Annotated in this window: 63 protein-coding genes (2 of these 63 cut by a window edge); 19 read left to right on the forward strand and 44 right to left on the reverse strand. The window is 40.2% G+C overall.

Annotation, left to right across the window (positions count from 1 at the left end):
- Positions 1-97, forward strand: the end of a protein-coding gene (gene rnk / locus ACLPIE_RS00560; protein WP_004908251.1) for a nucleoside diphosphate kinase regulator. It extends 314 nt beyond the left edge of the window; only the last 97 of its 411 coding nucleotides appear in the window; its start codon lies off the left edge, out of view; the stop codon is at positions 95-97.
- 130 nt (positions 98-227) lie between these two features.
- Here rnk and ACLPIE_RS00565 read toward each other — a convergent pair whose 3' ends face one another.
- Positions 228-692 carry a helix-turn-helix domain-containing protein gene (locus ACLPIE_RS00565; RefSeq protein ID WP_430258691.1) on the reverse strand — a complete coding sequence of 155 codons (465 nt, stop codon included), beginning with the start codon at positions 690-692 and terminating at the stop codon, positions 228-230.
- Between the two features lie 219 nt (positions 693-911).
- Complete coding sequence (pmbA, locus tag ACLPIE_RS00570; RefSeq protein WP_430258693.1) at positions 912-2252, reverse strand: metalloprotease PmbA; 1341 nt, start codon at positions 2250-2252, stop codon at positions 912-914.
- Positions 2253-2414: 162 nt separating this feature from the next.
- Between pmbA and yjgA the strand changes: the two genes are divergently transcribed.
- From yjgA to ACLPIE_RS00585, 3 genes are all read left to right on the forward strand, one after another.
- Complete coding sequence (gene yjgA / locus ACLPIE_RS00575; protein ID WP_430258694.1) at positions 2415-2960, forward strand: ribosome biogenesis factor YjgA; 546 nt, start codon at positions 2415-2417, stop codon at positions 2958-2960.
- Positions 2961-3130: 170 nt separating this feature from the next.
- Positions 3131-3364: a hypothetical protein gene (locus tag ACLPIE_RS00580; RefSeq protein WP_430258696.1), complete on the forward strand. Its 234-nt coding sequence runs from the start codon at positions 3131-3133 to the stop codon at positions 3362-3364.
- Positions 3361-3681, forward strand: coding sequence for a low molecular weight protein tyrosine phosphatase family protein (locus ACLPIE_RS00585; RefSeq protein ID WP_430258698.1), 321 nt, complete (start codon positions 3361-3363; stop codon positions 3679-3681). The genes ACLPIE_RS00580 and ACLPIE_RS00585 overlap by 4 nt, the downstream gene beginning before the upstream one ends.
- 195 nt (positions 3682-3876) lie before the next feature.
- Here the strand turns inward: ACLPIE_RS00585 and ACLPIE_RS00590 are convergent, their stop codons facing one another.
- From ACLPIE_RS00590 to ACLPIE_RS00640, 11 genes are all read right to left on the reverse strand, one after another.
- Complete coding sequence (locus ACLPIE_RS00590) at positions 3877-4464, reverse strand: RBBP9/YdeN family alpha/beta hydrolase (protein WP_430258700.1); 588 nt, start codon at positions 4462-4464, stop codon at positions 3877-3879.
- 56 nt (positions 4465-4520) lie between these two features.
- Positions 4521-4811 carry a barstar family protein gene (locus ACLPIE_RS00595; RefSeq protein ID WP_430258701.1) on the reverse strand — a complete coding sequence of 97 codons (291 nt, stop codon included), beginning with the start codon at positions 4809-4811 and terminating at the stop codon, positions 4521-4523.
- Between the two features lie 14 nt (positions 4812-4825).
- Positions 4826-5302, reverse strand: coding sequence for a ribonuclease domain-containing protein (locus tag ACLPIE_RS00600; protein ID WP_430258703.1), 477 nt, complete (start codon positions 5300-5302; stop codon positions 4826-4828).
- Between the two features lie 94 nt (positions 5303-5396).
- Positions 5397-6842: a metalloprotease TldD gene (gene tldD / locus ACLPIE_RS00605; RefSeq protein WP_430258705.1), complete on the reverse strand. Its 1446-nt coding sequence runs from the start codon at positions 6840-6842 to the stop codon at positions 5397-5399.
- 5 nt (positions 6843-6847) lie between these two features.
- Entirely contained in the window at positions 6848-7699 is an 852-nt protein-coding gene (nit1, locus tag ACLPIE_RS00610; RefSeq protein WP_430258707.1) for a deaminated glutathione amidase, read from the reverse strand.
- A complete protein-coding gene (gene yhdP, locus ACLPIE_RS00615; protein WP_430258709.1) occupies positions 7699-11484 on the reverse strand; it encodes an AsmA2 domain-containing protein YhdP in 3786 nt (1261 codons plus the stop codon). Before yhdP ends, nit1 begins: the two co-directional genes overlap by 1 nt.
- A gap of 23 nt (positions 11485-11507) precedes the next feature.
- Positions 11508-12977 (reverse strand): ribonuclease G, encoded by a 1470-nt coding sequence (gene rng / locus ACLPIE_RS00620; RefSeq protein ID WP_430258711.1) that lies wholly within the window; start codon positions 12975-12977, stop codon positions 11508-11510.
- Positions 12974-13561 carry a Maf family protein gene (locus tag ACLPIE_RS00625; RefSeq protein ID WP_430258713.1) on the reverse strand — a complete coding sequence of 196 codons (588 nt, stop codon included), beginning with the start codon at positions 13559-13561 and terminating at the stop codon, positions 12974-12976. Before ACLPIE_RS00625 ends, rng begins: the two co-directional genes overlap by 4 nt.
- Before the next feature lie 41 nt (positions 13562-13602).
- Positions 13603-14091 (reverse strand): rod shape-determining protein MreD, encoded by a 489-nt coding sequence (gene mreD, locus ACLPIE_RS00630; RefSeq protein WP_430258715.1) that lies wholly within the window; start codon positions 14089-14091, stop codon positions 13603-13605.
- Positions 14092-14134: 43 nt separating this feature from the next.
- Entirely contained in the window at positions 14135-15103 is a 969-nt protein-coding gene (gene mreC / locus ACLPIE_RS00635) for a rod shape-determining protein MreC (protein WP_430258717.1), read from the reverse strand.
- An 82-nt stretch (positions 15104-15185) separates the two neighbouring features.
- Entirely contained in the window at positions 15186-16229 is a 1044-nt protein-coding gene (locus ACLPIE_RS00640; RefSeq protein ID WP_430258719.1) for a rod shape-determining protein, read from the reverse strand.
- 602 nt (positions 16230-16831) lie between these two features.
- Between ACLPIE_RS00640 and acuI the strand changes: the two genes are divergently transcribed.
- The 4 genes from acuI to accC all read left to right on the forward strand — a co-directional run bounded on the left by acuI (position 16832) and on the right by accC (position 20356).
- Positions 16832-17815, forward strand: coding sequence for an acrylyl-CoA reductase (NADPH) (acuI, locus tag ACLPIE_RS00645; protein ID WP_430258721.1), 984 nt, complete (start codon positions 16832-16834; stop codon positions 17813-17815).
- Positions 17816-18046: 231 nt separating this feature from the next.
- A complete protein-coding gene (gene aroQ, locus ACLPIE_RS00650) occupies positions 18047-18505 on the forward strand; it encodes a type II 3-dehydroquinate dehydratase (protein WP_430258723.1) in 459 nt (152 codons plus the stop codon).
- Positions 18506-18529: 24 nt separating this feature from the next.
- The gene (gene accB / locus ACLPIE_RS00655) at positions 18530-18997 is read left to right on the forward strand and encodes an acetyl-CoA carboxylase biotin carboxyl carrier protein (RefSeq protein WP_430258725.1); all 468 of its coding nucleotides are present in this window, start codon (positions 18530-18532) and stop codon (positions 18995-18997) included.
- 12 nt (positions 18998-19009) lie between these two features.
- Positions 19010-20356 (forward strand): acetyl-CoA carboxylase biotin carboxylase subunit, encoded by a 1347-nt coding sequence (accC, locus tag ACLPIE_RS00660; RefSeq protein ID WP_430258727.1) that lies wholly within the window; start codon positions 19010-19012, stop codon positions 20354-20356.
- Between the two features lie 74 nt (positions 20357-20430).
- Here the strand turns inward: accC and ACLPIE_RS00665 are convergent, their stop codons facing one another.
- Genes ACLPIE_RS00665 through ACLPIE_RS00680 form a run of 4 tightly spaced genes read right to left on the reverse strand, consistent with a single transcriptional unit; the run spans position 20431 to position 25684 of the window.
- The gene (locus tag ACLPIE_RS00665) at positions 20431-21681 is read right to left on the reverse strand and encodes an anaerobic sulfatase maturase (protein WP_430258729.1); all 1251 of its coding nucleotides are present in this window, start codon (positions 21679-21681) and stop codon (positions 20431-20433) included.
- Positions 21682-21706: 25 nt separating this feature from the next.
- Entirely contained in the window at positions 21707-22423 is a 717-nt protein-coding gene (locus ACLPIE_RS00670) for a GntR family transcriptional regulator (RefSeq protein ID WP_430258731.1), read from the reverse strand.
- Between the two features lie 52 nt (positions 22424-22475).
- Positions 22476-24245: a sulfatase gene (locus ACLPIE_RS00675; protein ID WP_430258733.1), complete on the reverse strand. Its 1770-nt coding sequence runs from the start codon at positions 24243-24245 to the stop codon at positions 22476-22478.
- 14 nt (positions 24246-24259) lie between these two features.
- Complete coding sequence (locus ACLPIE_RS00680) at positions 24260-25684, reverse strand: PTS transporter subunit EIIC (RefSeq protein WP_430258734.1); 1425 nt, start codon at positions 25682-25684, stop codon at positions 24260-24262.
- A gap of 165 nt (positions 25685-25849) precedes the next feature.
- On the opposite strand from ACLPIE_RS00680, the gene ACLPIE_RS00685 reads away from it, so the two are divergent.
- From ACLPIE_RS00685 to ACLPIE_RS00720, 8 genes are all read left to right on the forward strand, one after another.
- A complete protein-coding gene (locus ACLPIE_RS00685) occupies positions 25850-26206 on the forward strand; it encodes a YidH family protein (RefSeq protein WP_430258736.1) in 357 nt (118 codons plus the stop codon).
- A 7-nt stretch (positions 26207-26213) separates the two neighbouring features.
- Positions 26214-26513: a DUF202 domain-containing protein gene (locus ACLPIE_RS00690; RefSeq protein WP_430258738.1), complete on the forward strand. Its 300-nt coding sequence runs from the start codon at positions 26214-26216 to the stop codon at positions 26511-26513.
- 140 nt (positions 26514-26653) lie between these two features.
- Positions 26654-26896 carry a DUF997 family protein gene (locus ACLPIE_RS00695; RefSeq protein ID WP_430258739.1) on the forward strand — a complete coding sequence of 81 codons (243 nt, stop codon included), beginning with the start codon at positions 26654-26656 and terminating at the stop codon, positions 26894-26896.
- The gene (gene panF, locus ACLPIE_RS00700) at positions 26886-28340 is read left to right on the forward strand and encodes a sodium/pantothenate symporter (protein WP_430258943.1); all 1455 of its coding nucleotides are present in this window, start codon (positions 26886-26888) and stop codon (positions 28338-28340) included. Before ACLPIE_RS00695 ends, panF begins: the two co-directional genes overlap by 11 nt.
- Positions 28341-28362: 22 nt before the next feature.
- Complete coding sequence (gene prmA, locus ACLPIE_RS00705; RefSeq protein WP_430258741.1) at positions 28363-29247, forward strand: 50S ribosomal protein L11 methyltransferase; 885 nt, start codon at positions 28363-28365, stop codon at positions 29245-29247.
- Positions 29248-29563: 316 nt separating this feature from the next.
- Positions 29564-30547 (forward strand): tRNA dihydrouridine synthase DusB, encoded by a 984-nt coding sequence (dusB, locus tag ACLPIE_RS00710; protein WP_430258743.1) that lies wholly within the window; start codon positions 29564-29566, stop codon positions 30545-30547.
- Between the two features lie 7 nt (positions 30548-30554).
- Positions 30555-30851 carry a DNA-binding transcriptional regulator Fis gene (fis, locus tag ACLPIE_RS00715; protein ID WP_004258438.1) on the forward strand — a complete coding sequence of 99 codons (297 nt, stop codon included), beginning with the start codon at positions 30555-30557 and terminating at the stop codon, positions 30849-30851.
- 329 nt (positions 30852-31180) lie between these two features.
- The gene (locus ACLPIE_RS00720; RefSeq protein ID WP_430258745.1) at positions 31181-31555 is read left to right on the forward strand and encodes a hypothetical protein; all 375 of its coding nucleotides are present in this window, start codon (positions 31181-31183) and stop codon (positions 31553-31555) included.
- On the opposite strand, the gene ACLPIE_RS00725 is transcribed toward ACLPIE_RS00720, so the two are convergent.
- From ACLPIE_RS00725 to ACLPIE_RS00795, 15 genes are all read right to left on the reverse strand, one after another.
- The gene (locus tag ACLPIE_RS00725) at positions 31542-31823 is read right to left on the reverse strand and encodes a hypothetical protein (RefSeq protein WP_430258747.1); all 282 of its coding nucleotides are present in this window, start codon (positions 31821-31823) and stop codon (positions 31542-31544) included. The two genes, ACLPIE_RS00720 and ACLPIE_RS00725, sit on opposite strands and share 14 nt — an antisense overlap.
- A 38-nt stretch (positions 31824-31861) precedes the next feature.
- Positions 31862-33523 (reverse strand): terminase large subunit, encoded by a 1662-nt coding sequence (locus ACLPIE_RS00730; protein WP_337271756.1) that lies wholly within the window; start codon positions 33521-33523, stop codon positions 31862-31864.
- Entirely contained in the window at positions 33520-33873 is a 354-nt protein-coding gene (locus tag ACLPIE_RS00735; RefSeq protein WP_140171490.1) for a phage terminase small subunit P27 family, read from the reverse strand. The genes ACLPIE_RS00730 and ACLPIE_RS00735 overlap by 4 nt, the downstream gene beginning before the upstream one ends.
- Before the next feature lie 128 nt (positions 33874-34001).
- Positions 34002-34154 carry a hypothetical protein gene (locus ACLPIE_RS00740; RefSeq protein WP_369113832.1) on the reverse strand — a complete coding sequence of 51 codons (153 nt, stop codon included), beginning with the start codon at positions 34152-34154 and terminating at the stop codon, positions 34002-34004.
- Entirely contained in the window at positions 34147-34593 is a 447-nt protein-coding gene (locus ACLPIE_RS00745) for an HNH endonuclease (protein ID WP_430258750.1), read from the reverse strand. The genes ACLPIE_RS00740 and ACLPIE_RS00745 overlap by 8 nt, the downstream gene beginning before the upstream one ends.
- On the reverse strand, positions 34594-34890 hold the full coding sequence (locus ACLPIE_RS00750; protein WP_208292461.1) for a head-tail connector protein: 297 nt from the start codon (positions 34888-34890) through the stop codon (positions 34594-34596).
- Positions 34883-35221, reverse strand: a complete 339-nt coding sequence (locus tag ACLPIE_RS00755; RefSeq protein WP_430258752.1) for a phage head closure protein — start codon at positions 35219-35221, stop codon at positions 34883-34885. The genes ACLPIE_RS00750 and ACLPIE_RS00755 overlap by 8 nt, the downstream gene beginning before the upstream one ends.
- Positions 35218-36438, reverse strand: coding sequence for a phage portal protein (locus ACLPIE_RS00760; protein WP_166686629.1), 1221 nt, complete (start codon positions 36436-36438; stop codon positions 35218-35220). Before ACLPIE_RS00760 ends, ACLPIE_RS00755 begins: the two co-directional genes overlap by 4 nt.
- Positions 36438-36992: an HK97 family phage prohead protease gene (locus ACLPIE_RS00765; protein ID WP_140171485.1), complete on the reverse strand. Its 555-nt coding sequence runs from the start codon at positions 36990-36992 to the stop codon at positions 36438-36440. Before ACLPIE_RS00765 ends, ACLPIE_RS00760 begins: the two co-directional genes overlap by 1 nt.
- A gap of 39 nt (positions 36993-37031) precedes the next feature.
- Positions 37032-38186, reverse strand: a complete 1155-nt coding sequence (locus tag ACLPIE_RS00770; protein ID WP_166686628.1) for a phage major capsid protein — start codon at positions 38184-38186, stop codon at positions 37032-37034.
- Between the two features lie 231 nt (positions 38187-38417).
- A complete protein-coding gene (locus ACLPIE_RS00775; RefSeq protein ID WP_140171483.1) occupies positions 38418-38672 on the reverse strand; it encodes a hypothetical protein in 255 nt (84 codons plus the stop codon).
- 294 nt (positions 38673-38966) lie between these two features.
- Entirely contained in the window at positions 38967-40640 is a 1674-nt protein-coding gene (locus tag ACLPIE_RS00780) for a primase-helicase family protein (RefSeq protein WP_430258755.1), read from the reverse strand.
- Positions 40637-40996 carry a hypothetical protein gene (locus ACLPIE_RS00785; protein ID WP_430258757.1) on the reverse strand — a complete coding sequence of 120 codons (360 nt, stop codon included), beginning with the start codon at positions 40994-40996 and terminating at the stop codon, positions 40637-40639. Before ACLPIE_RS00785 ends, ACLPIE_RS00780 begins: the two co-directional genes overlap by 4 nt.
- The gene (locus ACLPIE_RS00790; protein WP_369096130.1) at positions 40986-41291 is read right to left on the reverse strand and encodes a hypothetical protein; all 306 of its coding nucleotides are present in this window, start codon (positions 41289-41291) and stop codon (positions 40986-40988) included. Before ACLPIE_RS00790 ends, ACLPIE_RS00785 begins: the two co-directional genes overlap by 11 nt.
- Position 41292: 1 nt before the next feature.
- Positions 41293-41460: a host cell division inhibitor Icd-like protein gene (locus ACLPIE_RS00795; protein WP_180359489.1), complete on the reverse strand. Its 168-nt coding sequence runs from the start codon at positions 41458-41460 to the stop codon at positions 41293-41295.
- 193 nt (positions 41461-41653) lie between these two features.
- Here ACLPIE_RS00795 and ACLPIE_RS00800 point away from each other — a divergent pair, with 193 nt between their 5' ends.
- Positions 41654-41833 (forward strand): YlcI/YnfO family protein, encoded by a 180-nt coding sequence (locus ACLPIE_RS00800; RefSeq protein ID WP_430258759.1) that lies wholly within the window; start codon positions 41654-41656, stop codon positions 41831-41833.
- Between the two features lie 139 nt (positions 41834-41972).
- On the opposite strand, the gene ACLPIE_RS00805 is transcribed toward ACLPIE_RS00800, so the two are convergent.
- The 6 genes from ACLPIE_RS00805 to ACLPIE_RS00830 form a co-directional block, all read right to left on the reverse strand.
- Positions 41973-42569 carry a BRO-N domain-containing protein gene (locus tag ACLPIE_RS00805; RefSeq protein ID WP_430258761.1) on the reverse strand — a complete coding sequence of 199 codons (597 nt, stop codon included), beginning with the start codon at positions 42567-42569 and terminating at the stop codon, positions 41973-41975.
- A 5-nt stretch (positions 42570-42574) separates the two neighbouring features.
- On the reverse strand, positions 42575-42874 hold the full coding sequence (locus ACLPIE_RS00810; RefSeq protein ID WP_140171477.1) for a helix-turn-helix transcriptional regulator: 300 nt from the start codon (positions 42872-42874) through the stop codon (positions 42575-42577).
- A 129-nt stretch (positions 42875-43003) separates the two neighbouring features.
- Complete coding sequence (locus ACLPIE_RS00815) at positions 43004-43831, reverse strand: DUF6387 family protein (RefSeq protein ID WP_430258764.1); 828 nt, start codon at positions 43829-43831, stop codon at positions 43004-43006.
- Positions 43815-44681, reverse strand: coding sequence for a DUF6387 family protein (locus ACLPIE_RS00820; RefSeq protein WP_430258766.1), 867 nt, complete (start codon positions 44679-44681; stop codon positions 43815-43817). Before ACLPIE_RS00820 ends, ACLPIE_RS00815 begins: the two co-directional genes overlap by 17 nt.
- A gap of 2 nt (positions 44682-44683) precedes the next feature.
- Positions 44684-45898: a tyrosine-type recombinase/integrase gene (locus ACLPIE_RS00825; protein WP_430258767.1), complete on the reverse strand. Its 1215-nt coding sequence runs from the start codon at positions 45896-45898 to the stop codon at positions 44684-44686.
- 243 nt (positions 45899-46141) lie between these two features.
- Complete coding sequence (locus tag ACLPIE_RS00830) at positions 46142-47692, reverse strand: methyl-accepting chemotaxis protein (protein ID WP_430258769.1); 1551 nt, start codon at positions 47690-47692, stop codon at positions 46142-46144.
- A gap of 473 nt (positions 47693-48165) precedes the next feature.
- Here ACLPIE_RS00830 and ACLPIE_RS00835 point away from each other — a divergent pair, with 473 nt between their 5' ends.
- Together ACLPIE_RS00835 and ACLPIE_RS00840 are read left to right on the forward strand one after the other, a co-directional pair.
- Positions 48166-50301, forward strand: a complete 2136-nt coding sequence (locus tag ACLPIE_RS00835) for a TonB-dependent receptor (protein ID WP_430258771.1) — start codon at positions 48166-48168, stop codon at positions 50299-50301.
- 20 nt (positions 50302-50321) lie between these two features.
- Positions 50322-51269 (forward strand): energy transducer TonB, encoded by a 948-nt coding sequence (locus ACLPIE_RS00840; protein ID WP_430258773.1) that lies wholly within the window; start codon positions 50322-50324, stop codon positions 51267-51269.
- 98 nt (positions 51270-51367) lie between these two features.
- Here the strand turns inward: ACLPIE_RS00840 and ACLPIE_RS00845 are convergent, their stop codons facing one another.
- From ACLPIE_RS00845 to ACLPIE_RS00870, 6 genes are all read right to left on the reverse strand, one after another.
- Complete coding sequence (locus ACLPIE_RS00845) at positions 51368-52615, reverse strand: aromatic amino acid transporter (RefSeq protein WP_430258775.1); 1248 nt, start codon at positions 52613-52615, stop codon at positions 51368-51370.
- 63 nt (positions 52616-52678) lie between these two features.
- Positions 52679-54082, reverse strand: coding sequence for a tryptophanase (locus ACLPIE_RS00850; protein ID WP_430258777.1), 1404 nt, complete (start codon positions 54080-54082; stop codon positions 52679-52681).
- Positions 54083-54619: 537 nt separating this feature from the next.
- Complete coding sequence (locus ACLPIE_RS00855) at positions 54620-55276, reverse strand: DUF799 domain-containing protein (RefSeq protein ID WP_430258779.1); 657 nt, start codon at positions 55274-55276, stop codon at positions 54620-54622.
- Positions 55273-55629 (reverse strand): DUF4810 domain-containing protein, encoded by a 357-nt coding sequence (locus ACLPIE_RS00860; RefSeq protein ID WP_430258781.1) that lies wholly within the window; start codon positions 55627-55629, stop codon positions 55273-55275. Before ACLPIE_RS00860 ends, ACLPIE_RS00855 begins: the two co-directional genes overlap by 4 nt.
- A gap of 6 nt (positions 55630-55635) precedes the next feature.
- Positions 55636-56310 (reverse strand): CsgG/HfaB family protein, encoded by a 675-nt coding sequence (locus ACLPIE_RS00865; protein WP_430258782.1) that lies wholly within the window; start codon positions 56308-56310, stop codon positions 55636-55638.
- A gap of 354 nt (positions 56311-56664) precedes the next feature.
- Positions 56665-57671, reverse strand: partial view of a hypothetical protein gene (locus ACLPIE_RS00870; protein WP_430258784.1) — the 3' portion only. 124 nt of this gene lie beyond the right edge of the window; only the last 1007 of its 1131 coding nucleotides appear in the window; its start codon lies off the right edge, out of view; its stop codon occupies positions 56665-56667.

Consider the following 57671-nt stretch of genomic DNA (forward strand, 5'->3'; position numbering starts at 1 on the left):
TGAAATCAGTTGGGAATTGCCAAATGGCGTCCAAACTCGCGTTCGCGTTCTTGAAATAGTTTATCAACCAGAAGCGGCCGGTGAGTTTCATCGTTAATTCTGATGGTAGCTGAATTAAGAATGGCTTAACGAAAAAAGTTTTATTAAAAAACTCTGATAAGCCTTCTAGCGTATTCAGGCACTCAATTGAGTGCCTTTTTTATTTCAATAGATTGTAATGATATAAACTAAGGCTTTTTCATCATATTTATCAATCTATTATGTTCCCATTGGTGAAAAAGCTTATCCAATAAAAACAGTTTGATTACTTTTATCATTAACAGTCCGCCCCAAATAGCACTCACCCAAATAGGCCAATGACGTTCCGGCGTATAAATATAATTAACGGTATACAATATTAAACAGACAATAATTGCTATTATTATATTTTTCAGCAGCTTTGCTTCATCCCTTACCCGTTTTTTAGCCTCTTCTATGCGATTATCTAGCTCAATACTTTCAGGTAAAGGAGCAGGTGTCAGCTCAGACACGCTCACATTAAATACCGATGCTAATGCACTAAGCGTCTCTAAACTGGGTACCTCATTATTCTCAATGCGTTGGATAGTTCTTGTACTGAGCGATGACAACTGAGCAAGCTGCTCCTGAGACCAAGCTCTTTCTAGCCTCAATTGCTTAACCTTGTTTTCCATAATAACCTACCTTAAAAATTAAATAGTCTTAGGGTATGGCTATACTGTCAGCCCAATACAAAAATGACCACGACAGCACGATGACAGAGTGACGACACCAGAGTGACAGCGATAAAACCTATTTTATAGAGTAAAAAACGCCCAATAAACTGGGGGTGGTTCACATATGTATTAGGCGCCTTATTTCACACAATCAATAAGTAGGAATAACAAAAAGGGCTATTCTCCCGCAATACTCATTTCAGGGATTAACACTGAGCCACACTGAATATTGCTACGAGTTTCAATATCATCGGCAATAGTGACCATGTTCGCCCACATCTCTTTTAAGTTCCCCGCAATGGTAATTTCGCTTACAGGGTATTGGATTTCACCATTTTCTACCCAAAAACCTGAAGCACCGCGCGAGTAATCACCAGTGATACCACTTACTCCTTGCCCCATTAATTCGGTAACGATTAAACCTGTTCCCATTTGCTTGAGCAATGCATCAAAAGAAAGGCCTCTCCCTGCAATACGCCAGTTATGAATCCCCCCTGCGTGCCCAGTACTTTGTAAGCCCAATTTTCTTGCAGAATAGCTGGTCATTAGCCACGTTTGTAAAACGCCATTTTCTACGATATTGCGCTCACAAGTGCGTACACCTTCACTATCAAAAGGTGATGATGCCAACCCGCCCATTAAATGAGGTTGCTCATTGATAGTTAACCAGCTAGGTAGAATCTGCTTACCTAAACTCTCTAATAAGAAAGAAGATTTACGGTAAATACTGCTACCACTGATTGCCCCTACTAAGTGACCAAACAGGCCTGTTGCCACTTCCGCAGCAAAAATGACAGGGGCTTTCATGGTGGGTAATTTTCTTGGCGATAAACGCGCTAAAGTACGACGAGCGCATTCTTCTCCAACCCACTCAGGGGATTGCAGCGCTCCTATACTGCGACCAATGGTATAGGCATAATTACGCTCCATTTCGCCATTTTGTTCGGCAATCACGCAACTTGACATAGAATAACGGCTTGAACAGTAGCTTTGTAACATGCCATGAGAGTTACCAAATACGCGAATCCCATAGTGGCCGTTAAAACTTCCACCTTCTGTATTTACAATGCGTGAGTCTGCATTTAACGCTGACATTTCTGCAATCGAAGCGAGTTTTATTGCTTGCTCCGGTGATAATTCAGTGGCTTGAAATAAATTTAATTCAGGTGCATCAAAGGCTAATAATGATTTTTCAGCGGGACCCGCGCATGGGTCTTCTGAGGTATAATTTGCGATATCAATTGCCGCCTGCACAGTGCGTTCGATGGCTTCAGGGCTCAGATCCGTTGAAGAAGCGCTACCTTTACGTTGCTGATGGTAAACAGTGATCCCTAGCGCGCCATCGCTGTTAAACTCTACATTCTCCACTTCACCTTGACGTGTGCTAACGCTGATCCCTGTACTTTTATTAACAGCCACTTCTGCGGCATCACAACGTGTTTTTGCAAATTCTAATGCCTGTGCGACAGCTTCTTCGAGTTTTTTACGTTGTTGGGTGACTTGTTCAGTTACACTCATGCATTTAGTCCAATAATGAGGGGGAAAAGCGATTTTATACCCTAACACGCAAATGCTAGGTAGTCATAAAGGGGTTTTCCCAGTTACAATAGATAATAGACTGAATGTTAACACTCACAACGCACTTTTACACCACTGCGTTCGGTAAAAAGGAAAATCGATATGGCCAAACAGCCTGATGACTGGCTGGATGATGTCCCAGCGCCACAAGACGAAGAAGACGAGGAAATTATTTGGGTCAGTAAGAGCGAAATTAAACGCGATGCCGAGATCCTCAAAAAACTGGGTGCCGAGCTAGTTGATTTAAGTAAAAGCGAATTAGAACGCATCCCATTAGATACTCAATTACTTGAAGCTATACAGCTTGCCCAAAAAATCAAGCGTGAAGGCCGTCGTCGCCAATTACAGCTGATCGGTAAGCTGTTACGCTCACGTGAGGTTGAGCCAATTACAGAGGCGCTGGACAAGCTGAAAAACCGCCATAACCAACAAGTGGTCATTTTGCATAAGCTGGAAGATTTACGGACTCGCTTATTAGATGGTGGGGATGAGGTAATTGAAGATGTCGTTGCCCTATTTCCAAGCACAGACAGGCAGCAACTGCGTGCCCTAGTGCGTAATGCAAAAAAAGAGCGTGAAGGCAATAAACCGCCAAAAGCCTATCGCCAAATCTTTCAATACTTGAAAGACTTATCTGAAATGGCTTAATCGTCCCTCCCCTCAGCTACGGCTAGGGGATGTTTTTTAAACTGAGCATTAGTCCTAAAAACCTGACCTTTGATTGAAAGCGTGGCTGAAGCGACGTATCATGTCACCGTTAGTCCTATCCTAACCCGTATTATCGCGGCTGCTGAACCCCGATAAATAATGAGGAAGATATGGATAATACCCGAGATAGAGCGTGGCGTAGAGCCAAAGCTCGCACCTATAAATCACGTGATCACCTGAACTCACGCCTAGTTGACTGCTATACCCCAGAAAAAAACTGGAAACATATGTATGGTCGAAGTGAAAAAATGATCCGTGCAGCCCAGCTAGGTATGGCTTATCCGCAAGTTAGTCGTAGTCAACTTGTGCGAAACAGCCTCGAAGAGATACAAAACAGTCAGTGAATATTTTATTCATTTGCAGTAAAAACCAATGGCGTAGTCCAACCGCTGAACAGATTTGGCGCAACCATGACAGTTGGGTCACCCGTTCAGCGGGAACAAGCCGCAGTGCAAAGCGCCCGGTGAATGCCGATTTGATCCGCTGGGCGGATGTGATTTTTGTGATGGAGCAAAAACATAAAAACCGCTTAAAAGCCGATTTTTCACGCTTACTTGAATACAAACCGCTCCATGTTCTCGATATTCCTGATGATTACCCGTATATGGACCCTGAATTGATTAAAATTTTGCAAGATACGGTGCCAAGCTATCTTTATTAGCCATGTGTATTACACGGCAATAACCTATATTGTGCGACCCTCCATATACTAAAAAATTAAATAACCAATTAAATCAATAGAATATTATCCAGAATAAAAAACAGATAACGATTTGATTTATTAAAAGGCTTACCATTTGATAATGATTAATAAGATAAGCGAGGCAGGCACCGATTCGTTTGCCCTGCTTTTCTGTCAGCTAAACTGGTGTTTGATCACACCCAATAACGTTGGAAAGGTTGTATAACCCTCTCTATCAAGGAAATGCCCTGCGTTTTCCTCAACAATAACCTGCGTTTTTAGTGCTTTTGCCAACGCTTTTGATGATTGCGGTGACACTATTTCATCGTTAGTAGATATAACTGAAATGCGTTTATCTGCAATATCAATCAATGAAGCATAATTGAGTGGATTGACTGTATGGCTACGTAGCTCGGGAAGCGTCTGTTGCTCATCATCAAAACCTGACACCAAAATATACCCCGCCACAGATTGCTTTTGGCTTGCGATAAATTGTAATGCTGTTACACAGCCTAAGCTATGACCAATAAAAACGGTATTTTCATCAATATCAAAAGGTAGATTTTGCAGTTTCTGTTGCCATTTTTCAGGCTCAGGTGATAGCGAGTCAGGCATAGTGGGAACATAAACAAATGCCCCTAAAGCCTCCAACTCTGATTTCAACCACGGAAACCAGTTTTTTTCGGGGGACGCTGTATAGCCATGAACAATCACAAATTTTTTATTTTTTAGTGGCAATAGTGCACTGTGGGTGTCGGTCATTCTAAAAGTCCTATTTACTCAATATTATGATTTAAACTGTAACATGAGAAATAGGCCTATCCGTTAGAATTTCGAGTTATATCTAAAGCAAAAATGAATTCCTCTTCCCACATATCTTGAGCATCATTCATCACATCAATAATGTCAGCAAATTTGATACGTTGTTCGGATGACATATGCGAAAAAGTGATCGTCACGGGTAACTCAATACCCGCAGAAACCATGTCCCATAACGCATCAAGGTTATGGCCAAACCAATCAGGTAGCGAAAACTGTTGAGCAAATTGACAATAAAAATCCTCAAATGTCATTATTTTTCTAAAATCAAAGCTCACATGTTTACTCATCGCTCCCCCTTGGCTTATTTCAGTTGTTTAAAGCTTTTATAATGATCTTGGGTGATAAAAATCATGCCATCAGATGAATATAGCAAGCGATCTGCCCCGCGGTGACCACAACGGTAATTAATATCGGCTTCAAACCATTGGCGTCCCTCGGCAATAGGTAAACGTTTCTCTCGGTTGGAAAAACGATCGCCACCAATTGCTCTTGCCGGTAAAACATCACACAGGTTACCTTTTTTAGCGTCCCACCCAGCCTCTCTTGCTTGCTTTTTCGTGATGTAGAAAGCTGGAAGTTTTTGATATTTTTCCATAAAGCTGACGACATTATCTTGCGCGGTCAGCTTATCTATCGTTTGCGGCGTCTCTTTCGGCGTGACGACTTCACGAGTCGGTGGATTTGGCTGTTCAGGTGCACTCGGCTCCCCACCATTAAAATAGAGGCTGATCACAATCAAAATAGCCATCAATGCCACGGGTAAAATGCGTCTATTCATAACGCCTCAGTTATTTTTACTATACTGATAAACAATCGCCCCAGTTACATAAGTCACTGGGGCGAACTACAATCTATTTTTAATTATGCCAATACTAGGCCGTACCACCAACCGTCATTTTATCGAGTTTCAGTGTTGGCTGCCCCACTCCAACAGGGACGCTTTGTCCTTCTTTTCCACAAACACCTACACCTTTATCAAGAGCTAAGTCATTACCTACCATCGAAATTTGTTGCATCGCCTCAACGCCGGAGCCAATCAATGTCGCTCCTTTCACAGGTGAGGTGATTTTGCCGTTTTCAATTAGATAGGCTTCAGAGGTAGAAAACACAAATTTGCCAGAAGTGATATCCACCTGACCACCACCAAAGTTCGGTGCATATATCCCCTTATCCACACTGGCGATGATGTCTTCTGGCGTCGATGTACCAGCCAACATATAAGTGTTAGTCATGCGGGGCATCGGCAAATGGGCATACGATTCACGTCGTGCATTCCCTGTCGGTGCAACCCCCATCAAGCGGGCATTGAGTTTATCTTGAATATAGTTTCGTAAAATACCGTTTTCTATGAGTACGTTATACTGACCGGGTACGCCCTCGTCATCGATAGCTAGCGAGCCGCGACGACCAATCATAGTCCCATCGTCAACCACGGTACATAATGGCGAGGCGACTTGTTCACCTATTTGTCCTGAAAATACTGAGGTTCCACGGCGGTTAAAATCACCTTCTAACCCATGCCCAACCGCTTCATGGAGTAGTACCCCAGGCCACCCTGCGCCTAATACGACAGGCATCATACCTGCTGGCGCCGCAATAGCAGATAAATTCACCAACGCCATACGCACCGCTTCACGTGCATATTGTTCTGCGAGTATTTGCCCTTGATGATTTTCTAAAAAGTACTCATAGCCGAAGCGACCACCGCCACCGCAAGAACCACGTTCACGTTTGCCGTCATGCTCCACTAGCACACTGACAGATAAACGCACTAATGGGCGAATATCCGCAGCCAATGTACCATCAGTGGCCGCAACAAGCACTTGCTCGTAAACCCCCGTTAAACTGGCACTCACCTCAATCACTCGGGGATCTTCTGCTCGTGCGATTTGGTCAACACGATGCAGCAAATCAATTTTCTGCTCACGGGATAAGCTTTGTAACGGGTCCGTCACTGAATACAGTTTTTTATATTCAACATTGGTTAAAACTTGCGATTGACCAGAACCTTGTTGATTAACAATGCTACGCGCAGCTGTCGCACTTTGAGTCAGCGCTTGCAATGAAATTTGGTCTGCATAGGCAAAACCCGTTTTTTCGCCGCTTACAGCTCTCACACCTACACCCTGATCAATATTGTAAGAGCCATCTTTAATGATCCGATCCTCCAGCACCCATGACTCATGGAAGCTTGATTGGAAAAATAGATCGGCGTAATCCAGATGGCGCTCGGACAACAGCCCTAAGATGTCATACAGATTTTCGTGCCCAAGGCGATTGGCGGTCAGCAAATGTTCGCTGACGGTAGCTAAACTCATATTCGTTACTCTTTAGTTTCTTTTTTAATTAATGATGTCAGTTGCGGTCTAAAGCGGTTGTGTTTCACCACTCTGATTTGCTCACGCATGCCTTCCAAACTATCTGTTTTAATATTCAATACGATAGAGGCAACTGCGTCTACATTCTTTTTCATCACTTGCCCCCAACCATCAACGGCGAGAGTATGTCCCCAAGTACGTCTAGTACCATGTACCCCAACTTGAGCTGGAGCTAAGATATAACATTGGTTTTCAATGGCACGAGCGCGCAGTAGCGGCTCCCAATGCGCTTTCCCTGTGTAACGCGTAAATGCCGCAGGCACAGAAATAATTTCTGCACCTTGCTCACGTAGCGCTTGGAATAAACCTGGGAAACGTAAATCATAACAAATCGTCATACCAAGACGGCCGACAGGGGTATCAACAACGGTAATATGTTCACCACGCTGATAAATGACAGACTCATTATAAGTTTCCTGCTCGTCTTCTATATTGACATCAAACATATGAATTTTATCGTAGCGAGCTTTAATATTTCCTTGTGAATCAAATAATAAGCTACTACTAGTGATACGCTGAGGATCTTCGCGGCTAATCATTGGCATCGAACCAATTAAAATCCAAACATTATAACGCTTTGCCATTGCACTGATCGCATCTTGAAGAGGGCCTTTTCCTTGCTCTTCCGCTTGTTTGCGGTAAATTGCAGCGTCCGCAAATAGTAATGCATTTTCAGGAGTCAGTACTAATTGAACCGTTTCTGGCAACTGTTTGATTTGTTGTTCGATTTGCGCCAAATTGTGTTTAGTATTATTCCCGCTACATAACTGCAAAAGTGCAACGTTTGCATTTTTCATTACTCTTGGGTCTCCTTCAGTTGACGTAATACTTCATCAATTTTTGGCTCGTCCAAACTGCCTGTTACTCGGTATCGAATAACAGAAACTTTGCTCCATAATGGACCAAGCACCTTCGTTGCCGCAAACACTGCGGCTCCGGCAAATGGGTTTACTACAAATGCGGTAGCAACTCCTACTGTAGCAGATATTTCTGGTGTAATGACGGCTTCAACATTAATTTGGCGTTTAACAAGATCAATTTTGCCATCAAATGTAATGTCTGCAATCAAACCATCAACATAGGTATTTTTTGAAGACAATATACCGTTTTGTATCGTCGCATCACCTTTAATTGAATCAAAATCAAAGTCATCGCTAAATGTGTCGCTAAAATCAAGTCGTAATTTGCGTAGTAAGGCATCAAAGCTGACTAACCGTAATATTTGTCCTGCTCGCCCACCGCCCATTTGTGCAATGGCACCTTTACCCAGTTTAGCTGATAACTTGCCATTTAGTGTGCTGATATCTGGCGACCACGGTAAATCGGCCCAGTTTAAATCAAATTCGATGGTATAAGGCGAATCAATAATCGGAACTAAAATGCCAAAATAAGCTGCCGTTTCATCAAAGGCCTTACCCGACAATGAACCCGCAATTTGTGTTTTATTGCCTTTTTCACTATGCCAAACGGCGTCTAGTTTTAATTGTGTCGCACTGTTATTCAGAGTACCACCGGTGAGTTGCAATAAATGCCCTTTCGGCTGAATATTTGCGCTAAGCTCCCCGAGTTTTTGCCCAGCCACCCAACATTCCTGACAGTGAATTTGTAATTGAGGCCACTGACTAAAATCAAACTGTGTAGGTTCGGCAGGTTGGGTATTCCCAAATGAACTTGGGTTATAATACAAATAATCAATGGCAACCTGCCAAGGTTGATTAGCTAAAATTTGTAATGACCCTTTTAAATTATGGCTATCGATGTTGATATATTGTTCTGCACGCTGCAAGTTATAGGAGAAACTGACATTCTCCCATTGCTGACCGCCTAAATAAATTGATGGTATGTTGACATCAAGTATCTCAGGGAGGCCAATACTTCCCCCCCCTTGGCGACTGCCGGAAGGAACCAATAGACCGGCCAACTTTGGCCAATCCATATCCGTAATCGCAGGTAAATTCACTATTAATGATGAGTTTTTTGGCAAGTCTGGCACTTGTTTGTCCCATTGAGCAACCTTTGCCTTAACTAGTTTTAATGGCTTACTACTCAGATCCCACAAGGAATTAAACCCAAGGCGCTGACCAATATTGCCACCAATAGTAAGTTGCTCAGTCGTGCCCTTGGCTTGAACATGTATTTGTCCAAGCTCAGCAAGTAATTGACTGTTTAATGCGGGAAGTTGGCTTTTTAGCTGTTTTAAACCCGCGGTAACATCAATTTGTAAACCGACTGGTTGCTTCGCTGAATTAGGTAATGTGATAGCAACATGGCTTTTCCAATCTGAGGTTCCAGAAACCCGTTTTTTTATTTCATCCGGTAGCATTGCCAGTTTGTTCAGTGCCCAATCACCAGTGATATCAACATTGACTTGATAATCTTTGGGCGTGTCTAATGTTGTGAAGTCAACCGTAATAGGTTGCCCAAACCACTCCCCTTGGAGTTTATCCCCCTGCAAGTCGCCATTTTTAAATGTGAAACTTCCTGTCAGGGACGAAATAGTGCTATCAATTGACTGAATGAGCAGATCGTTTTTATTAAGGTTAACCGTGCCTTTGGCAACGACATCTTTCCCTCCCACCAGCGGGATAGATAAGCCAAGCTGACCATTTACAGTTCCACCAATTTGCAACTCGTTTAACGTATCACCAATTGAATGTTTCATTGGAGTCTGAGTAAAATATTGCTGAATTTGTTTTCCCGTTCCACTGATATCGCCATCGATATACAGCATTTCTTTGGTGTAATCGGGAATGTTCACATCAAGGTTCGTCGCTGTTACATCGCCTAGTTTGACGGTTGGCGCATGCATATATAGCCCCGCACGCCTGAAATCTAAATCAATATCCAAATCTAAAAGAGCCGGCCATTGATGGTCGTATTCAAAGGTAGCATCACGCAACGGGACATAAACTTGGAATTGGCCATCATTACCATTATAAGGGAAATGCGCAGGATCGCCTTTATACACTAGCGTCGCATTGTCGACTTTTCCGGCAATAACCGCTTTCGTCAGATAATCAGCAACATCTTGCCCCATAAGTTTTTGTGGGAAATAACGCCAAGCATCTCCGGCATCATCTAAGCGTAGCCCAGCTAAGATAGCTAAATCAGCATAATTTCCTTTTTTAGCTTTTGCGTAACGAAACTCACCGTTTGCCCAAAGTGATTTAGCTTGTAGGTCTAAAGATGGGCTCCAGAGCTTAAATTCACTGTCATTATCAATCCAATAAAACTGTCCTTCCGCCGTTTTTATCTCAAAAGGAGCTTTAAATTCATTGCGATAATCGACATTGCTATCTTGTAAGCGGATTACTGCACCACCACTTTGCATTCCCCCTACAAGAACACCCGAAAAATGATCCACGGAAGGGAGTTCTTTCCATTTTTTCCAACCCACATCTTGCCAATCCATGCTAATTTGCATGTTTTCCGGCATATTTTGTGTTATATCAAGGGCAAATTCGTTAACAACGCCAGATGGTTGACGGTGTTGCCAATCTTGAACCATCTCAGGCGTCAAAAATGAAAAAGTCGGTAAAACTTCGCTCAAGCGTTCCAATTCAATATTTTTGGCTCGAATACGCCAGTGATCATTGCCTTGGTATTTTGTCGAGGAGGGTAAGTACAAGACAGATACATTGCCTTGGGGCCAAATGTATTCATTGGTCTTTAACTTATCAAGTTCCGGAATGTTAAACAGCCAGCCATTCCCTTGCCTTTTCATTCGTAACAATAAATCATTGACTTGCAGATTTTGTGATAATTCCCCTGTTCCCCAGTTGGCTTCTCCTTGGCGTAACTGGATCAACCCGCTATCAATGCGATTATTTTTTAAACTCACCCACGAAGATAAACTAAAGTTAGCATCGCGCAGTGAGGTATTCTCGCGCAACCAACGACTAAGCCAAGGCTGCATATCAATATTATCGGCTTGCAAATAAAAAAGACCATCGCTTAAGATGCCGTTTTTATCTGATACATCCAGTTTAACTTGTAGGTAGCCATGCTGTTTATTGATGGTTTCAAGGCTCACATAACCTTGGGCACGATGACGCTCATTTTCATTGAGCCAAGACAGTTCTGGTAAAATTAAGGTGGTTTTTTCTTCAGAAGGCGTGAGGAACGTGAGTTGGCTATCTTTTAAAACGAAATGATCAAATTGGCGCAAAAATAAGTCTTCTATGCCATCAAAAGACTCATTTTCTGAGGTGCCATCGAAATGGAAAGGGACGTTATAATCAATATTAAGTTGATAAAACGTTAAATCACGAAAACGCCAACGCAGTGATAGTAATGAACGCCAAACATCTAATTCAACAATGATGGTATTGGCTGTCATATCCGTAGTGGTATTGCTTAGCTCCACATCAGATAACGTCAATGTAGGGCCAAAAGACTGCCAAGCCCCCTTAATATGACCAATTTGTACGGCAACATCTGCACGTTTTTCAACATAAGCAATGATATCTTGACGATAGCTATCGATATTAGGCAAGAGGAAACGCAGCCCTGTCAGCACTAGTGCACACAGAAAAAATATAACCGCAGTCGTCACCAATACTACGCGTGACAGTCGTCTCACTCATTTCTCCTTAAAGCAAAATGCTACATCATAACGACATCAAAGCGTTCCTGACTATATAGTGGCTCAACCTGAACTTTAACCTGTTTGCCAACAAAGATTTCCACTTCAGCAAGGGCGTGTGATTCGTCACCTTTGAGAACATCAACAACAGCTTGAGAAGCGTAAACTAGGAACCTATCTGCATCGATTGTACGGTGAACTCGGACTATTTCACGTAAAATTTCATAACATACCGTTTCGACTGATTTCACCGTTCCACGACCTTGACAAGTAGGACAATCATCGCATAAGACATGCTCTAAACTCTCTCGAGTACGCTTACGTGTCATTTCCACTAAACCAAGTTGGGAAAAACCATTAATAGTCGTTTTAACTTTATCTTTACTCAACGCTTGTTCTAATGATGCTAACACGCGACGACGGTGTTCAGGGTCAATCATATCAATAAAGTCGATGATAATAATACCACCAAGGTTGCGTAAGCGTAGCTGCCGAGCAATGGCTTGAGTTGCTTCAATATTAGTATTAAAAATAGTTTCTTCAAGGTTACGGTGCCCAACAAATGCCCCCGTATTGATATCAATAGTGGTCATCGCCTCAGTTTGATCAATAATAAGGTAACCACCTGATTTCAATTCAACTTTTCTATCCATCGCCCGCTGAATTTCATTTTCAACATCAAATAAATCAAAAATGGGTTGGTTACCTTGGTAGAGCTCAAGTTTAGCGGTCATTTCTGGTACATATTCCGCAATGAACTCTTGTAGCTGAGTATAAGTTAAGCGTGAATCCACGCGAATACGATCAAGATGAGCACCTGCAAAATCACGAATAATACGGTTAGCGAGGGCTAACTCACCGTATATTTTAGTGCGGGTCACATTGCGTTTTTTTCGCTCAATGACTTTTGTCCACAAGCGTTTTAAAAAAGCCGCGTCTTGTTTAACTTCATCTTCCCCCACCCCTTCTGCGGCGGTACGGATAATAAAGCCACCATTTTCATCACAATACTGCGAAACGCAGGCTTTCAAACGTTCCCTTTCTACTTCGCTTTCAATACGCTGGGATACGCCCACGTGGGATGCTCCCGGCATAAAAACTAAGTAACGAGAAGGTAATGTAATATCTGTCGTTAGGCGAGCGCCTTTCGTTCCTAGAGGGTCTTTCACTACCTGAACAATTAAGTCTTGGCCTTGTTTGACCAACTCAGCGATGTCTCTGACATGAAAGTTTTTTTGTTCATCACCTGCAATACATTCTGTATGTGGCATGATGTCAGACGCATGTAAAAAAGCCGCTTTATCTAGACCAATATCAACAAAGGCCGCCTGCATACCAGGTAACACGCGACTCACACGGCCTTTGTAAATATTCCCTACTAGCCCTCTTTTTGCTTCTCGCTCCACATGTATTTCTTGTAATATCCCACCATCAATATAAGCAACTCGCGTTTCAGATGGTGTAATGTTCACTAATAGTTCCGCTGTCATGACTTTCCCCTACCATCACCTAACGCTAAAAATCGTTGAATTAATTCGTCTGTTTCAACCAGTGGTAAACCAACAACACCATGATAGCTGCCGTTAATTTTACGAATAAAACGGCCACCGTTACCTTGAATGGCATATGCTCCTGCTTTATCCATCGGCTCACCTGACTGTATATACTCTCGTATTTCGAGTAAAGATAACGCTCGGAAGGTCACATCTGTCACAATCAGGGCTTGTTGTGTTTCTTGGCGATTGGATAATGCAATCGCGGTCATTACTTGATGTGTTTTACCTGATAGTGTGCTTAACATGGCCTCTGCGTGTGTGTTATCTCTTGGTTTTTCTAAAATTTTACCACCGAGCACTACAATAGTATCCGCACCCAATACAGGCCAATCTTCAGGAGCAATTGCCACCCCAGCTAATGATTTATCTCGTGCAAGGCGTTGAACATAGTCTTCAGGCGTTTCACCCGGCTGCCACTTTTCCTCTACCTCTGGACGTAAGATTTCAAAGGTATAATTAAGGTGTTGAACCAGTTCACGTCGACGAGGCGAACCAGACGCAAGGTAAATTAAACACATAAGCAAGTATTCCTAATCAGGCTCGGTAACGAAAATTAACGCTAACATATAGAAAACTGCCGACGAATTTTCCGTAAAAGTAAAAATAACCACGGCCACAGAATACCATTCACCAAGCTATTCCAGAATACTTGTGGATGGAATAATACCTGAGATGATAAAAATTCAGCCCAAAACACGGCAAGATCTTGGATAATAGACAATAGCACTATCACCAACGCTTGCTGCCAGAGAGCCATATTACGCAATAGCTGGTGTTTATAGGCAACAAGGTAACAAATAATGCTAAAAGAGAGTGCATGAACGCCCAATGCAGAACCTTGAATGGAATCAACAATAATCCCTAAAATAAAACTCGTGCCAACACTAACACGATGCGGCAATGCCATCACCCAGTAAGTCAAGATCAGCAAAAGCCATGATGGCCGATAAAAACTTAACTGCTCCGGCCACGGCATCACTTGCAGAATCAATGCAATAATAAAAGACAACCAAATGATGGGCCGGCCATTACCACGATACTCATTCATTTAATTCATTCTCCTAACCATAACCATCATACTTATTCCTTACCTATGGTTGTGGTACCGGAGCCATTGATGGTGGTAATGGTGGGCCTTGTATTTCACTTGGGGTAGGTAATACTTGCGGCAATACTTTCATTAAACGTTCGTTTGCTGCCCGATAGACTTCTGATGGCTGCAATGGCGTTTTAGGGTCGCTTTCATTGCCCCATAACAAAAGGAGGTAACGTAAACGCTGTAACTCGGCGCTTGGCCTTGCACTAATGATCGTATAAGCCCGCTGCGTATCGTGTTTCACCGCAGAAACTACAGCAACAGGATAACCTTCTGGGAAACGACCACCTAACCCTGATGTCACTAACACATCACCCACTCGAATATCGGTACTATCCGGTAATGGTTCCAATTGAAGATCATCTGTGCACCCTGTTCCCGCAGCAATAACGCGTACATCATTGCGCAATACTTGGACAGGTATAGCGTGGGTTGTATCGCATATTAATAAGACTCGACTATTAAAGTTGCTAACACCAACAACTTGCCCCACAACGCCCTTATCACTTATAACAGGTTGCCCTTCATAAACGCCTTCATTGCTGCCTTTATCAATCACAACCTGATCACGGTATGGCGTATTTGCACCAGAAATGACCTGTGTCACCATCATATGCTCATCTTGACGCAATGGTGAGCCGAGGAGCTCCCTTAAACGTGCATTTTCTTGTTTAAGTTGTTCAAGTAGCAAGTTATCCGCTTTTTTCAGTAATAACTCTTGGCGTAAGGCTTTATTTTCAAATTGCAGTTGTTTTCGTGAAGAAAAACTTTCGGAGATATTATCGAGAAACTGGCGTGGGCCATTAGCGACAAAATAGAATGGGCTAACCGCCGTGTCTAAGTAGTTACGGATTTTATTGAAAGGCTCAAATCGATGATCAATCACCACCAGCACAAGTGCGATGATTACCGCAAAAAAAATGCGCAACTGTAGGGATGGACCTCGCCTAAAAATGGGCTTCATGTGTGGCTAAGTTTCGCTAATATCAGTGGTTCAAAAATAGTCAAAGCAGCTAGGGGCGGCCTAGCTGCCTATAGTTGGCCATTTAGTCTTCGCTAAACAGGTCACCACCGTGCATGTCTATCATTTCTAATGCTTTGCCGCCACCGCGAGCAACGCAAGTTAGAGGATCTTCCGCAACGATAACGGGTATCCCCGTTTCTTCCATCAATAAGCGATCTAAATTACGAAGAAGTGCACCACCACCTGTCAGTACCATACCTCGCTCTGAAATATCAGATGCCAATTCAGGTGGACACTGTTCCAGTGCTAACATCACCGCACTAACAATACCTGTCAGTGGTTCTTGTAATGCTTCTAAAATTTCATTGGAATTCATTTTGAAACCACGCGGTACACCTTCAGCAAGGTTACGACCACGGACTTCAATTTCATAGACTTCATCCGTTGGGAATGCAGAGCCAATACCGTGTTTGATGCGTTCAGCGGTCGCTTCACCAATTAGTGAACCGTAATTACGACGCACATAGTTAATGATGGACTCATCAAAGCGGTCACCACCAATACGTACAGATGATGAATAAACAACACCATTAAGCGAAATAACAGCAACCTCAGTGGTACCACCACCGATATCAACAACCATTGAACCCGTTGCTTCAGATACAGGTAAACCCGCACCAATCGCAGCCGCCATTGGCTCTTCAATTAAGAATACTTCACGCGCCCCTGCACTAAGTGCTGATTCGCGAATAGCTTTGCGCTCAACCTGTGTAGCACCAACGGGTACACAGACTAATACACGTGGGCTGGGTCGTAAAAAGCTGTTGCTATGAACTTGTTTGATAAAATGCTGTAACATTTTTTCCGTCAGGAAGAAATCAGCGATAACGCCATCTTTCATTGGCCTGATTGCAGAAATATTTCCAGGTGTACGTCCCAGCATCTGCTTTGCCTCACCACCAACCGCCGCAACATTTTTTGGCGAACCAGAACGGTCTTGACGAATAGCAACTACAGAGGGTTCATTTAATTTTACGCCTTGTCCTTTGACATAAATAAGGGTATTGGCCGTACCCAAGTCAATCGACAGGTCATTAGAAAACATGCCACGAAATTTTTTAAACATAACGAAAGAGTTATCCTGCAAGCTGGGGACGAATAAAAACCCGTCTACTCTACCAATCACTTGAAGCGCTCTCAAGGCGTTAATGAGCAGCTTCTAAAAATATGGTTCATTCATCTATTTTCACGTACTGTACTGTACACGCTTCTTATCAAAACGAAGCAGATAAAAACCTCAAAAATAGATATTAATTTCACTTTTTTACTCATCGGTAAAAACAGGTAAAAAAGCCATCTATCCTTTGGTTGTTATATACTCCATCTTTTACTCCCCAGTGTGACAATTTATTGTGGCAACAAGTTCAAATAATATTTAGTTCTTTTCATTATTGCTACACACTGGCTATTTCCGACATAAACTAGGTGAATTAGCGAAGTGTAAGCTCTATCATTTACTAAAAATGAGGCAAGTTAGTACAGCCGCAAAATAAATTCCTCGGGATGAGACATTTTGCATGATAAAAGCCTATTTATGCTAGAAAAAAATGTTTTTTTACAAATTAATTACAATATTAATAGCTTAAACACTGTTACTACGTCAATAAATAGGCGCAAATTTTGGGCACTTTGAAAGTACATATTTAATCATTTCACTAGGAGTGAACAATGAAAGCTCTTGTACTACAACAATCAGAAGAAAAAATTGTCTCTGATATCCAGCCATTAACGACAAAAATGTTACCTGCTGGGGACGTTATAGTCGATATTCACTGGTCCACATTAAATTATAAAGATGCATTAGCCATTTGTGGAAAAGCAGGCGTTGTGCGTCAATATCCTATGGTACCAGGCATTGATTTTTCTGGCGTCATCCACCACAGTGAAGATCCTCGATTCCAAGTTGGTCAACATGTCCTGCTCACTGGATGGGGAGTGGGTGAAACCCATTGGGGAGGGCTAGCTTCTCAGGCAAGAGTTCCTTCGAAATATTTAACGCCACTACCTGAAAACTTATCACTAAAGCAAGCCATGACCATTGGAACCGCGGGGTTTACCGCTATGTTGTGCGTAAATGCTTTAGAAGACGCTAATATCACCCCTGACAAAGGAGAAATTGTCGTCAGTGGCGCAAGTGGTGGCGTAGGCAGTACCGCTGTTCAATTACTTTCTCTTTTAGGTTATGACGTTGTTGCGATTTCAGGGCGTGAAGAAAATAATGCCTACTTACACAGTTTAGGAGCTAAAAAGATATTACCACGCAGTGATTTTACTCATCCAGCAAAACCATTAGATAAACAGTTATGGGCAGGTGCTATTGATACGGTTGGTGGTGAACTGTTGGCTAACCTTCTTGCACAGACTCACTATAATGGTGCTGTTGCAGCTTGTGGTTTAGCCGGAGGATTTAATCTACCGACTAGTGTGATGCCATTTATTTTGCGTAATGTTCGCTTACAAGGTGTGGATTCTGTGTATTATCCTGCTGCTAATCGGCCTAAAGTTTGGCAACGTCTGGCTAAACTACTTCCCCCATCATTCTATGAGCAAGTTAGTTCAGAAATAAAATTAGAAGACACCGTCGAATATGCCCAAAAACTACTAAAAAATGAAGTTACTGGCCGTACTCTAGTCAATCTTTGCGAAAAATAACATCATAGATGCGATCATCTTGGAAAATAGGGATTACAGTACAATTGATAAAATAATTTCGGGCAATTTCTCTGATAAGACCAGTATTTTGCTGCTATATGCCACGAAATAATTATAATGGCGTACTTTGTCAGTAGAAAATCTATTTATTTTTATGATAAAAGATGACAAACGCTCAGCATCGCGTTATGTTGTCGGGCTATTGATATTATCGTCGGAGATAGCAGCATAATGCCAGAAGATATTCACATTTTGCTCTTGAATGGGCCGAACCTAAACCTACTTGGTACGCGGGAACCTGATAAATACGGTAACCAGACTCTTGCTGATATCGTCACTAAGCTTGAGCGAGAAGCGTGCCAACTAGGCGTTAAATTGAGCCACTTCCAGTCAAATGCAGAGTTTGAGCTAATTAATAAAATTCATGATGCACGTAATGATGCAGATTTTATTTTAATCAATCCGGCGGCATTCACACATACCAGTGTTGCACTACGTGATGCATTACTGGCAGTTTGTATCCCGTTTATTGAGATCCATCTGTCTAATGTGCACGCTAGAGAGCCATTTCGCCAACATTCTTATTTCTCCGATGTAGCAGTCGGTGTAATTTGTGGTCTAGGTGCAGATGGTTATAGTTTTGCGTTACAAGCTGCGGTTAACCGCGTGCGCCTAATTAATTCAATCTAAATATAAGAGTACGGAATCATATCCATGGATATTCGTAAAATTAAAAAGCTTATCGAGCTGGTCGAAGAGTCTGGCATTTCTGAACTGGAAATTTCTGAAGGTGAAGAGTCAGTACGTATCAGTCGTGTAGCTCCAGCTTCTCAGGTCATGACGGCTCCTCAACAATATTACTCAGCACCTGTTGCTCAGCCTGCACTGGCTAATGCAGTCGCACCATCTGAAGCGATGGCTGCCCCTGCGGCACCAGCTGCTGTTGCGGGTCACCAAGTTCGCTCCCCAATGGTAGGTACTTTCTACCGCGCACCAAGCCCAGAAGCGAAACCGTTCGTTGAAGTTGGCCAAACTGTTAGTGTTGGTGATCCGCTTTGCATTGTGGAAGCAATGAAAATGATGAACCAAATCGAAGCAGACAAAGCAGGTGTAGTTAAAGCCATTCTGTTGCAAAACGGTGATGCAGTAGAATTTGACGAGCCATTAGTTGTCATCGAATAACGAGGCGTCTCCATGCTGGAAAAAATTGTTATCGCTAACCGAGGGGAAATCGCACTACGTATTTTGCGTGCCTGTAAAGAACTGGGCATCAAAACTGTAGCGGTTCACTCTACGGCTGATAGTGATCTAAAACACGTGTTGCTGGCTGATGAAACAATCTGTATCGGTCCGGCTGCATCCGCGAAAAGCTACCTGAATATCCCTGCAATTATTTCTGCAGCAGAAATTTCAGGTGCACAAGCTATTCACCCAGGATATGGTTTCTTGGCTGAAAATGCGGATTTCGCAGAACAAGTTGAAAACTCTGGCTTCATTTTTATCGGTCCAAAAGCTGAAACCATCCGCCTGATGGGTGATAAGGTTTCCGCTATCAATGCGATGAAAAAAGCAGGAGTTCCTTGCGTTCCGGGGTCTGATGGCCCATTAGGTAACGACACTGAGAAAAATAAAGCCATCGCAAAACGTATCGGTTACCCAGTTATCATCAAAGCATCCGGTGGTGGTGGTGGTCGTGGTATGCGAGTGGTTCGCAACGAAAAAGATTTGGAATCTTCCATCAATCTCACCCGTGCGGAAGCAAAATCTGCGTTCAATAATGACATGGTTTACATGGAAAAATTCCTTGAAAACCCTCGTCATATTGAAATCCAAGTCATGGCTGACGGTCAAGGTCACGCAGTTTACTTAGCTGAACGTGACTGTTCAATGCAACGTCGCCACCAAAAAGTGGTTGAAGAGGCTCCTGCACCAGGTATTACGCCTGAAATTCGCCGTAATATCGGTGAACGCTGTGCCAATGCCTGTATTGAAATCGGTTATCGTGGTGCTGGTACCTTTGAATTCTTGTTCGAAAATGGTGAGTTCTATTTCATTGAAATGAACACCCGTATTCAAGTTGAGCATCCAGTGACTGAAATGATCACCGGTGTTGACTTGATCAAAGAACAATTGCGCGTTGCATCTGGTTTGCCGTTATCAGTAAAACAAGAAGATATCGTAGTTCGTGGTCATGCCATGGAGTGCCGTATCAACGCAGAAGACCCAAATACCTTTATCCCGAGTCCAGGTAAAATTACCCGTTTCCACTCACCTGGTGGCTTTGGTGTACGTTGGGAATCTCATATTTACGCAGGCTATACTGTGCCGCCGTATTATGACTCAATGATTGGTAAATTAATTACCTATGGTGAAACTCGTGAAATTGCGATTGCTCGCATGAAAAACGCATTGAATGAGCTGATCGTTGATGGGATCAAAACCAATATCGAACTGCACCAAATGATTATGAGCGATGAAAATTTCCAAAAAGGTGGCACTAACATCCACTATTTAGAGAAAAAATTAGGTATCGCGGAGTAACATCCATATAACGCATTGATTTATCATATTAAATACCGCAAAGCTATGCTGTGCGGTATTTTTTTGCGGTAAAATTAAGTGATATGACGAATTGGAATTGTATTTTCAACAGGTGCTACGCGCTGAAATAAATGCAAATTATCCATCACTGAGGCAGGAGGACGATGTAAGCGTAGTTCATTTGCCATATATTTCATATAGGGATTTATGTGGCTAAAAATGGCTTTATAACCTTCACATAAATGATTATGCCATTTACCTTCAACTTTTGTTGTCCTATGTTTCGGACATCCGCCATGACACGCAAACTTAAATTCACATTGTTGGCACATCGAGGAGAGGTTAAGTTTTTGCTGGCCAAAACGCTGTTGTTGCTTACTGTAAACGAGCTTATTTAGTGGCTTATTTAATAAATTACCCAACTTAAATTCAGGATAAACAAAATGATCACAGCTATAAACATCCCCATTTTGCTCCGCGACAAGCCCATACCCGCAAGAAGGCTGCATCACACAAAAACTTGGCATATCCCCAGACCACGCAGCGAGAGAATTATCAAACAGCTGAACGAATACTCTACCAACATCTTTTCTTACCCAAAGATCAAAAACTTTACGGATAAAATCTCCGTATTGCTTCCCTGTGATTGACCATGGTGTTAATTGCTTTTCGCCCAATTCTTGTGGGTAACTCAAATGTTGAAATTTACTATTTGTTATTTCATATTCAACCACAGGGATAAACTGTAAATAATGAGCTTGCAATTTTTCAGTAATAAACTGGTAAATTTCTTCAGGGTATTTTGCCGTTTCATTATTAATAACCGTCAAAATATTAAAATCAATTTGATGTTCTTTGAGTAAGTTAACCGCATTTATAACTTTATCAAAAACAGAATTACCTGAATTAGATTTACGATAAATATCATGAAGCCACTGCGGACCATCAAGAGAGATCCCCACTAAAAAATGATGTTCCTTTAAAAATTTAGCCCAATCAATATTTAGCAATACTCCGTTTGTTTGGATACTATTATATATTTGCTTACCTTTACCATAACGCTGTTGATACCGGATAACTTTTTGAAAAAAGTCTAATCCGGCCATTAATGGTTCGCCACCTTGCCAAGTAAAATCAATTTCCTGGCTTGGCGATAATTCAATATACTGACGAATATATTCTCGTAATGTATTGTCATCCATACATTTGAGTTTTTTATCATTAAACCCAGTTTGATGTTCTTTTTCTAAATAAAAGCAGTAATCACACTTTAAATTACACAGATAACTTGTTGGCTTTGCCATAATGTGAAATGCTTTTTTCATAATAACCTCTTTGTGATGGTCTAAATTAACTACCATTCACTTTGTATTCGTAATAATCGCTAAGGTAACTCCCTTCCATATACAAGATAGCTTCGTTGTTTTTGTTATAATCCACACGGCGTCGAGATAACACTGGTTTTTTTTCATCAATGTTCAGTAATGCCATTTCTTGTGGGGAAGGAACAACAGCAGATAATTTTTCTGTATAATGGTTAGAGTTTAGCCCCTGAGCCTCTAAAAATAGATAAATAGAATCTTCTAGATCATCTTCACTGACACTTTCAATGCAAGGTGGAAAATAGAAACAGTTATATTGAATGGGGAACTTTCCCTTTGTAATCACACGTTCTACACGTATCAATATAGTGCCTTTTGGCAGTTTCATGATTTCGCATATTTCATCACTGGGAACCATTTTTGTAATTGAAATGATTTTCCTTTTTATACGTTCTGTTGACGCCCCTAATATTTGTGTATGGATGGTTGCGTACGCTTTTTTAGAGTTACGAATAACTAACGTACCAACCCCACGGGAACGTTTTACATAGCCTTCTTTTTCTAATTCCGATAGCGCTCTTCTTGCCGTTATACGACTGATCCCAAACATTTCTTGGAATTCGGCTTCTGTGGGAAATGTATCATTCTTCCGATATTCACCTTTATTAAGTTTATCCACTAATATGTCATAAACCTGTGCATAAAGAGGTTTTGAGTGAGTGCTATAATCGAGTTGTTTTTTCATATAACCATAATTGCCATTACCCAGTTTATCTCCACCGGGTAATGGCTCTTGTTTATTTTAATCTCATTTCCAGAGCCACCCGGTACATAAGCTCATTATGGTTTTCTACTGGAAAATTATCAATAATGAAAGCAATCAGTTGTTCTTCCGTCATTCCATTGGATAGTTGTTCAATAAATCGTGTTTTTATCTCATTTAATTGGCGTGTTTCAATATACTGTAGTAATGACATTCCACCATATTTAACCGCTTGTGAAATTGGATATTGGTCGAATATCGTTTGTGCAGCGCCCGCCTGTTGATGCTCACGTTCAATTTGTTCAAGGGTAACAGATTGATCTTTAGATAAACCATATCGCGCATACAGTTCAGCTGGAGCATCATTTTCAATCATCATGAGACGTAGATTTTCCAACATTCGTAACTCTACCGTCTTATTGGTAACAGGTGACGTCTGTAATGGATCTAATTTAACATTGTATAAACGATGACCGAATCTATCTGAATCAGTAGTCATTACGCTGGTTGCTGGTACTTTTAAAACCGCACATCCTTGGGTGAAATCAAACCCGTCATGCAATTGAGTACCTTGTAGCTCTTTTGGCGTAAAACGACGGTTAATTCGTGTTGGCATTAATGTGTAGTCATACAGTTCCTGAGTTCCGTGGATCACTGGGGAACGCATATAAACATACTCACCATCAGTAATGTTAATTTGGCAACCATGATAACCAAATAAAGCATACTCACGGATAGACTCGTCATTGGCTAATCCCTTTAATAGGCTCTTACCTTGCATATTTTTAGGGATTGGTGCATTAAAGTAATCAAGCAATGTCACCGGTATATCAATTGTTTGAGCCAACATTTGGCGTGACTCATTTGCCGAGTTAATTTGCGGATGACAAATAAAGAATGGCGTGTTGGCGATTTCATTATACAAAGGCATAATGTTTTTCCCCCACCAATCATGTTCACCTAGTAAAAAGCCGTGATCCGTATTCACGATTAGTAGCGTATCTTCCCACAAATTATATTTATCAAATACATCTAAAACTTGACCAACATAAGCATCAACCATTGTTACTAGCGCTTGATAAAATCCACGGATCACTTTCTGCTGCGATTCATCTTCAGTCACTAAGTAATAAGGTGGCCATCCATCAAAATCATTATTCGATAACCCATATAATTTCAAGTATTTTTCAGGCACATAAAACGGCTCATGAGGATCAAAACACTCTAATTGCAAAAACCAATTATCATCTTTCTGATTGGTCTCTATAAACTCAATTCCATGATTTATAGTTTTGACCAAAGGATGATCTTTTTCATCCTGCATATACTGTTGGTTGATCAAGTGTTGAGTACGACTGGCGATTTTACGTTGTTTATTTTCTTCAGGCTCTCCAGATTCATAGTGAACAACTGGCTTATTCACCACACCTTTCCAGCTATCCCCCTCTTGCCCACGAATGAATTCGTAAGTTGAAAAGCGAGAGTGATAAGTTGCTCCACCATCACGCCAATAATGTTTGTGGTCAGTCACTAGATGAGTGTGAATCCCTTGCTTTTTTAGTATTTCAGGCATTGATTCATCAAAAGGTTCAATCGGTCCCCAGCTACGATGAAGAAAGTTATATCGACCTGTGTGTAACTCCCTTCTTGCTGGCATGCAAGGCATACTGCCAACATAAAAATTATCAAATTTAAGAGCGCGTTTACGTAATCGTTCAAAATTAGGTGTAATCGTTGTTTGGCAGCCGTAAGCCGACAACATATGTTTATTCAATGAATCAAACATTAACATTACAGCTTTCATTATTAATTCCTTAATTATTGATATTTTCTAATGCGTCCAACAAAATAAGTCAGTACAAATGCAATACTCGCTCCCACCAACCAACTAAAAATGTATTGAAGATATTTACCATCCGCAATCAGTGGCAATGCAGACAGCCCCGCAGCCCCTACTCCATTAGCAGTAACATCTAGCAAGACAATCATCATCCCACCAAAACCTGCACCAATTGAACCTGTAATAAATGCAAAACCCGCTGGGATATTTACACCAAAAATAGTAGGTTCACCCACCGCTAAAATACTGGTTGGGATCGCCCCTTTTGCAACACGTTTCATGACAGGGTCTTTCGTTAACAATAAAACAGCAATCGCAGCCCCTACCATGCCAGAGTTACTCATGATTTGGATGGCAAATAATTGTGAACTACCAGTGGCTTGAATTAGCTCAAGATGAATAGGAATGAGCCCTTGATGTAAACCAAGAGAAATTAAGAATGGGAATAAGGACGATAGAATAAAACCCGCAGCTAAACCACCGTGCTCTAAAATACCCGCTAAGGAGCCTAAAATACCATTCGAAATAACACCTGCAACGGGCATAATACCGAATAACAAAAATGCCGTCATAATGATGATGGTTAAGGTTGGCGTTGCAATCACATCTATCATACTAGGGATATAGCGGCGCAGCCTCTTTTCTAACCAGCAACTGACCCAAACCGCAAAAATAACCCCAATTAACCCTCCTTGTCCCGGTGTTAATCCTAAAACGGCAACTTGAGGAGCTATCGTTATCGCCCCTAAAATCCCTCCGAGTATTTCTGTTCCTTTGAACTCTTTAGCTGCAAAAATACCCGTAAATACCGCTAATAAGCTAAACAAACCGCTCGCGATAATACCCATAATGGTGCTAATTTCTAACAACCCTTTTTGTTGCAAAATAACTTGGGCTGCTGACATGTTTGCAGTTGCTTGAATTCCCTGAGCCAGCGCTTCTGCATGTGCAGAATTTACAATAATATTGTTGATCCCCATTAATGTACCTGCGGCTATTAAACCTGGTAATAATGGGACAAAAATATTCGCTATACTTCTTAGCACCGCTTTAACCGGTGTCTTTTTCTTTGCTTTATTTCTAGCAATTTCCGCTTTAGCTAACACATCACTTTCAGCAAATGTATCGGTAGGCGGAAGCTGTTCTCGCTCTTCATCAGAGTTCAACAGTTGATTAATCGCATCAGCGATATTATTACATTTTCCTGGTCCAACAATAACTTGTAGAGTTTCATCACTCACGACACCTAACACACTTGGTAAAGATTTTAATCCTGCAATATCTGCTTTTCCTTCATCTTTCAGTGTCATTCTAACGCGGGTCATACAATTAGTGACGTGAACAAAATTGTCATAGCCACCTGATAGTTCAATTATTTTTTTAGCTATTTTATCGAGATCCATAATGCCTCTCTTAGGGCTTAATAAGGTAAGATACTTTGTTATATTGTTATAACATTTAGATTAATATATCATCAGGTCAAGAAAGCCCACATTAAGATCATTGTTTTGTGAGTTTCTTCTCAATATTTCTTTACAGACAAACGTATAAAATAGAGAAAATATATAATGAAAAAACCAAAAGAGGATTGGAAAACGTCTGGAAAAACACCGGATTATCGTTTCTCTCTTGCCAATGAGAGAACCTTTCTTGCATGGATTAGAACGGCATTAGCCTTTCTGGCTGGTGCGATTGCGATTGAACAGCTTTTACACATAAGCGAATACCCGTGGATAAAACTAGCTCTCACTCTTTTACTTGCCTCAGCGGGAGGGATCATCGCAATTATGGCATCATACCGGTGGAAACAAAATGAAATAGCGATGCGTCACGATAAACCGCTGCCGTATACTCCTGTCTTATATTTGATAACATTATTTATTGTTATCTCAGCAATTTTTTCATTATTCCATATCTTACTTTAGGTTTATTATGCGCGATCCTGGTCTGCAACCCGAAAGAACTCAGCAAGCATGGAGTCGGACTTTACTTCTATTGGCATTGAACGTGTTTTTATTTTTGCGTTCCGGTTTACTCACTCCCTCTTGGTATATGTTAGTCGGTGCCAGCTTAGGTGTCTTACTTTTGCTACTTATCAGTTTGAAGAGAACCCTCACACCAGAGTACCCAAAGTTCGGCTTAAAAATAGATAATCGGTTCTTTTTATTATTATCATCTCTGGTGATTTTTTTGATGTCTGTGATGCTTATCTTGCAAATTTTACTTTCATGAATCTTGTTTGTAATGCAAATAATCCATTTAATATGGAGTCCTCACCTTCCCCCCTACGGTTTATCAGGAATTTTTTACACTCCTCTCTCGGATTATCGTACAATCGCTGATTATTTTTGCCAGAACGAGGGGAAAAACGGATGGATAAACGTTTTCTTCAATCAAATAAAGAAGCCCGTTGGTCACTGTATTTGACCATAGCCTACATGATAGGCTGGGTCATTTGTGCCTATATTCCAAGCAATGTACTCGGAGTGACAGGATTGCCATTATGGTTTGAATGGTCGTGCCTAATTCTCCCCATCATATTTATTTTACTATGCATTATGATGGTTAAAATTATTTTTAAAGATATCTCTTTGGAGGAGAATGATGCAAATTGAAGTTCTCCTGCCTCTCATCGGCTACCTTTCACTGGTCTTTCTGTTATCTGTTTATGCTTATAAAAAACGAACAAAAGGCGAGTTTCTCAATGAATATTTCTTAGGAAATCGTTCAATGGGCGGTTTTGTCCTTGCAATGACCATAACAGCCACCTATATCAGCGCAAGCTCGTTTATTGGCGGGCCAGGAGCCGCTTATAAATATGGCTTAGGCTGGGTACTACTTGCCATGATCCAGCTGCCTGCAATTTGGCTGTCTCTTGGAGTATTAGGCAAAAAATTTGCGATTTTGGCACGTCGATACAATGCAGTGACGCTTAACGATATGCTGTATGCACGTTACCAAAGCCGTTTCTTAGTGTGGTTTGCCAGTATTAGCCTGTTAATCGCCTTTTTTGGGGCAATGACAGTACAGTTTATTGGCGGAGCAAGGTTACTAGAAACTGCGGCAGGTATCCCATATACCTATGGATTAATGATTTTTGGGGTTTCTATTGCACTGTATACCGCGATTGGCGGTTTCAGAGCCAGCGTACTCAATGACGCGCTACAAGGGTTAGTTATGTTATTAGGTACGGTGATTTTACTTGTAGCTATCATCTACCATGCAGGCGGGCTCCCTGCTGCAATTGAAAAAATGCAGTCTATTGATCCAAAACTGGTTTCACCGGAAGGGGCTGATGATATTTTAAGTGGTCCGTTCTTAGCCTCCTTTTGGGTTCTAGTGTGCTTCGGGGTCATTGGTTTACCTCATACGGCAGTGCGCTGTATTTCATACAAAGACAGTAAAGCTGTACACCGTGGGATTATTTTAGGTACCATCGTAATGGCGATATTAATGTTTGGCATGCACTTTGCCGGAGCATTAGGGCGAGCGATTTTACCTGATTTAACGATCCCAGACCAAGTGATCCCAACCTTAATGGTACAAGTACTCCCCCCATTTGCGGCGGGTATATTCTTAGCGGCTCCAATGGCTGCCATCATGTCAACGATCAACGCGCAGTTATTGCAATCCTCAGCCACAATTGTTAAAGATATCTATCTAAATGCAGCGCCTTCACAAATTAAAAATGAGAAAAAGCTCGCCCATATCTCCAGCTACTCTACCTTGATCCTAGGGGCATTGCTGCTGATCGCTGCATGGAACCCTCCTCAAATGATTATTTGGCTAAATTTATTGGCCTTTGGCGGGCTGGAAGCGGTTTTCCTATGGCCATTAATTCTTGGGCTCTATTGGGAAAAAGCCAACGGCACAGGCGCTATTAGTGGCATGGTGATTGGCGGAGTCAGTTACGCCCTTTTGGCTAGCTTTAAAATCGAGCTCATGGGCTTTCACGCTATCGTCCCATCATTGATTTTTAGTCTTATTGCCTTTCTTGTGGGTAATCTTTTTGGCAAAAATCCAGTACAATCGCCAATAATTGAAACATCAACGAATTAGAATTTTAAAATAAGAGATTAATATGCCTTGGATCCAAATCAAAATAAACTCAACTGCAAAAGATGCCGAAGCCCTTGGCGATGAGTTAATCGAAAGCGGTGCTGTGTCTGTCACGTTTCAAGATAGTCACGATACCCCTGTTTTTGAACCTCTTCCTGGAGAAACGCGCCTTTGGGGTGATACCGATGTAATTGGCCTATATGATGCAGAAACCGATATGAAATGGGTGGTTGCTCAATTAGAAAATAGTCCGTTACTAGGAAGTGGATTTGTCCATAAAATTGAACAATTAGAAGACAAAGACTGGGAAAGAGAATGGATGGATAACTTCCACCCTATGCGTTTTGGTGACCGTTTGTGGATCTGCCCAAGCTGGCGTGATGTTCCTGACCCAACAGCGGTCAATGTTATGTTAGATCCCGGGTTAGCATTTGGTACAGGGACTCACCCAACAACCTCACTATGCCTTCAGTGGTTAGATGGGCTTGATCTGGAAGGTAAAACAGTTATCGATTTTGGGTGTGGCTCAGGTATTTTAGCCATTGCCGCACTGAAATTAGGCGCTGCTCATGCCATTGGTATTGATATCGACCCTCAAGCAATTATCGCTAGCCGTGATAATGCGAAGCGTAACGGCGTATCAGAGCGTTTATCGCTGTATCTACCGAAAGATCAGCCTAACGATCTACAAGCTGACGTCGTTGTCGCTAACATCCTAGCAGGCCCTTTACGTGAACTCGCACCAATGATAAGCGTTCTACCTCGTGCCGGTGGCTTACTAGGACTTTCTGGTGTGCTAGCAACCCAAGCCGAAAGTGTCGCAGATGCTTATCAAGAAACCTTTAAAATTGACCCTGTTACAGAAAAAGATGAATGGTGCCGCATTACAGGTGTCAAGCGTTTTTGAGATAATTTTTATAAAAATCAGAGAATAATTTCTTTGAAAAAAACGGTAGAATAGATTATCTTATAGCTCAAATATTGCTCAGTAGCTGGCGATAATCTGTTCTGCACGAGATTTGAACGATGCAACAGTTATTTTAATAAATCGTTATAATATCTATCTAACCATTTGTTAAATATAACTAATTTATTATTTGCAAAAATGCAAGATAAAAAAATTAGTGATAAATAACCGTTTGCTCAAAGTTTGTCCTTTCATATCTCGTAAAAAATGCGTAATATACGCGCCCTTGCAGTCACAGTATGGCCCCCATTTAGTTATGCGAATCGGACAATATCAGTTGAGAAACTGTCTTATTGCTGCCCCCATGGCAGGCATTACAGATAAACCATTTAGGTCGCTCTGTTATGACATGGGTGCGGGGATGACAGTATCAGAAATGCTTTCTTCTAATCCTCAAGTTTGGAAGACCGACAAATCTAGGCTCAGGATGGTTCATCGCGATGAACTTGGGGTACGTTCTGTTCAGATAGCTGGCAATGATCCCGATGAAATGGCTGCTGCGGCTCAAATCAATGTTGAGAGTGGTGCCCAAATCATCGATATCAATATGGGCTGTCCAGCTAAAAAAGTGAATCGTAAGCTTGCAGGCTCAGCACTGCTGCGTTATCCAGACATCGTTAAGTCGATTCTAGAAGGCGTTGTAAAATCAGTGAATGTGCCCGTAACACTTAAGATCCGCACAGGCTGGTCACCTGAAGAGCGAAACTGCATAGAGATTGCCAAATTGGCCGAAGATTGTGGCATTCAAGCGCTCACCATTCACGGCAGAACTAGAGCCTGTCTGTTTAATGGGGAAGCTGAATATGACAACATTCGGGCAGTTAAGCAGACTGTTACCATTCCGGTTATTGCCAATGGCGACATTACTGACCCGCTAAAAGCCAGGGCTGTTTTAGACTACACAGGGGCGGATGCCTTGATGGTAGGTAGAGCAGCTCAGGGAAGACCCTGGATCTTCCGGGAAATCCAGCATTATCTGGACACAGGTGAAATATTGCCACCAATGCCAATGGCAGAAGTGAAAAGCATTATGTTAGGGCATGTACGGGAATTGCACGACTTTTACGGTCAAGGCAAAGGAGCCCGTATAGCGCGCAAACATGTTTCTTGGTATCTCCAAGAACATGCACCTGATGACCAGTTTCGGCGCTTATTCAACACCATTGAGGATGCCAGCGAACAGCTGGAGGTGTTGGAAGCATTTTTTGAAAATTTTTGCGTAAATAAAGATAAGAGCTGACAGAACTATGTTCGAACAACGCGTAAATTCTGACGTACTAACCGTTGCTACTGTAAATTCACAAGATCAAGTAACTCAAAAACCGTTACGTGACTCAGTTAAGCAAGCACTGAAGAACTATTTTGCTCAATTAAATAACCAAGATGTTAATGATTTATATGAGCTGGTATTGGCTGAGGTAGAACAGCCTTTGTTGGACATGGTTATGCAATATACCCGTGGGAACCAGACCCGTGCAGCCCTGATGATGGGTATCAACCGTGGGACTCTGCGTAAGAAGCTGAAAAAATACGGCATGAATTAATCCTAGTCGGTTAATGCTTTGTTTTTAAAAGCACTTCTTGTTTTTCAAGGAGTGCTTTTTTGTTTATGTTTATACAATTGTTTATACATAGAAATCCGAACAGCCACACAAACACTTTATAAGATAGATACAAAACTGTAAGTATGTAGATTCCCCTTCCCTCTCCCCTTGTTTGATTAGCAAAACAAGACCTAATAGTTTATTGAAGCATATGCTCCTAAAACCTCTTAATGTAGGATAGAAGATGCCTACAATAAGGCATCTGTCTACTGTACCTATCCCTGCCCTTATTGTAGGATAGATAGCACCCACAATAAGGAATTACACAAATGAGAATAACTAAACGTAAAAAAGAAATAATGAATTTGTTTGCTGCTGATAACCTCGAATGGGTGACTAGTGAAATAGGCGCGCCACCTTTTGACGTTGCTGGAGTTGCTTACATACTCAATGGTATGGATTCTTTTGATAAGAAAAGTATTGTTGAATCAGCACGTAGAACGCTAGATAGCATGGTTGCTGACGGGTTATTAGAAAAAGTATCAAGCTATGAAAGGCGTCAAAATCGGACTCAAGGATCTGGTGATTCCCCTGGTGTTCGTTGCGTTGTTAGCCGATACGGTTTACCAGGACAATGTAACCTTGTTAAATATGAAGATAATGGGGAAGATTTTATTGAGGGTGAATGTGTTAGGGTAAACTAATATCTTGCATAACTAACTGGTAGCCATGCCAGTAGGAAGATCTTCCAGTAATCGTAACTATTTGCCCCTTTCGGCATAACATCAAACTCAATGCCCGTTCATCAAAACCTGTAACCCTCATGGGGTAATTACTACGTTTATCACTCTGTACTTCAACCATCATTGACACCATCACCTTATCAGTAGTTGTAGCGACTCGCTGAGGGCATTTCGTTACTACTCCGGTAATGGTGGCTATTGGGTTCAATTTCACTTTTTTCTTTTTCATTACTTTTAATCCAAATTAGGTATAACTAAATCAATGAGTTATACGCCATCAAAAGAGGCTAAACGTTCTTTTTGTTCACCTGTTAAATTGAAAGCAAAATCTTCATGTTCAATCTGCCATGTGCCAAAACTCATTAAGAACGCGATAGCCGGGTCAATTTTGTTTGCTGACTTCTTTTTATTCGGTTTAATATTGGCATTTGCATCTGTTTCCATCACCACATTAGCCATAGCCCACGCAAGCACCGGATCGCCATTGTGACGGATGATTTTACGGTTAACGAATACCTCGGCGGATTTCGCTACAGGACTAAACTTCATATAGGTTTGAGGGAAAGGCTCAACGTCTAGCCCTGCGCCCTGTAGCTGGGTTCTTAGGTGGGTGGCGTTCCACGTATCAAAGCCTGTGAGTTTAATATCAAAGACTTGGCTATCCCTGAGCACATCATCACGAATGCGATCATAATCAATGCAATCTCCGGGCGTGGTTCGTAGCCAGCTCGATTTAACCCATTGGCGATAAATAGCTCTGTTCTTATTGGCTGGGTTCTGTAGCTGGGCTTCGGGGATATAGTGACGGGTCAATAACAACAATTCATTATCGACAGGAAAGGTATAGCACACGCTGGTGATATCCCCTGTAGAAGATAAATCCATCCCTGAGTAACACTCTAAGCCTTTAAGATCAGTTTCGGCATAGTCCATTTTACACGCCAACCATGCGCCTTCACCCATCCACGGCGTTTCCCCCTGACACCAGATATTAAAGCGTTTGGTTAACATTTCTGTCCACTGAGAGGGGATGCCTCGTGCCTTTTGTATCGTGTCATACAGCCCATCACCATCGACCGACACATTTAAATTTGGGTTTGCTTTTATCCACAGGCGTTCATCGTCAATTTCTTTCTCATCGTCCAGCTCATAAATCAAAGCAAACAGGGATTCGTTTTGTTCTTCACCTGCGAGAATTTGACAGCAATAATCATAATGCTGTTTACAGGCTGAAATAACATTGCTCCCTGCCGTGGTGATAGCAAATAAAATCCCCTCTGGACGTGCTCCCATCCCCAATTCAAGGGCAGAATAGACCGCATTATCTGGGTGCAAGTGATATTCATCAACAATAGATAGGCTGGGGTTTGTTCCCTCAATGGTTGCCGCCTTCGCTGCGAGGGGCTTTAATATGCTATTTCGCTTAGGATTAACGACTTTATGTTGCTGTATGGCTACCCGTTTTTTAAGTGGTTTAGATAACACACACATTTGACGGGCATCATCAAACACAATACGCGCCTGATCTCGGCTCACAGCTGCGGTATAAATATCTTGTTGTCCACTTTCCATCACTAAAAACCAGTTGGCCAGAATCGCAGCTACGGTAGATTTAGCATTTTTACGGGGAACTTGAATATAGGCACTGCGGTACTTTCTGCGCCCCGTTGCAGCCACCTTGAAACCAAGGAGATTAGCAAAAGCAAATTGCTGCCACGGTTCTAACTCTATCGGCTTACCTCGCAAGTGCCCTTTGACATGAGGACAAACACGAGAGAACCCGATAAAACGCTCTACAATCTCATTATCAAAGATGTAAAGCGGGTTATTTAAGTCATTATAGTAACGCTCAACGGCTTGTTTTAGCCGCTGACAGGCAGGAATTTTGCCTGTTTTAATGTCACTCGCGTACTGCTCCCATGCGTTCATAGGCGATCTAACTCGTCCTCTTCGTCTGTTTCAATTGGATTTTTACGACGAGAAACCGGGTCAAACCCAAGTAGTGAGGACATTTTTATCATGATTTTTTCAGCATCAGCCTTGGCACTGAGTGAGGGATTTCGACTCTCGCTACCTTGGCTATTGATAATACTAAACCCCCGATTGTCTAAGTCCTCAACGGCTTTGCGGTACATTGAATAATTGACGCAATACAATTCTAAATTGTTCCAATCCGCTAAAGTAAGATCATCGCGTTCAGCCAATATTTTGGCTTTTGCTTTCCACTCTTTGGCGGCTATCTCATTAAGATAAACAGGGGGTTTGGGTGCTCTTGCCATAACTATCTCTATTTCCTAGTAAATTATTTTCAAAAAAATTGCCGTGCGTAAAAATTAGAGGGGATGGTCGGTTCCTGAGAAGAGGGCGTTTGTCATTTTTGATGCCCCCACCCCCTCTGTGTGCCTTTCTAACGGTTTCTAAAGCAATCCATTAGCTCTTTATCACGTTGTGTTACACGCCTTGCTACAGGCTTTGTAGGCGCTTTTTGTTGCCGATTACGGTACGGCTCACTGTGCCTTAGTAGTCCTTTAACTAGCTGATTTATTTCATCTTCACGCATTTTGGTTATACTCGTGTCGCCAATCATGATGCTGTGCTGCTTTTGCTTCCAACTCTCTATAAACACCGTTTTTACGCTTTTGCTTGGTTATTGGGTCTTGTTGCTGTGTTTTTCGGTTATGGCAAGACTGGCAGAGTGGTTGATGGTTGTATTCAGGCCAGAACAGCACATCACTGTCACCCTCAATCGGGATAATGTGATCAACAATAACGGCTGGGGTATATGTACCCTGTTCCAGACAATGCACACATAACGGGTTGGCTTTTAGGTACTGTAAACGGTATCTGCCCCATTGATTGCTATAGCCTCGCTCCGTTCGCGTTCCGCGCTGGCTATCCTGTTGTCGTCTGGCTTCTCGCTTATGTTCATCACATCGACCAGACTTCACACGCTGCTTACAGCCCTGATAGCTACAACGCTTTAACGGTTGCCACGCCATTTAGTACACTCCCACATCTCGATAGGTTGACCATAGAGAACCAATAGTGAGGGGCACTTCTTTTAATCCATCACTACCCACCATCTCACGGTTTTCATAGAGCATACTGATATACATCAGACAGCCCACCTTAATCGCTGGGGTGAATGGCAACCCATCATCAAACCGTTTACCAATATGTTGTTGGCAAACTTCCAGCGCGGCATCGGCATATACAGTTAATATGGCATCATCGTAATCATCATCAATACGGCAATGTTGCTTCATTTCATCTAACGTGATTTCGGGCTTAATCATTAAATATGCCTCCCTTACAAAGCAGTTCTAACAGGGTGTGTTTTGCATCAGGGATCACTGCGACAATGCCAAATCGAGTACCGGTTGTGTTCAGCTTGCGGTAAACAATACGATGAGAGGCGGTTATATCGGCACGGTAACGCAACCAGATACGCACAGTTGCCTCACTCATAATCATCCCCGATGCCATTAACTCACGTCCGCTAATGGCTTTTACCTCAGCGGCAACGGTGGCTATATCGACCCAACGAGTAATAACAGAACCATATTCATCACGGCTAATTTCCGCTTTTTGAATGGTTATTTGGTGTCTTAATCGTCCTGCTTTCACTCTTTCACCTCGTCAGACTCTTTTTTGACTTCTACTGTCTGCTTCCAAGCCTGACTAAATTCATCCCCACCCTCACGCGGTGGCAATCCCTCACGCTCACGGGCTTCATTCGGGCACATGACACCGGATTTAATGGCGGTTTCATAACTTCTAAAACGCTCCGTAGGGTTAGCGCGGAGTAAATCAGCTGTATCAAATTCCACCTGATAACGCACATTCGGTACAGGTGAAGTGAGTAACAAGGCAGATTTGATTTGCTGCTCAAAGTTAGCTAACCACGGGCGCATGGTGATAGTGAGCAAGGCTCGGCTTGCCTCACTAAAGTTGCTGTAGGTACTGTTTGAGTATTCCTGTAAAAAGATGGGGCTGATATTGAACATACGGGCGATATCTTCAATGGTGAATCGACGTGAAGCTAGCCACTCTGCATCTTGGTTACTCATGCCTAACTGCTCATATTCCATGCCACCCTCAAGAATGGGGGTTTTCCCTGCATTTCGCGCCCCTTTATAGCGTTCTAAGGCTTCCAGTGCCTTAGCTCCCTTGATGCTATCGAGCCACTCACCCGATTTAATGATCCCCGATGCCATCATGCCATCTTTCATGATGCTAGCTCCATGACGCTGTTGGGCTAACCCTAATCCCAATGTTTCACGGCAAATAGTGACAGGGGAACGACCTAAAAAGCCGTCATCGGTGGCATAACGTAAATGTAAGATTTCTTCTTGCAAGTAGGTTTTCACCTTGCCGCTATAGGGTTCGGTAATGGTGTAGCTGTATCGATGCTCGCCTAATCGATTGATAACTACCGTACTAGGTGAGTAAGGATGTATCGATTTTGGCTGTCCGTCTTTACCCCACGTAATCACTGCATAAGCGTTGCCATTTAATAAACAGTGACGCATTAACGTACGCTTAAATTGAAAAGCGGTCTGACAATCATTTGGGTTTTCATTAAGTAGATAATCAACGGGATGATCGCTTAACCATTCTCTTGATTCGCGTCCTTTATCATTGTGGACTCGATACAAAAAACACGGCATTGAGGCAATAGCTTCACTAATTACAGTGACGGCATTCATCACCGCTGGTAATCCCTCTGCCGTTGATGAGCTAACATGTTCACCGGAATTGGTATTCGATATTCCCACCAGCGAAAGAAATTCATCAATACTCATGCGACGGGATTCAGATGATTTACGTTTGAATGGCCACATTATTCCACCTCAGATAACATCAACCATTTTTCCCTCAAATCAGGGGATTGAGGTTTAGGGGTAGTTAATGAACGTTTAGCAATCTCTACCCCACTATCAGGGTAAGCAGGTAAACTGGTGATCGTGATTTCGCGTAGTTCAGCCTCTAAAACAGTACGAACATATGGCTCTTGACTAATATCCCACTGGTCTTTAATCGCTCGAAAGCCAAAGCTCATACCGTCAATATCCCCACGTTCAACCAACGTGAGCACATCACGCCCTAATTGTGTATCGGGTGGAGTTAACTCAAAACGTAACCCTGTCGCATCTTCGGTGAGTTGTAATGTGCCAGAGATGGTACGACCTAATAAGTTGGTGTAATCATGTTCGTAGAGTGCGCGAACATCAGCCCCACTGGATAAACTGTTGCTAAAGGCGTTTTGTGCAAACTGTTCAACAAATTCATCCCAAAGCACATGAGAACGGCTATTCCACTTAATGACATAGCCCACCAGCTTTTTATCACTGGCTGAAAGGGTCGCAGTACGAATTTCTAAATCGGTATTTTTCATAGGTATTCCTGACAAGAAAGGGGCTTAACGCCCCCTCTGTTATTTACCGGCGGCTTTGACTTCCAACACCTTAATCGCGTTAGAATCCACCAGCCCACCCCCTAAATATTTATCGGTGTGAACTTTGATAAAGCCCGGCTCAGTGATATTGTCAGGGCGAGTGCGCGTACCTGTTTCATGATCCACAATGAAATAACCCCGTTTAAAGTCACCCAATGCAATCACATCATCAGCCATATTTTCGAGGTAATGAACTGACAAGCCTAGCAGGGTATCTGGATCGCCAGACTGTAAGCGGTCACGCCAGATATAATCACCATTGCCATTTTTCAGCTTCTGCACTTTAGCGGCAGTATTAGAATTCATCACCCAAACGGCATTTTTACGGTATTTCGCACGTAATTTAAATTTCAGGTCAATCAAGCTATCAGCATCAATGGCAGCAACGTCGAGTTTTTCCAATGTACCGAATGCGCGATCTTTATCAGCTTTGGTTTCACGAGGGTAAGCTAAGAAACCTTTTGCTTTTTTCGTACCATCACCCGTGACTAGATCCGTTTCTTCGGTATCAACAAACGTGTCGCCAATTTCAGTGCTTAACCAGCCCAGAATATCAACATCACTAAAATCAATGATTTCTTGGGTAGTTTTTGGATAGGCATAGATAGGGAATAATTTGATACTGACTTCTTCTAATTTTGGAGTGCCAGTTTCGGTACGGGCTTGCCCCTCTTCACCGTGATTGACCTTTGCCCCACCGACAGAAACCAATTGTTTATATTCGTTGCTATGAGTGGTTTTGATGGTACAAATTTTACGCATTACCGAATCATCGGTTAATTGCTGCATAATTTGCTTATTCAACTCAGGAATAACGGTATAGCCACCATCAGCCGGAACCCCAGTAGATAAAGTACGGGTTTCCCCTGTCAGGATATAATGACGTAATTCATCATTACTGACGGTTTTATCACCTAATACGTGTTTACCTGCTTGGCTGCGTTCTTCATCTGCAATCGCTTCATAGCGGGCAATTTCAGTATTGAGGGATTCCGACTGACTACGCAATTCATCAAAGTTTTTCGCTTCATCTTCGGTGAGTGAACGTTTTTCGGTTTCTGCTTTGGTAAGCAATGAGCGCATTTGCTCGGTGAGAGTTGCCTTTTGTTGGCGTAATTCGATAAGTTTTTTCATGAAGTGGTTTCCGTAAACAATAAATGTTAAGACGTGAAACCAGCTCGAGAAAGGGGATGACCGTTTAACTGGAGATGCCTGTCTGAGGAGCAAGGATTAAACGGTCAAGTGGCGGCTCACGTCTGAGTGCCACTTCTTAATATATATCTGAAAAATTTAAAGAAAACACCCCAAGTATGATGCAGTAAGCATCCGAAAACATGAGTAATATTAATTTACATAACTTTACTTTTAGCGATATCGCTTATCATGTTTTGGCATTTTCTCGCGCATTTCTTGCAAGTAAGCAATGAATATATCCAGCTGCTCTTGGCTTTTAGCAAAAGGCCGACCTGTAAAATCGTCCACTAAAAACCCGTGCCCCTCCACAAATAAAAAGTGGTCGGCTTCTACATGATATTTATATTCCTCAAGGGACATAGTTTCTAAACTATCAATTTGACGATCATCTAAATATTCATTACGCAATGTTGTCATATCGTTCATATTCTTAATCCTATATTGGTTATTATTCACTCTAAATGATTCTTTCTAGTAAAATCGCTACTTTTGCTATCCCACCAGTACCACCTAGTAATAATCCATTTTAAAACAAATAATTAAAGTGGTTTTCAATGTGGTTTGATTGTTTATTAACCTAGCCCACCTATACCGATTTATGTATAGGTGGTATAGCTATAATTTTACCTGTACCTTTTGCTATACCAACCTTAAAGCCTTTATTTATCAGTACATCATCGGTATTGGGTTAGGTGGTACAGCAAATTGCTTGTGCATGTGTTATGTAAATAGCTTTTCAGTCTTTTCCCCCAATATTGCCGCAAACGAGGCTTTTATTTCATCGATAGCAGGGAGATCATAATATCGCCCATTGCCTCTATCAGAACGTCCAGCGACTTGAATCCCCAACGTCCTCATAATTCGCCCAACAGTGGAACGCGCTGCAGGTGGCTTTATATTTTCTCCGTTAGCCTCACTCCAAAGCATAAAAGAGTCCACCAACTCAGTTGCATAAATCCTATTTTGGGATTTAAACGGCTGCTGGCTCCATAACTCGCTGTAGAAGAATTGATAGACAGGCGGCATACTGGCTAGTTTTTCTTCCACTAATGCAGCGGTAACAGGGGCACGTCTTGGATCAAAATTCACTAGGTCATAAGACAATAACCACGCTAATAATTTCTGTGCGCCATTGTCATTTATCCACTGGTGTAAACGGTCAAAATAACCTTTGTTTTGTGCATAAATAATATCGGGTTCTAACACAAGGTAACGCCTTTCCCGTAAGCCGGCATTAATTACCCTGTCGCGGTTACTGGCGAATATAAAACGGGCATAGTTCGGCATGATTTCGGGATCTTTACCCTTTCTCTCTAAGTTAACGGTCTCCTCACTGATAATTGCCTTTAGCTTTTCTGCTGTGCGCCCATCAGTTAAATCAGCCTCATCCACAAACACAAATAACTTATTAGCTATGGTACTGTTAAAGCGTCCTGCTATTTGGCCAGAACCATTCACTTGAATAGCGTACATGCCTAGTATTTCTAACAATGGGCGAACCATTGACCCCTTACCTGTTCCCTCTATGGATTTCATCACAATGGCAACAGAGGGCTTTTCTTCCGGCTTTTGAAACAAATGAGCTAACCAACCAATAAGGTATTGATAGGTTTCACTATCCCCTGCACAAATCACTTTTTCTAAGTGTTCAAGGTAAGGTGTTACATCACCCGCAACGGCTTCAACACTCAACCCTGTGTACAGGTTATAGACTTCTCTCGGGCAATTCTCAGGATTGGGGTAAAAACCCACACCACCTAACAATTTTGAATGCCCCGGCCAATTAAGCCATGCCTCCCCCAAACGACGAGCCGCAACACGCCCCTGATCGAGAAAATTATTTCTGAATGAATTCAATGTTTGAAAACAGTGTGTTTCACCAGTAACAGGGTTAGGGCGCATACTGACTACATGATGATCACCAAACGCATAAACATGCGTATAGGTTTTATTGACTTCATCAAGTAGTTCAACATCTTCATTAGTGATGCGCGTACCATCACCCAATCGATTAGGATCAATAACTTCTTTTGGCTGCTCATATTCGTGTGGCCATAAATAATCAGCTCGAGCTGTATCCGATAATACTTTTAGTAACTCGCTTTCGCTGATGTGTTCTAAGACAAGGCATTTCCGCTTTTCTTCGGCTTTATCTGGATGTTTAGCTGATTGATAACCTTGCTCAATAAACCAATCAGGCGTGATATCCCCATCCATCACCAAAGAACGCATACAAACCGCTAAAGCATTTAAACGGTGATTTTGCTGGTAACGTATAATTGAAGCGTCTGTATCGGCTTTTTGTGGTGGTGTGCCTCTTTTCACCCATAAATAAACCGTAGCGAATAAAGAATCTGACCATTCAGGTAGTTTTTTATGTCCGGCTATACTCATTTTTTCACCCCGCTGGACATGGTGAATTTACCGATTAACGGATGAAACCAGTATTTACTGCCAATTTTACGCTTAGCCCCTTTGATAATAATGGTTGCCGCTTCTCTGAATTTAGCCTCGTTAACAATTAATTGATTACCTTGACGTACCACCAGCACACCACAATTTTTTGCCAATAGTTCCGCCTTGCTGGTGGATAAACCCATTTCTGCAGCTATTGTAGTTAATGGACTCATACCCTCTGGTATAGAATGTTTACGCTGCATTGAGGCTATAACTTGCTCCAGTTCAGTTAAACGCACTTCATATTGGTGAACTTTTTCAGTTAATTGGTTGAATTGTAATTTACTGATCATGTTTCACCTCTCTACGCTGAATTTCATATTGAGCAGTTAATAGGTTTTGCTGTATGCCACACATGATACGAGGCAAATACATCATTAAATCACTTAATCCACTGAGGTGGTCTCTGGCTTGTTGGTCTGTGTAATCCTCAGAATTTAATGAATGAAAAGTTAGTTGACCTACAGCTTTCATACCCAAAGCTAGCCCTATACAGGCTTCCTCCGAATCACGAGCAATAGCCTTTAATTCCTGAGTACTGAGTAACCTTAAATCATTACGGAGAACAACATCATAAATATCAGCCATGTTAACCCCCTTGACGAATACGAGCAGAGAATAAGCAAGGGGAATCAGGCAGCATAGAACGGGCTTCTTGTTCGTTAGTTGCTTCAACCAAGAAATATTTAAATTGCTGGCATGAGAAAAAACGCCATAGGAATTTAGGGTGAGTTTGGGTAGACTTATACATAGCCATATCGTAAGACTCCATTACGTTGTGGTTAAACGCCTCGATAGTGTTAGCGCACTTCGGGGCGTTGCTATTTCTGTTACCTATAAAACCAAAAGTGAACACCACCAATATATTTAAAGGTGAACACCACGTCAATGTTTTTTTATGAAATAATTTCGTATATACTGAACACCACCTATAAGATGGAGATCCAATAATGGCAACAGGAAGAAAGAATAATAAATCACTACAAGTATCAGTTAGACTACCTTTAGAAGATTTAGAGCTAATAGAAGCATTAAAAATTGATGGTGAGAGCACCGCTGGTTTTTTAATCATGGCAGCTAAAGCAGAGATCAAACGCAGGCAACACAAAGCCAAACAATCAGGTGAATAATTAACAATCAATCGTCGCTGAACTAGGATATTGAATAAATTTGCGTTATTATCGCTATTGTCATTGGCACAATGATTTATAAAGTTGTTGTTTGAAGAGGTAGCATTCGCAGTGCTACCTTTTTTATTTGCTATAATCATCAAATCACCTCCCCATGAAGTAAATCAGGCTGGTACTTTTTCCATAATTCCGATTCTTCACGCTGTAAATCAGCTTTCTTTTGCTTGCATGACTGGAGTTCTCGACCATGTTGAGATGATGTAATTTTGTATTGCTGCTGACGTTTGGTTAAATCATTCAGTTCACCAAATGGAACACCATACGCGCCAGTTTTACGGATAGATGGAATAACACCCCTGAATACCCAGTTAGTGAAACGGTGCGCGAATGTACCTTTAGTAATCGCCTTACGGCTACGAGCAATTAGTTTATAGAAACCAGACTCTGCTATAACCTGCCTGTTCGGATTTCCCTGAATACCATAACTTAAAGTTACAGTATTTTTTTCATCCAAATCTAAAGCATTTAATGCCTTACTAGGGTTGGTAATTCCTAGTGCATCACAAACATCCTTAGCAACGAACCACGGATCATTATTAATTTTAACTATCCGTACCTCTACCCCCTCAAATCGAATAACGGAAATATCATCTGAGTTAATATTTAAAATAGTCTCTTCACTGAATTTAGAGTGAGCGAAGCCGCCAGCAATTAAGCTGTTATTTTTCTTTTTCATATTATTTATTCCTGATCTGCGGTTTCTTTTTTCTTACGGCTATATGGGTTATTGATATCTTCGACTGATGGCGGATTACGAACCCATAAAAGTAAGTCACTAAGTAACCATGCACAGGAGTTACGGCCTAATGGCTTTCTGGCAGGAAATTTATTAGCTTTTTCTAGCGTATAGGCGGTGGTGCGTGAAATAGATGTAATACGTTGACGATCTTTTTCACGGATCAGGCGGTCATATTGTTCGCCATACTCAGAAAGGATAGAGCGACGCTCTTCTGGTGTTGGTGTTAAGAATTGTTTTGTCATGTAACCCTCACTGTATTTGTGTTTTCGTGAGGGTATTTTTTCAGTTAAAAATATCAATAACAACCCATTGAAACTTAATGAATTAATCTAAGTATAAGACTAACAAAGAAACAATCTAAGAGTAATTTTTTATAGTTTACTATTAGATATTTCCATCTCCATTTTATCTATGAAAAAATCACTAGCTAATTTTTCTATAAACGGTTTCACTGTCTGAGTGAAAGAAAAAGAATCTTGTTCCGAATCAGGATATAAAGCAAATACAATCACTCTTACTGGGATTTTAACATTAAGGGTATCAGCCCATTTCATTAAGTCCAAATATGGTATAACTTTGTATTTAATTATTTTTTCCCTAACTACTTTCCATTTGTTAAATTTTATTGGTTCAGCTTCAGTATTCCATTCAAGCTCATCCCGCCACCTTGCTAATAATTTAGAAAAATTATTTATTAGTAATTCATCTGGATAACTTAGATCAATATCAATCCAACAACCAAAATTTGATATTAGACTAATGCTATCATTTGCCCTAGCTTGAATTAGACCATGATAGTCTTCCCCATTTTTCATAATTTCTTCACATTCATCATCACTTATAAATATTGGTTTTCCTTTTCTATCCCCATTTTGATCATTCATGATTGACATTGTTTGTATCAGTCGTCTCGATAAAGGATTTATTCCAGTCTCACAACTCAGCACATTACAAGACTCAAGATGTTTAAAATATTTAACTTCAAATTCACTTTTATCATTGTTTGATTTTTCAAAAGATACATTCCCACCATTTTCCATATACCATAATATAGTATCAATATCACAATTAATATCTTTTAAATCAATTCTAAACTCTAATTGTTTCAATAGCTCAACATCGGATAAATAAGATAAGCATTCATAATTATCCAAGTTAAATTCTTTAGCAATATCTTTTAAATTATTTATTTTCTTCATTTTTAATAATCTCTTTTTTAAATTTATCCAATGATTGAAAACATAAAACATTATTTAAAAATGGAATAATAGTTTGAGAAAAAACAATAGAATCCTTTTCTCCATCTGGAAATAAAGAAACGGTTAGCACACCATTTGTTATAGAGTTGCCAGTGGCCTTAGCCCATGATTTTAAATCAATTAATGGGATTATCTTATACTCTAATATCTTTTTTCTAACACTGTTCCAGTCTCCAGATATCGGTCTTTTAGGCTCTGGTAAATTCAGTTCTTTTCTCCATATAGGAAGTAAATTTGTTATATTCTCAATGAGATATTCATCTCGACAAGTGAGATCTAAACTTATCATAACCTGTTCTTCTAAATCATTTATTTTATTTATAGGTTCACGCATTACCGACCAAAAAGACCCATCATCCTTATCCAATAATTCTTTAATGTAGTCTTCATCTAGTGCTATCGGTTTATCCTTACAATATCCATCGCTAGCATCTAATTTATTTAAAAATAAAATATCAAATCGTGTTAAAGGCTTTACCCCATCTAAATAACTCATATTTAATATTTTTAATTTTTCCTTTTTTATATACTCATTCTCTTTTTTCAGAAAAGAATCATCTCCTTGTAATTCATTAAATGGATCACCCAAACTATTGTTCATTGGATAATTTTGACCTTTAACAAGCCCATATTCGGGATAATCTGTTAGCTTTTTCTCTGTATCAAAATCTAAATCCTCACTACGCCAATATAGCTGCCTAAACAAATCCCTATCACTTAAAAGGTGTAAAGAATCATAATTTTTCAAATTAAAATATTTTGGTAGATTATTTTTATTTTTTATTCTCATAGCTATCTCACTTTTAATATAATAATATTATCAGACTTATTATAAATTAAATTTAATCTATCACACCACTTATTCAAAGCATCAAGCTTTTCAGGTAGATACTGGCTCCTGTTATAAATTGCCATGATACCCGGCAATGAGTGCCCTAGTAGTTGTTCTACAATATGAGGAGATATTCCCATATCATTTAACTTAGTTGCAAATGTTCGCCTTAAATCATGGAAAGTCCAAGGCTCTAAATGTTCAAACTTCTTCCATAATATACGCCCAAATTGGGAAATAGTTTCGGGGTTTTTTAACTCACCCAACAAATAACCTGTATTTTTATTTAGGCCATATAACTCATTAATAAACTCTCTAATAAATATAGGAATCGGACGAATTATTTTTTCATCTGTTTTCGTGTGCTCTCTTGGCACAGTCCAAAGCCAATTGTTAAAATCCCATTCTTTCCACTCTGATAATCTAGCCTCATGGGAGCGACAACCAAAAACAATTAATATTCTTATTAAGTAATTATAATAAGGAATATGCTTTTTCTCATTGGCGGATTTCCATAACTGACCTAATTCATTATCAGTTAATACCCTATCCCTTTTATTTTGTTTTTTTCCTACATCAGGAATAGTTAAATCATCGAGTGCGCTACTAATTGCATATCGTCTAACTCTACAAAATTTTAATGCCTGTTTGCACATTTGAAATATATAGCCAGTTGCAACCGGGGATTCTTTTCGTGCTCGGTCAAAACATTTGAGCCAGTAGCGAGTTTCACAGTCACTTAAAGCCATTTCACCAATATAAGGGTAAATGTGTTTCTCTAACTGCGCTATATGCCGAACAACATTAGCTCTGTTGTCTTTGGCATAGTTTTCAATCCAATATTCTAAAGCGTCTCTAACAGTTACTGGTTTCAAGGAGGATTGTACGTCAAGATTTAGTTGTAACTTTGGATCTTTCCCTGATGCTAACCAATTACGACATTTATCTCGTAGTTCCCTAGCTTCTTTTAAACTCATATCAGGGTAGCGACCTAGCGTTAGACGGTTTAACTTCTTACCATCTAATCTATAGGTGAAAACCCAGCTTACGCCACCAGCAACAGATACCTTAGCACTAAGCCCTGCTCCATCAGCCACGAACTCAATTTTAGATACAGGCTTGCCATAAAGGGCTTTAACCTTTTTATCACTCAATTTATTTAGTTCATTTGCCATGATAATCCAGATTGTTTATACAAATGTTTATACATAGTCTGATGTAAGAATACGAAAACGTCAATAAACACTGGAACAATATACAGTAAAGGATTTAATTATCCATTTGATTTTATTGTATATTTAGATAACATCAGATAGCATGAAAACTAAAAAAATGAAAATACGGCATGAACTAATCCTAGTCGGTTAATGCAGTGTTTTTGTAGGCCCTCACTGTGATGCAGTGAGGGCTTTTTATTATCAAACTGAGGATAAATGAAACTGCTGTACCGCCTGTTGCAATTCTTGGGTTTGGTACGTTAATGAATTGGCTACTGTCGCAACCTGCTCAACTAAAGACGCGTTTTGCTGCGTGACTCCATCCATCTGAGTGATTGCTGCCCCAACCTGAGCTATCCCTTTACTTTGCTCTTCAGAAGCCACTGTGATTTGTTTCATTACCGCAGTCACCTGATTAATCCCTTGCAAAATATTCTCCATCGTTTTGCCCATTTCATTAACTAACCCGGTTCCCTTTTCTACACAAGCTCCTGAGTCTGCAATTAACCGCTCAATTTCCATTGCCGCATCAGCACTATGACTCGCAAGTTTACGAACTTCTGCCGCAACTACCATGAAACCTCTGCCGTGTACACCAGCTCGAGCCGCCTCAATTGAAGCATTCAGCGCTAAAATATTAGTTTGAAAACTAATATTGTTAATCATGTTAATAATATCCGCAATTTTTTGTGAGCTTTGAGAAATCTCCGTCATGGTCATGACCACCGAGCCAACAATTTCACTCCCTTTATTAGCCACCACAAATGCCTTACCCGCTAATTGATTAGCTTGATGGGTATTTTCCATATTTAGCTGAACAGCAGCCGTGATCTCTTCCATACTCGTTGCCGTTTCTTCGAGTGCAGCCGCTTGCTCTTCGGTACGCGATGAAAGCTCATTATTTCCATTTGAAATCTCATTAGCACCCAGATAAATATTTTCACTTCCTTGTCGGATTGCATTGACCGACTCACTCAAGTCTTTTCTCATACCTTCAAGTATTGGAAATAATTTCCCTACACAATTATTTCCGAATGGCTGCACAGAATGGCTTAAATTTCCTGTGGCGATATTAATGAAATGCTGCCTCAATAATCCTAATGGTTTTTGCATCATCTCTACCATATAACGGTCAGTAAAAATAAGCATAAAAATCCCTAATATTGCAGTGACAACCATGACCATTCTTGTCATATCGATCACTTTATCGACCTGTTCTTGAGCTTGGTTAATGAATTCTTCCGCTGTCTGGTTGAATTTTTGCATTGACGCGCCAAAAGCTCGGCTCAATGCAGGAGTGACATTATGGGCGTGAGACAAATATTTATTCGCATCGCTTTCCATACTAAGGGCTAATTGAGGCTTCACGCCATCACTCAGTAGTGATTGCCAATTGTTAATTAACTGTTCTGCTATTTCAGGAGTCATTGGCCCAGGAGAAATCGACTTCATCTGCTCTAAATATTTTTCCATATTGGACATCGCCTCTTTAACGGGCCCGTAGTCCACTGTTTTGCCTTCACTTTTACTTTCCATTACCCGGGTTAGCCGGGTGACAAAACGAAAATATTGATCATTGCCTTGACTGATCACTGTCATTTGTTTCACTAACAGCCTATCAATGTTATTTCCATCTGCAATACGTGATAGCGCCCAACCGCTGTATACGTTCGTTCCCCCCAAGATCGCACACAAAATACTTAATAAAACTAAGACCACAGTGCGAATGGAGTAATTTCGAAGTTTCTGCATAGAATTTCTCTTTTGGTGGGATAATCTGACAATATTTAACTTTATCGGCTCTATAGAAAAATATTTTAACTGCTGGATTTGGCCCCCTTTCACTCTTTGCAGGTAAAATTACTTACATTTCAAGAGGGTTACTATTTGATCTTGAGGATCAGAGAAAATTAAAAATTTGAAATTAATATGAGTAATTTGAAGTGGATCGCTAAATGTGAGCATCCTACTTGAATAAACGAGCCATTCCGTTCGCTATTTTCATACCTAAATTCGCGTAAAAATCACCATCCTCTTAATAATATATGCCACCTAAGTCAATAAATTATTTCCACTTAAATCAAATAATTAGGCATGTTATGAATTGGTTTAAATTAATTGATCTTGAAGTTAATAACAATATAATAATATTGATTATCATTTGCATTATCATTATAAAAGGCAAACCTACTCCAATGAAAAATATTTCCTCCGTTGGAAACAACATGGTTAAATTTAAGCCAAAATTTATGTGTTTCATTACGTTATCAACACTTTCTTTTGCGACTCATGCACACAATAAAGAGCTAGAGCTATCGCAGCTTCAAGATGCTACCAATGCAATTGAGCTACAAGATAGCTATGCACGACCTGACTACGTTGAAATAGAGCGTTTGCGAGATACCAAACAAATTATTGTTATTTCAAAGGAAGATATTCAAGGTAAGGGAAATCGTACAATTTCTGATGTGCTTAAATCCGTTCCTGGTATTAGTGTCGATACCTCTGGGCAAGGAAATATAGACTTGCGAGGACAAGGGGCCGAAACCTCACAACGTAATCTACAAGTATTACTTGATGGGGCTCCAATTACGACATTAGCAAATCACCCTTATACGACTAACTACGATATTATTCCCGTAGAACAACTTGAGCGTATTGAAATTATTCCCGGCGGTGGAAGCGTTATCTACGGCTCAGGGACTGCTGGTGGAGTCATTAATATCACTTCGAATCTGAGAAGTATGGCTAACCCCAAAACAAGTGTTTTATCTGAATGGAACTCAGAAGGATATCGCTTGAATGCTAATTTGGGTGCTCGGGTTAGCGATAAGTTTTCAATTTTAGGTACAGCAAGCAAACTAAACCGAGACCTTTACTATAAAGATACTTACCGTAATTCAGAATATTATTCATTAGGTGGAAGATGGGATTTCACTCCAAATCAAAGCCTCATGTTACGAGGAAGCCATCTCACAGAAAGCTCTCAATACGTCAAAACACTGACCTCACGTAATATCAAAAAATTTGGTAAGGACTATGTTCCACCAGATAAAACCGTCACCGTCGGCATTGATGAGAATGGTAAGCTAATTAAAAAAACGATCAGCGGTTATTTGATCGGTGACCGCGAGGTGGATAGCTATAATTTAAGTTACCAAAATGCATTTACGGATAAACTCAATTTTGCTACTGACGTTTTCTATACTGATGGTTTTTATACTAATAATGCCAACTGGGAACAAAAAGTTAATCAAAAAAGTCATGGTACAAAAATTAAATTAGATATTGGCTATCTTGATGATAGTAATCTACTTTTAGGCGTCGATTATGCAAAACAAAAGGCGTCTATTCATTATATTGGGAGTTATAAAAAAGACACTAAAGGCCGGTATTATGGAATTCCTCATAATTTCGATTATGATAAAACAACAAAGGCAATTTATGCCCTTAACAGCCTGAAGTCAGATCAATTCGTTTTTACTCAAGGGCTAAGACGTGAATTGGCCGAATGGTCATTTGATAAAAGTGGCACAGTAAATGGGTCAGGCACATCAGACCGTTGGAATACCGCTGCTGAACTTTCTCTTGCTTACCTTTATCGCGATACAGGCCGAGTTTATGGCCGATATGAACGTGGCTACACCCTTCCTGACGGCTTGCAAATTAGTGACCAATCTGTCGTTAATGGTGAGAAAATTTACACTCCGACTAAGGCCGAAGATGAAAAATATGACTTATTTGAGGTCGGTTTAAGAGACAAGTTAGCGTTTAGTACTGTCAATGTCACGTTCTGGACATCCAATACGAATAATCAGCTAAATCGTATTTATCTCACTAGTGTCAACGATGCTAAGACAATGAATTTGCTGAAAACTCGCCGTTGGGGAGCAGATGTTGACTTCCAGCAAACACTCGGCGATTTCACGTTCCAAGAGTCTTATTCATGGCTTAGAGGACGCTCAGATTACAACAGTCATGGTCGCCATTTTTTGGAAGAAAATGGTAAAAATACCATCGACTATACTAAAAGTGGCTTGACGAAAGTGCCTGAGCACTCCGTTAAACTAAAAGTAAAATATGACTTTACTGAAGATTTATCAGGAGATATTCAATACACCTATTACGGTTCGTACAATAATTTTCTCTCCGATGCCAATAAAGAGGAAGACGGTGTTGTGAAATCTCGCGAACTTATCGACCTTAGTATTCGTTATGTCCCTGTTGAACATATTGAATTATATGGCGGAGTCACTAACTTGATGAACAAAACTTACTATGACTACGTTACCGCAGGCTATGGCTCATTGATCCCCGGAAATGAGCGCTCATTCTTTGCAGGTATTAAAGCGACATATTGATTTAAACAGGAAACGTATCAGTGACTATACATACGCCTTTTCATTATAAACTCGCTTTAGCGGTGTCACTCGTTATCCATATCATTGCCATTATGTTCATCGCCCTACAAACAGGTAGGGCGCTACCCATGGTGGAAGGTGTAGAAACGATGACACTATCCCTTGGAGGACCAATGGGATCTCAAGGGGGCTCAGGCTTGCCTAGTAACAAAAGTCAGTCGCAGAGGCAAGAAGCTATATCGGAGCAAACCTCTAGCACCAACCCCGCATCTCAACAGAAAGTGACAAGTGAATCTCAACCCAGTAAAAGTAAAATACCGTCTAAAACTCAACCTAAAAATGAGGCTGTTCCTGTAAATATACCTATTGATAATACCGTTGAATCCCCATTACTTGCACAAAAGACAAAAGTAATAACAAAACCTAGGCCGGTTCAACCTATTCTCAAACCTGAGCAGGAAAAACAAGAAAGAAAAATTCAAAGAATAGATAATTCCACCCATCAAATAACGCAGTCAAACTCACAAGCAAAAACACAAGTAAAGCCGTCCAATTCAACGGCTGAAAGTGATTATTACTCGAGTTCATTGGTATCAAAAAATAGTCAAAGTGGCCAAGGTATGAATACCTTATCGGGTAATAGTCAGTTTGTAGCAAATGGAGATGGCAGCTATACCGCACTTGGTTCGAATGGAATTTCCTATACCATTTTACAAGATGCAATCCCCAAATATCCAAAAGAAGCTCGCGCTTTGGGTTATACAAAAGTTGTTAAAGTACAAATCCGGCTATTAGTTGGATTAGATGGCCAAGTTGAGTCCATAGAAATATTGAATAGCAAAATTCCTGATTTAGGCTTTAAAGAAGAAGCGATGAAAGCAATAAAAAAAATGACGTTTAAACCCATCATTTACCAAGGACAAAGCATTAAAATGTATTTTAAGAAAACCATCATTTTTCAGTATTAATACATTATCAATATTATCAGACTTATTCATTAAATAGAAAAAAGGTACAGTAAAATCCGACTGTACCTTTGCAGTTAACTATATAATAAATTTAAAAATTAACGGTATATCGGTAATAAATTAAACTGCGCTAAGAGTTGGCAAACAATACCTAACACGCCAAAGGCGATAACAGCATAAATTAATCCTTTTCCACCCCATACTTTGAATCTTGAATCGGGAAAGCGCTCTCTTACTTTTAATGCCATAATTGCAGGACAAATAATCGCCCAGATACATGCAGCCATACCTGCATAAGCAATTGCAATTAAAAAACCGTTTGGAAATAACATGCAAAGAATAAGTGGAGGTAAAAAACATAACAATGCTGATTTCATTCGACCTGATGGGTTATCTTTAAAGTTCAATGAGGCAAGAATGTAGTCAAATAACCCTATAGCAACCCCTAAGAATGAACAAAATACTGCGCTGATAGAAAACCACAGCAAGAACGTTGCAATATGCTTACTATTAAGAACGGCATATAGCGATTCAATAAATGCATCTAAATTACCACCTTTATTAATAATAGTTAAAAACTCAGGTCTAGGTAAATTCCCCATCGTGCCTAGTATCCATAAGAAATACAGAACTAAAGCTAAGATACACCCAATAATACAGCTCTTAACAACTTTTCTTTCATTCTCATGATATAACTTATATAAACTGCAAACATTACCATGATAACCAAAAGAAGTGATCGCATAGGGAATAATAATAAAAACAAATGGCAGTAATGATGCCTGCCCACCTTCTACTGGCGATGTTAATAGTAAGTCTGTTTTAACAATAAGAAATAGGCCAGAGAAAGCCAGGATAAACAACACTATTTTAATGAATAAAAATAATGAAGTTAAACGACTAGCTCCAACACCACTCCACCAAATACTCGCACCTAATATTAATGTAAAAAATACAAATATTAGTCTTAAATTAATATTATACCCATAAATAGCGGCTGCTTCTTTTATAACAGAACCTGCTGCTGATATATAAGCATAAATTAATATATAAAGAACAAATATCAATGCTATATTTGCAATATAACAAGCCCATTTTGGTAATAATTCTTTAGAGATAAAAAAATAATTTGTTCCTGCTCCATATTTGGATATACATTCTAGAATATAAATTCCAGAGTGAAACATAAAAAAGCAAACAATTAATAAAATAACTACAGAGTTAATAAACCAAGCTCCTGCCATAATAGTAGGCAAACTAAACATCCCCGCCCCTATCATTGCACCGCCTAGCACAAAACCCCCTACCATTATGGAGGGTTCTTTCTTGGCTGCTAAATTCTTCATGGTATTCACCTTAAGAATAAGGATAAGGTTCCCGCATTGCACGGGAACCACAAGAGCTACCTATTATTTAATTGGTTTTAATCTTGCTGTGAAGTGTCTTAATACGGGTGGTTCATATTCAAAATCAAGACCTTTCAGGGTTGCAAACTTATCTTTTAATCCAATAAGAGCATCTGCAATATAATCCATATGGTCATTGGTATATACACGTCTCGCAATTGTTAATCGCATAAATTCCATATCTGCATGTTTTTGTTTACCTGTTTCAGGGTCTCGTCCTAATAAGAATGAGCCAATTTCAACGGCACGCACACCTGACTCTAAATACAATGCATTAATAACAGCTTGGGCAGGGAATTGATCGCCCGGAATATGTGGAACAAGTTTTTTACAATCAACGAATACCGCATGACCACCTGTAGGATACTGAATTGAAATTCCCCCTTCACGCAAGCGGTCTCCTAAATATTTAACTTGTCCTATACGATAATGCAGATATTCTTCCCCAGCGCCTTCCTCAAGCCCCTGTACCATAGCTGCCATATCACGACCAGCCAATCCACCATAGGTCACGAAACCTTCCATTGGTACACAACGCTGTCTTGCCAGAGTAAAGATTTTTTCATCATTTTTAATACAAACCAAACCACCTATATTTAATAAAGGGTCTTTCTTCGCTGACATCGTTAATGCATCAGCATACTTATACATATCAAGAATAATTTCTTTAATAGTGGCATTTTTATATTTAGGATCACGTTCTTTAATAAAATATGCATTTTCACAGAAGCGCGCAGAGTCCATAACAACAAAAATATTATGTTGTTTTGCAATTTCATATACTTCTTTCAAGTTAGCCATAGATACAGGCTGACCACCGGCACTATTACAAGTGATGGTAGAAACAATCGCTACAACGTTTTCGGCGCCATGCTGTGCAATATTATCTTTCAATTTTTGAATATCAAAGTTACCTTTCCAGTCATAATAAGTATCTGAGTCATAGGCTTTTTCGGTAACAATATTGATTGCTTTACAATGGTTTAATTCAACGTGTGCTGCTGTTGTGTCAAAGTGGAAGTTAGAAATAAATACCGGTTTTTTCGCTCCCCCTTGTTCCTGCTTGACTTTTAATAATACAGGGAACAGCATATTTTCAGCGCCACGACCTTGGTGAGCTGGGATCACATAGTCGTAATCGAACATCTCTTTAACTTTATCTTTTAAATCATAATAGTTACGAGATCCTGCATACGCCTCATCCCCTGTGATCATTGCCGCCCACTGATGATCACTCATGGCGTTGGTGCCTGAATCCGTTAATAAGTCAATATATACCGCACTACTTGGCAGTAAAAATGGGTTATATCCCGCTTCTTTTAAAGCGGCTTCACGCTCTTCTCGACTTGGAATACGGATATTTTCTACCATTTTAATACGGAATGGTTCTACAATTCTTTTAGCCATGATAATACCTTTAATTTTTCATTAAATAATAAAAATAGAAAATAGAAATTCGAGCTTATAAAAAATAAGCTAACGACTATTCAAAGTAAGAAAAAAGGATTATGTGTTTGGGAAAAAGAAGGCTAAAGAAATGTCCATATTGAACCATTTCTTCATATAGAAGAAATACCTTGATATTAGTGATTCGTTTAACAAGAACATACTATGACTCCTATCAACGAGGAATTAGTACAGCTAACTACACTATATATATAACAGTTATATTATTAATGTCATCTAAATTGTCATTTTTTTGTACTTATATCACACTATTAGTGAAAGAAGCTAAGACAACTTGATTTAAGTCACAGTATCACTTCCATATCATAAAAAAGAATTTAATATTATTAAATTCCATTTAATTATACTTAAGAAAATAAGTATGCATGATGTAAAAAATTAATTAAACAGGTTAATTTAACTTAAACAATAATAGAATTAAGTTAAATGGGTAAAATATTTTTATTCTATTTTACCCATTTTTCAAATAATTAATAACTACTGTGCATCTTTACCGTATTTAGGTGATCGAGGCCCATATAGAATTCCATTAGGTTTACCAGCAGACAATAACCTAGCACTTGTTACACCCGCAATTGTATAACTTTTATCTGTCATAGTATCCGCAATTTGATTTATGACGGCTGTAACTAACATACCAATAATACCGCTAGAGGATGAATTATTTTCAGTACTCGATGCCGTTGCTGAACCACTCCATAATAATGTTCCAGTTTTTGCATCAATAAGCTTTGCATCCGCAGTAACACGCGTGTCACTTGCTATAACCTGATAACTTGTCCCATATTCTGTAATATTTAGGTAAAGAACAGCATCATTACCAAATATTTCATGTAATTTTGCAGGTGAAACCGCCTGAATATCCCCCGCATTTACCATCCCATTTTGCTTAAATGTTTCTTCCACTACCGCCACAGGAAAAACATAGTACCCAGCTTCCGCTAAAGGTAGAGCAGTTTGAGATAGTAAACTATGGCTAGCTTGAACTTCTGGTGAACTATTTTGTGGTAACAACACCAAAATACTTTTAGGCTTACTTTGATTAAATGCTGTGTAGTCAAATTTAGTTGGTTGCGCACACCCCGATAGCAGCCAAACCATAACTAATCCAGTCAGCATAAGTAAATTTTTCATTTTACCTTTCCTTTATTCTTCATTAGAAAATCCATGTAAGCTGCGGATTCTGGGTACAATGACTTTTCAGCATTAAATTCCTGCATAGCAAGGTCAATAGCACCAGTTGTTGAATACAATAGCCCTAAATGCGCATGTAAACCCGGAGGGGTCGATAATCCTTTTGCTTTACTCATTTCCAAATTCTTTTTCAGTGCTTGAATTTGCTCTTGAGGACCAGTCTCTGTTTGCTGATAATATTGATAAACCGTTGTTTGATAGCCATCCCAGTTATATAACGGTTTAGGTTCTTTCACACAACCATTTAATAAAATAGTCCCTGCTAAAATAATCAATAACTTAAATTTCATCATATTCCCTTATTTAGCAGGTTGCCATGCACCACTTTCAACGCCAGAAACTAAGTTATTGACCGCTTCCCTAATTGCTAAGTCCAATACTTTGCCATTCAACGTTGAGTCATAGCTTGCTGTGCCACCAAAACCGATAACTTCCCTATTAGATAATTCATATTCACCAGCACCTTGGGAAGAAAATACCACTTCAGATGTTTGAACATTAACAACATTTAAATTAACTTTTGCATAAGCAACTTGAGTTTTACCGCGTCCTAAAATACCAAATAACTGCCGATCTCCGACTTCTTTCCGGCCAAATTCGGTAACATCTCCAGTAATCACATAAGTTGCACCTTTTAGTTGCTGAGACTGCCCTTTTATTTCCGCTTCTTCTTTTAACTCCTGCATATTAGTGCGATCTAGTACATTAAAGCGTCCCGTTTGCTGAAGATGAGTCATCAAAATTGTTTTGGATTGATTCCCTAAACGGTCAACTCCATCAGAGAAAATTCCATTCATATAACTAGAACGGTTATCAAATTTCCCTATAGATATTGGGCTTTTTGGCCCTGAATAATTTGTATTATAAGTAGCGACTTTTTCTACAGACAATGAACGTGAAGATTCTTTAGCACAACCACTTAATAGCGCACCCGCAATAAAAACAGATGCAACACTGAGTTTAGATATATTCATTTAGCTTTCTCAATAAAAAATAAAGATAAAAAAGTTATTGCAACTTTATTCTGCATTAAATGAGGAATTGAATCTAGTTATTATTAACTATTCTTGTGTTATTTAAAATAATTCATTATTCTCAATCACAACAATCATAATATAACTAAGGTTTATTAGAGTTAATCAATCATTTGATTAACTAAATTAAAAAAATGAATATAGCAAGTCATATTTAATAATAAACATTTAATTACTGGATAAAATCAATAAATCAGTTCTAATTAAAATAATTACCAATCTTATTTTATAAATGTAATAGATAATCAAACTATAATATAGAGGTGTGATATCACACCTCATGGATTCGTCACATTAAAACGCAGATTGGTAAGAAATCTGAGCGCCTCTAGTGAGGCCGCGCTCATTTGAGTAAGTACCTTCTATTTCAATAAAGGACTGATTTTCTCCATTAAATATCTTATTGTATAGCGGAAGTTCCGGGCGATAACGAATTTCCTTTGTAGCAAAATCCATCATCAGATATTGTTGTGAACCATTGCCTGAACTCGAAACAATTAACCCTTGGCTCCCAACATTTAAACTATGTAAGTTGTTATAGCCACTTTCTGCGACTAGTTCAAAGTTTCCATTGGTATGAAATTGCATTAAAGAAAACAATCGGCGCGAAGGTTCTTGAGCAATAACAAAAATATCACCTTTAAGATTTTGTGCAGCTTCATTAATACGTACTGGTAGCCATTTACTGCTAATAATCTTCTTAGTAGGGATATCGAGAATAACTTCCAGCGACCCCATTTGATTGCCATAGCTATACCACATCACAATTTTATCTCGATAAGTTGCATAGGCAAAATTTGAATTCCCTTCAATTTCTTCAGGAAATAACGACTTGGCCAAATCTCGAACATTGATAAAATGTTTCCATGTAACCCCTTTATCAGCGCTAGTAAAAATGTTTTGGCTATCAGCAGCAACATAGACTGGGGCGTTTTTTGACTGGTAGATTTTTCCCATAATCAACGTTGAAAATAGTTCACCCGGTTTTTTACTCCAAGGTGTAAATTCGCTCACTGAAAAATCCGTTAAATTAACGGTTTGATAGCCATCGCTGAACATCATTAAACACTGTTTTATTTCACAAACTGCATTATAAAAGCTTTGGTCGCTATAAGTAATGAAATGCACGCCTTGATTATCTGCAAACAAAATCTGGTTATCGTATTCGCTTGAAGGCATATAAGTATTATAAGAAGAGTAATAATAATTAGAACGGCCACTTTTTTGCGCAACAATTAACATCCCATTCTCAGCTGGAAATGTCGTTGCAAAATCATAGCTTCCAATTGGAGCACTATTTT

This window comes from Providencia sp. Me31A (genome assembly GCF_050487165.1).
GTDB lineage: Bacteria > Pseudomonadota > Gammaproteobacteria > Enterobacterales > Enterobacteriaceae > Providencia.

What these genes read in the sequence shown, in the direction of transcription:
- ACLPIE_RS00565 (WP_430258691.1), bottom strand. Translation starts at nt 692, where the DNA reads ATGGAAAACAAGGTTAAGCAATTGAGGCTAGAAAGAGCTTGGTCTCAG.
- pmbA (WP_430258693.1), bottom strand. Translation starts at nt 2,252, where the DNA reads ATGAGTGTAACTGAACAAGTCACCCAACAACGTAAAAAACTCGAAGAA.
- yjgA (WP_430258694.1), top strand. Translation starts at nt 2,415, where the DNA reads ATGGCCAAACAGCCTGATGACTGGCTGGATGATGTCCCAGCGCCACAA.
- ACLPIE_RS00580 (WP_430258696.1), top strand. Translation starts at nt 3,131, where the DNA reads ATGGATAATACCCGAGATAGAGCGTGGCGTAGAGCCAAAGCTCGCACC.
- ACLPIE_RS00590 (WP_430258700.1), bottom strand. Translation starts at nt 4,464, where the DNA reads ATGACCGACACCCACAGTGCACTATTGCCACTAAAAAATAAAAAATTT.
- ACLPIE_RS00595 (WP_430258701.1), bottom strand. Translation starts at nt 4,811, where the DNA reads ATGAGTAAACATGTGAGCTTTGATTTTAGAAAAATAATGACATTTGAG.
- ACLPIE_RS00600 (WP_430258703.1), bottom strand. Translation starts at nt 5,302, where the DNA reads ATGAATAGACGCATTTTACCCGTGGCATTGATGGCTATTTTGATTGTG.
- tldD (WP_430258705.1), bottom strand. Translation starts at nt 6,842, where the DNA reads ATGAGTTTAGCTACCGTCAGCGAACATTTGCTGACCGCCAATCGCCTT.
- nit1 (WP_430258707.1), bottom strand. Translation starts at nt 7,699, where the DNA reads ATGAAAAATGCAAACGTTGCACTTTTGCAGTTATGTAGCGGGAATAAT.
- rng (WP_430258711.1), bottom strand. Translation starts at nt 12,977, where the DNA reads ATGACAGCGGAACTATTAGTGAACATTACACCATCTGAAACGCGAGTT.
- ACLPIE_RS00625 (WP_430258713.1), bottom strand. Translation starts at nt 13,561, where the DNA reads ATGTGTTTAATTTACCTTGCGTCTGGTTCGCCTCGTCGACGTGAACTG.
- mreD (WP_430258715.1), bottom strand. Translation starts at nt 14,091, where the DNA reads ATGAATGAGTATCGTGGTAATGGCCGGCCCATCATTTGGTTGTCTTTT.
- mreC (WP_430258717.1), bottom strand. Translation starts at nt 15,103, where the DNA reads ATGAAGCCCATTTTTAGGCGAGGTCCATCCCTACAGTTGCGCATTTTT.
- ACLPIE_RS00640 (WP_430258719.1), bottom strand. Translation starts at nt 16,229, where the DNA reads ATGTTTAAAAAATTTCGTGGCATGTTTTCTAATGACCTGTCGATTGAC.
- acuI (WP_430258721.1), top strand. Translation starts at nt 16,832, where the DNA reads ATGAAAGCTCTTGTACTACAACAATCAGAAGAAAAAATTGTCTCTGAT.
- aroQ (WP_430258723.1), top strand. Translation starts at nt 18,047, where the DNA reads ATGCCAGAAGATATTCACATTTTGCTCTTGAATGGGCCGAACCTAAAC.
- accB (WP_430258725.1), top strand. Translation starts at nt 18,530, where the DNA reads ATGGATATTCGTAAAATTAAAAAGCTTATCGAGCTGGTCGAAGAGTCT.
- accC (WP_430258727.1), top strand. Translation starts at nt 19,010, where the DNA reads ATGCTGGAAAAAATTGTTATCGCTAACCGAGGGGAAATCGCACTACGT.
- ACLPIE_RS00665 (WP_430258729.1), bottom strand. Translation starts at nt 21,681, where the DNA reads ATGAAAAAAGCATTTCACATTATGGCAAAGCCAACAAGTTATCTGTGT.
- ACLPIE_RS00670 (WP_430258731.1), bottom strand. Translation starts at nt 22,423, where the DNA reads ATGAAAAAACAACTCGATTATAGCACTCACTCAAAACCTCTTTATGCA.
- ACLPIE_RS00675 (WP_430258733.1), bottom strand. Translation starts at nt 24,245, where the DNA reads ATGAAAGCTGTAATGTTAATGTTTGATTCATTGAATAAACATATGTTG.
- ACLPIE_RS00680 (WP_430258734.1), bottom strand. Translation starts at nt 25,684, where the DNA reads ATGGATCTCGATAAAATAGCTAAAAAAATAATTGAACTATCAGGTGGC.
- ACLPIE_RS00685 (WP_430258736.1), top strand. Translation starts at nt 25,850, where the DNA reads ATGAAAAAACCAAAAGAGGATTGGAAAACGTCTGGAAAAACACCGGAT.
- ACLPIE_RS00690 (WP_430258738.1), top strand. Translation starts at nt 26,214, where the DNA reads ATGCGCGATCCTGGTCTGCAACCCGAAAGAACTCAGCAAGCATGGAGT.
- ACLPIE_RS00695 (WP_430258739.1), top strand. Translation starts at nt 26,654, where the DNA reads ATGGATAAACGTTTTCTTCAATCAAATAAAGAAGCCCGTTGGTCACTG.
- panF (WP_430258943.1), top strand. Translation starts at nt 26,886, where the DNA reads ATGCAAATTGAAGTTCTCCTGCCTCTCATCGGCTACCTTTCACTGGTC.
- prmA (WP_430258741.1), top strand. Translation starts at nt 28,363, where the DNA reads ATGCCTTGGATCCAAATCAAAATAAACTCAACTGCAAAAGATGCCGAA.
- dusB (WP_430258743.1), top strand. Translation starts at nt 29,564, where the DNA reads ATGCGAATCGGACAATATCAGTTGAGAAACTGTCTTATTGCTGCCCCC.
- fis (WP_004258438.1), top strand. Translation starts at nt 30,555, where the DNA reads ATGTTCGAACAACGCGTAAATTCTGACGTACTAACCGTTGCTACTGTA.
- ACLPIE_RS00720 (WP_430258745.1), top strand. Translation starts at nt 31,181, where the DNA reads ATGAGAATAACTAAACGTAAAAAAGAAATAATGAATTTGTTTGCTGCT.
- ACLPIE_RS00725 (WP_430258747.1), bottom strand. Translation starts at nt 31,823, where the DNA reads ATGAAAAAGAAAAAAGTGAAATTGAACCCAATAGCCACCATTACCGGA.
- ACLPIE_RS00730 (WP_337271756.1), bottom strand. Translation starts at nt 33,523, where the DNA reads ATGAACGCATGGGAGCAGTACGCGAGTGACATTAAAACAGGCAAAATT.
- ACLPIE_RS00735 (WP_140171490.1), bottom strand. Translation starts at nt 33,873, where the DNA reads ATGGCAAGAGCACCCAAACCCCCTGTTTATCTTAATGAGATAGCCGCC.
- ACLPIE_RS00740 (WP_369113832.1), bottom strand. Translation starts at nt 34,154, where the DNA reads ATGCGTGAAGATGAAATAAATCAGCTAGTTAAAGGACTACTAAGGCAC.
- ACLPIE_RS00745 (WP_430258750.1), bottom strand. Translation starts at nt 34,593, where the DNA reads ATGGCGTGGCAACCGTTAAAGCGTTGTAGCTATCAGGGCTGTAAGCAG.
- ACLPIE_RS00750 (WP_208292461.1), bottom strand. Translation starts at nt 34,890, where the DNA reads ATGATTAAGCCCGAAATCACGTTAGATGAAATGAAGCAACATTGCCGT.
- ACLPIE_RS00760 (WP_166686629.1), bottom strand. Translation starts at nt 36,438, where the DNA reads ATGTGGCCATTCAAACGTAAATCATCTGAATCCCGTCGCATGAGTATT.
- ACLPIE_RS00765 (WP_140171485.1), bottom strand. Translation starts at nt 36,992, where the DNA reads ATGAAAAATACCGATTTAGAAATTCGTACTGCGACCCTTTCAGCCAGT.
- ACLPIE_RS00770 (WP_166686628.1), bottom strand. Translation starts at nt 38,186, where the DNA reads ATGAAAAAACTTATCGAATTACGCCAACAAAAGGCAACTCTCACCGAG.
- ACLPIE_RS00775 (WP_140171483.1), bottom strand. Translation starts at nt 38,672, where the DNA reads ATGAACGATATGACAACATTGCGTAATGAATATTTAGATGATCGTCAA.
- ACLPIE_RS00780 (WP_430258755.1), bottom strand. Translation starts at nt 40,640, where the DNA reads ATGAGTATAGCCGGACATAAAAAACTACCTGAATGGTCAGATTCTTTA.
- ACLPIE_RS00785 (WP_430258757.1), bottom strand. Translation starts at nt 40,996, where the DNA reads ATGATCAGTAAATTACAATTCAACCAATTAACTGAAAAAGTTCACCAA.
- ACLPIE_RS00790 (WP_369096130.1), bottom strand. Translation starts at nt 41,291, where the DNA reads ATGGCTGATATTTATGATGTTGTTCTCCGTAATGATTTAAGGTTACTC.
- ACLPIE_RS00795 (WP_180359489.1), bottom strand. Translation starts at nt 41,460, where the DNA reads ATGGCTATGTATAAGTCTACCCAAACTCACCCTAAATTCCTATGGCGT.
- ACLPIE_RS00800 (WP_430258759.1), top strand. Translation starts at nt 41,654, where the DNA reads ATGGCAACAGGAAGAAAGAATAATAAATCACTACAAGTATCAGTTAGA.
- ACLPIE_RS00805 (WP_430258761.1), bottom strand. Translation starts at nt 42,569, where the DNA reads ATGAAAAAGAAAAATAACAGCTTAATTGCTGGCGGCTTCGCTCACTCT.
- ACLPIE_RS00810 (WP_140171477.1), bottom strand. Translation starts at nt 42,874, where the DNA reads ATGACAAAACAATTCTTAACACCAACACCAGAAGAGCGTCGCTCTATC.
- ACLPIE_RS00815 (WP_430258764.1), bottom strand. Translation starts at nt 43,831, where the DNA reads ATGAAGAAAATAAATAATTTAAAAGATATTGCTAAAGAATTTAACTTG.
- ACLPIE_RS00820 (WP_430258766.1), bottom strand. Translation starts at nt 44,681, where the DNA reads ATGAGAATAAAAAATAAAAATAATCTACCAAAATATTTTAATTTGAAA.
- ACLPIE_RS00825 (WP_430258767.1), bottom strand. Translation starts at nt 45,898, where the DNA reads ATGGCAAATGAACTAAATAAATTGAGTGATAAAAAGGTTAAAGCCCTT.
- ACLPIE_RS00830 (WP_430258769.1), bottom strand. Translation starts at nt 47,692, where the DNA reads ATGCAGAAACTTCGAAATTACTCCATTCGCACTGTGGTCTTAGTTTTA.
- ACLPIE_RS00835 (WP_430258771.1), top strand. Translation starts at nt 48,166, where the DNA reads ATGGTTAAATTTAAGCCAAAATTTATGTGTTTCATTACGTTATCAACA.
- ACLPIE_RS00845 (WP_430258775.1), bottom strand. Translation starts at nt 52,615, where the DNA reads ATGAAGAATTTAGCAGCCAAGAAAGAACCCTCCATAATGGTAGGGGGT.
- ACLPIE_RS00850 (WP_430258777.1), bottom strand. Translation starts at nt 54,082, where the DNA reads ATGGCTAAAAGAATTGTAGAACCATTCCGTATTAAAATGGTAGAAAAT.
- ACLPIE_RS00855 (WP_430258779.1), bottom strand. Translation starts at nt 55,276, where the DNA reads ATGAAAAATTTACTTATGCTGACTGGATTAGTTATGGTTTGGCTGCTA.
- ACLPIE_RS00860 (WP_430258781.1), bottom strand. Translation starts at nt 55,629, where the DNA reads ATGATGAAATTTAAGTTATTGATTATTTTAGCAGGGACTATTTTATTA.
- ACLPIE_RS00865 (WP_430258782.1), bottom strand. Translation starts at nt 56,310, where the DNA reads ATGAATATATCTAAACTCAGTGTTGCATCTGTTTTTATTGCGGGTGCG.